Origin of the sequence: Nocardioides sp. Root1257 (assembly GCF_001425175.1) — a bacterium.
In the GTDB taxonomy this organism is placed as follows: domain Bacteria; phylum Actinomycetota; class Actinomycetes; order Propionibacteriales; family Nocardioidaceae; genus Nocardioides.
The window spans coordinates 1,233,511-1,290,960 of record NZ_LMDV01000008.1; the positions used below are offsets into that span (position 1 = coordinate 1,233,511).

The following is a 57,450-nucleotide window of genomic DNA, read 5'->3' on the forward strand; positions in this document are numbered from 1 at the left end:
CCGGTGTTGTCGATCCAGTGCAGCGTCGTGGCGTGCTTGCCGCCGCCGACGATCGAGTCGTAGCCGATGTCGTTGCCCATCGCGCGGGCCCGGCGGAAGAAGGTGCCCTCGATCCAGCGCTCGCCGAGCTCGAGCACGCGGTCCCACTCGCGCACGACGTCCTCGAAGCCCAACGTGGTGATGTCGCACGCCTCCTGGAGCTGCTCGACCTCCCACGCGTCCTTGACGAGGCGCAGCTCGGACGCGACCCGGGCCAGATCGGCGTCGGTCGTGAGGTTGCGGGTCTTCGGGCCGTCGTCGAAGGACGGCAGGTCGTCGATGTGGCGGACCTCGAGGCCGAGCGAGTCCGACATCTCCTTGAGCGACGGGCGGCGGCCGGCCCAGAGCTCGCCGTACTGCCGGTCGCGGAAGAACTCGTCGGTGTCGCGCGAGGAGCGCGGGCGGGCGTAGAGCACCGACTCGCCGTCAGCGACCACGAGGACGGCGTCGCTGGTCTGGTTGCCGGAGAAGTAGGTGTGCGCGGTGTCGGGGCGGAACCGGTAGTCGGTGTCGTAGGCGCGGACCTTGTAGGTGCCGGCCGGGAGCACCAGCCGCTCGCCCGGGAACGCCTCGGCGAGCCGCTGACGACGCTGCGCCGCCGGGCCCGCGACCGCCGCGACGGGGAGGTCGAGCTCGCGGTCGCCCCAGCCCTCGCGCATGAACGCGGCGTACGCCGCGGGGACCGCCGGGTCGTGCGACTCGGTCTTGGGTTCGGTGCTGGTCTCGTTCTCGCTCACCCCGTCACTGTACGCCGGGAATCCGGCCCTCCGGATCACCCCCGATAGGCTGCCGTCCATGCCCGGGAACCATCGTGAGAGCGCCGTGTCGTCGGCTGCGTTCACGGTCGTGGTGACGGTGCTGGTCGGCCTCGGTGCGCTGCTGATCCTGGCGATCGCCGCGCTCTCCGGCGCACCGTCGAGCATCGCCCTCGGTGCCCTGCTGGCCGCCGTCCCGGTCGGGCCGATCGTGGCCTGCTACCTGTGGTTGGACCGCTACGAGCCCGAGCCGCGCAGCCTGCTGGCCGCCGGCCTGCTGTGGGGCTGCTTCGTCGCCACCGCGGCCGCGATCCTGCTCCAGGGCATCGGCGGCCTGGTCGCGGGCTTCACCGACCAGCAGACGCTCGAGATCGTCGCGCCGGTGACCGAGGAGGCGTGCAAGGGCCTCTTCCTGATCCTGCTGCTGTGGTGGCGCCGCGCGGAGCTCGACGGCGTCCTCGACGGCATCGTGTACGCCGGGATGGTGGGCGTCGGCTTCGCCTTCACCGAGAACATCTTCTACCTGGCCGCTGCCTACAACGGCACCGACGGCCTCGGCCCGGGCGGCACCGAGGCGGTCACGTCCACGTTCGTGCTGCGGTGCGTGATCAGCCCCTTCGCGCACCCGCTCTTCACGACCTTCACCGGCATCGGCGTCGGCCTCGCGGTCAACGCCCGCAGCACGGGCGGGCGGGTGCTGTGGCCGCTCGCCGGCTACGGGTGCGCGGTCGTGGCGCACGCCGTCTGGAACACGGCCTCGGCCTACGACCTCGGGCACTTCGCCGTGACCTTCCTGGTGCTGATGACCCCGGTGTTCATCGCGGTCGTCGGCCTGGCTGTCTGGTCGCGGAGCTCCGAGCGCCGGATGCTCGCCTCGGCCCTCACCGACGCGGCCTCGCGCGGGCTGGTCCCGGCGACCGACATCGGGTGGGTCGTCGACCTGTCCGCCAGGCGTCAGAGCCGGGCGTACGCACGCCAGCAGGGAGGCCGCGACGGCGAGCGTGCGATGCGCGAGTACCAGCAGGCTGCCATCGAGCTCGGGTTTCTCCACTACCGTTACCTGCGAGGCACGCCGCCGCCCGACTACGCGGCCCGCGGCCAGCAGTTCCTCCAGAGGATCGACGCGCTCCGTCCGTCGATCGCCTTCCCCGGACAGGTGGTACCGACCAGATGACGGTCACTCCCGACCACGACTCGCGCATGCTCACGGCGCTCGTGCAGCTGCACGACGCGCTCAAGGCCGCGCCGCTGGCACTCGACGTACCGGGTGCCGCGGAGCTGCGCGTGTCCCGCCAGCAGCTGATCGAGCAGCTCGAGGACTACGTCCTGCCCCGGCAGATGACGGTCGAGGCGCCGCTGCTCGCGGTCGTCGGCGGGTCCACGGGCGCCGGCAAGTCGACGCTGGTCAACTCGCTCGTCGGCCGCCGCGTGACCGCGCCCGGCCTGCTCCGCCCGACGACCCGCTCCGCGGTCCTGGTCCACCACCCCGACGACGCGCAGTGGTTCGGGCAGGACCGGCTGCTGCCCGAGCTGGTCCGCGTCGAGCAGCCCACCGACGACCGGCACTCGCTCCAGCTGGTCGCCTCCGACACGATGCCGCCCGGCCTCGCGATCCTGGACGCCCCCGACGTCGACTCCGTCGAGGAGGGCAACCGGGTCCTGGCGACCCAGCTGCTGGCCGCGGCCGACCTGTGGCTCTTCGTCACCTCGGCGGCGCGCTACTCCGACCAGGTCCCGTGGGAGCACCTCAAGCGCGCAGCCGACCGGTCCACCTCCGTCGCGATCGTCCTGGACCGGACGCCCGCCGACGCCGTCCGCACCGTCGCCACCCACCTGGCCCGGATGCTCGCGGCGCGCGGTCTCAAGGACTCGCCGCTCTTCACGGTCGCCGAGGCGCCGGTCTCGGAGGACGGCCTCCTGGACGCGAGCGTGGTCGCCGACGTGCGCGCCTGGCTGGTGTCGCTCGCCGAGGACCCGGGCGCCCGCTCCGCCGTGGTCCGGCAGACCCTCGACGGCACCGTTCGCTCCCTGGCCCGCCAGGCGCACGGCCTCGCCGACGCCCTCACCCTCCAGCTCAACGCCGCCAGCGCGCTGCGCGACGCCGCCACCACGGCGTACGACGAGGCGGAGCAGCGCGCCGTCGCCGCGGCCACCGACGGGACCCTGCTCCGCGGCGAGGTCGCCGTGCGGTGGCGCGAGTTCGCCGGCACGGGAGAGCTGCTGCGCTCGCTCGAGGGCCGCGTCGGCCTGATCCGGGACCGGCTCGTCAACGCGGTCAAGGGCTCCGGCCAGCAGGCCGAGCGCGTCGCGGTCGCCATCGAGTCGGCCGTCGAGCTGATGGTCGTCGACCACGCGGAGGACGCCGCGACGGCGACCGCCGCCGCCTGGGCCGAGCTCGGCACCGCCGGCCCGGTCCTCGCCGGCGCCGACGACCTGGGTCGCGCGTCCGGCGGCCTGCGGCGCAGCGTCGAGGGCGAGGTGCGGGCCTGGCAGCAGCAGCTGACCGAGCTCGTGAAGGCCGACGACGCCGATCGCCGTACCTCTCGCTACCTGGCCTACGGCGCCCGCGGCCTCGCCGTGACGCTGGCCGTCACCGTCCTCGCGGACACCGCGCCCGGCGACCGCGAGAGCGGGGCCGAGGTCGGCCGCACGCTGCTCGACGCGGTCTTCGGGGAGCACGCCGCGTCGCTCGTCGCCCGGGGCCGGGCCGACCTGGAGCGCCGGATCGGCTCGCTCATCGCCGCCGAGCGCGGTCGCGCGCTCGGCCTCCTCGACGGGCTCGGGCTCGACGGCGAGGCGGGCCGTCTCGTCCGCTCCGCCGCGCGGCGGGTCGACGACCGACGCTACGAGCAGAGTCGGCCCGACAGCGAACCCCTGCCCTGATCCCGTCGTCCGAGGGTCCAGGCCCTAGGGTGGTAGGTGCACTGTCACGAAGGAACACGCCCTGCTGCGGGCAGGTCGAGGGAGAAGATGACGTCCTTGCTCGAGGGGACCGACCGGCTGGTCACCCGCGGTACCGACATCGGTGCCCGCATCGACGGTCTCGACGGCGCCGCCACGGCCGCCCGGGGCCGTCTGGATGACGGGCTCGTCGACGACGCCCGAGGCGTGGTCGACCGCGCCGCCGGCCGCCTGAAGCTCTCCGCGACCCACACGGTCGTCGGGATCGCCGGCGCGACCGGCTCCGGCAAGTCGTCCACCTTCAACGCGCTGACCGGGCTGGAGCTCTCCGCCGTCGGCGTACGCCGTCCGACCACGTCGTGGGCGACGGCCTGCGTGTGGGGACGCGACGGGGCCGACGAGCTCCTCGAGTGGCTCGGCATCCCGCCGCGGCACCAGACCACCCGTGACTCGATGCTCGACCTGGGCCGCAGCGACCAGCAGGTCGAGCTCGACGGCGTCGTGCTCCTGGACCTGCCCGACCACGACTCCACCGAGGTCGCCCACCACCTCGAGGTCGACCGCCTGGTCTCCCTCGCCGACCTGCTGGTGTGGGTCGTCGACCCGCAGAAGTACGCCGACGCCGCGATCCACGACCGCTACCTCAAGCCGTCGGTGGAGCAGCAGGACGTCCTGCTCGTCGTGCTCAACCACATCGACACCGTGCCCGAGGAGCGTCGCCAGTCGATGCTCGACGACATCCGGCGCCTCCTCGACGAGGACGGCCTCGACCGGGTGCCGGTGCTGCCGATCAGCGCGCGCCTGGGCACCGGGATCCCCGAGCTGCGTGCCGAGATCGCGCGCCGCTCCGCCGAGAAGCAGTCGACCCGCGCCCGCCTCGACGCCGACATCCGCGAGGCGGCCGGCAAGCTCGCCGAGGCCAACGGCGACGTCCAGACCCGGGTGGTCGAGCCGACGCAGGTCGCCGAGCTCGACGACGCCTTCGCCGACGCGGCCGGCGTGCCGGTCGTCGTCGAGGCGCTCGAGCGGTCGCTGCGCAGGCGGGGCAACCGGGCGACCGGCTGGCCGGTCCTCGGGTGGCTCGCCGGCATCAAGTCCGACCCCCTCAAGCGCCTCGACCTCGACCTCGGCGAGGACGGCCGCCGGCTCAGCGGGCGGACCCGGGCCGCCCTGCCCGAGGCCACCCAGGTGCAGCGCGCCCGGGTCGACGACGAGGTGCGCGGCTTCGCCGACAAGCTCAGCGCCGGCATGACCCCGTCGTGGGTCGCCGCCGTGCGCCGGGGCGCCGCGTCGCGCCTGGACCAGCTCGGCGACCGACTCGACCAGGCGCTCGCCGACACCGACCTCGGCGCCGCCCGCCTGCCGGCGTGGGCCGGCATCGTGCGCGTCCTCCAGTGGCTGCTGCTGCTCGCTGCCGTCGCCGGCCTCGTGTGGACCGCCGCGCTGGCCGGCCTGGGCCGGCTCGACGACCCGGACACGATGTCGGTCGGCGGCGTCGCCCTCGCGCTCGTGCTGCTGGTCGGGGGCGTGGTGGTCGGGCTGGTCCTCGGGCTCGTCTGCCGCGTGCTGGTGCGAGGGATGGCGCGTCGGCGTGCGGGCCGCGCCGACGAGCGGCTGCGTGAGGGCGTCAACACCGTCACCCACGAGCTGGTCATCGAGCCGGTCGAGGCCGAGCTCGCGGCGTACGCCGCGGTCCGCGAGGGCCTCGCCCGCGCCCACGCCTGACCCTTCCGAGCCACGTCTCGTCCACAGGGCAGGCCTCTGACAGCCTGGTCCCCAGACGTCTCCGCCACGGCCGGCCGCTGTCGGTGCCGGCGCCCAGTCTCGAACCGTCCACCTGGATCGAGACGAGGAGAAGAAGATGTCCGACAGCACCATCACCGTGCGCGGCTGGCTCGGGGGAGACGTGAACCTGCGCGAGGCGGGCGGCGCCCCGGTCGCGAGCTTCCGGCTCGCGTGCTCACCGCGGAAGTACAACCGCCGGACCGACACGTGGTCGGAGGGCATGACGCAGTGGTACTCCGTGACTGCCTGGCGGGCGCTGGCCGAGAACTGTGCCCGCTCGCTGCGCCGGGGTGACCCCGTCGTCGTGCACGGTCGCCTGGAGACGCGCACCTACGTCAACGGCAACGACGTGGAGGTGCTCAGCTTCGAGATCGACGCCGTCCACGTCGGTCACGACCTGAGCCGGGGCACCAGCGCCTTCACGAAGACGCAGCGCGCCGAGCCGGCGACCACGACCGACCCCGCCAGCGAGGAGGCGAGGCCCGAGCAGGCGGCGTAGCCCAGCGACGCCGGTCGAGGGCCGAGACGCCGGAGACCCCGATCGGGTCCCCTCGGGGTCCGGCAACTAGGCTCGGGGACCATGGCGGAATATGTGTTCACCCTGCGCAACGTGCGCAAGGCCCACGGCGACAAGGTCGTCCTCGACAACGTGACCCTCTCGTTCCTGCACGGGGCGAAGATCGGCGTCGTCGGACCCAACGGCACCGGCAAGTCCTCGCTGCTGAAGATCATGGCCGGGCTCGACAAGGCCAACAACGGCGACGCGATCCTCGACCCCGGTGCGACGGTCGGCATGCTGCAGCAGGAGCCGCCGCTGACGGAGGGCAAGACCGTCCTCGAGAACGTCGAGGAGGCCGTCGCCGAGATCAAGGGCAAGATGGCCCGGCTCGACGAGCTCTACATGATGATGGGCGACCCCGATGCCGACCAGGACAAGGTCGCGACGGAGGCGGGCGACCTGCAGACCGAGCTCGACGCCGCCAACGTCTGGGACCTGGACAGCCGCCTCGACCAGGCCATGGACGCGCTGCGCTGCCCGCCGGCGGACGCGATCGTCGACAACCTCTCGGGCGGTGAGCGCCGCCGGGTCGCGCTGTGCAAGCTGCTGCTCCAGCAGCCCGACCTGCTGCTCCTCGACGAGCCCACCAACCACCTCGACGCCGAGTCCGTGCAGTGGCTCGAGGGTCACCTGAAGGACTACCCGGGCGCCGTCCTGGCGATCACCCACGACCGCTACTTCCTCGACAACGTCGCCGAGTGGATCCTCGAGCTCGACCGGGGCCAGACGCACCCCTACGAGGGCAACTACTCGACCTACCTCGAGACGAAGAAGGACCGCCTCAAGATCGAGGGCCAGAAGGACGCCAAGCGCGCCAAGATGCTGGAGAAGGAGCTGGAGTGGGTCCGCTCCAACGCCAAGGCCCGGCAGACCAAGAGCCGCTCGCGTCTCGCGCGCTACGAGGAGATGGCGGCCGAGGCCGACCGGATGCGCAAGATCGACACCTCCGAGATCAACATCCCCGCCGGCCCGCGGCTCGGTGACGTCGTCCTCGAGGCGCAGGACCTGACCAAGGGGTTCGAGGGTCGCACCCTCATGCACGACCTGTCGTTCTCCCTGCCCCGCGCGGGCATCGTCGGCGTGATCGGCCCGAACGGCGTCGGCAAGACCACGCTCTTCCGGATGATCACCGGCGGCGAGCAGCCCGACAGCGGCAAGCTCAACGTCGGTCAGACCGTGAAGATCTCGTACGTCGACCAGAGCCGCGGCGGCATCGACCCCAATAAGAACGTGTGGGAGGTCGTCTCCGACGGGCTCGACTTCATCAAGGTCGCCAACTTCGAGATGAACTCGCGCGCGTACGTCGCGTCGTTCGGCTTCAAGGGCCCCGACCAGCAGAAGAAGGCCGGCGTCCTCTCCGGTGGCGAGCGCAACCGCCTCAACCTCGCGCTCACCCTGAAGATGGGCGGCAACCTGCTGCTGCTCGACGAGCCCACCAACGACCTCGACGTCGAGACCCTGTCGTCGCTCGAGGACGCGATCCTCGACTTCCCCGGCTGTGCCGTGGTCACCTCGCACGACCGGTGGTTCCTCGACCGCGTCGCGACCCACATCCTCGCCTGGGAGGGCGACAACGAGGACGACGCCAAGTGGTTCTGGTTCGAGGGCAACTTCGCGGCCTACGAGGAGAACAAGGTCGAGCGGCTCGGCATCGAGGCGGCCCGTCCGCACCGGGTCACCCACCGGCGCCTCACGCGCGACTGATCAGGTCCGCTCCGCGTCCCTGATCTCCATCTCGGGGTGCGCGGCGATCAGGTTGTCGGCGACGGCGTCCATGACCCGGCCGAGCGCCGCGAAGTCCTCGCGGCTGGCCAGGTCGACGAGGTGCTCGCGCACCCCGCTGACGTGGAGCGGCGCCATCCGGCCGAGCAGGTCGTAGCCCGTGTCGGTCATGCTCGCCACGACGCCGCGCCCGTCCTCGGGTGAGCTGCTCCGGACGACCAGGCCGGCGCGCTCCATCCGGGTGATCGTGTGCGTCACCCGGCTGCGGCTGTGGGCCAACGCGTCGGCGAGCTGCGCCATCCGCATCCGCCGGCCGTCGCTCTCGGAGAGCCGCACGAGGATCTCGTACTCGACGAGCGACAGGTCGCAGCTGCGACGCAGGTCGTCGTCGAGACGGTCCAGCAGGAGAGTCATGCCCACGATCAGCGCACGCCAGGAGCGCTGCTGATCTTCATCCAGCCAGGGAGTCTGGCCGCCACCCGAGTCGGTCACCCGGGCAGTGTAGGACGGCCCGTCGGTGGACTGCCGCAGGATAGGGCCATGAGCGCGCCACCGACGATCAGCCGCGACCAGGTGCTGCGGTTCCGGGTCGCGGCCCAGCAGCTCGACCGCAGCGGACGCCACCGCGACGCTGCGATCCTCGACCTCGGCGCGCAGGACACCGGACCCGACGGCGCGCGGTGGGCGCTCGAGATCCGCGGCGCACACGTGCCGGACGACGACCTCGTGCTCGCCTGGACCCTGCGCGGTGCGCCGCACGCCTACCGACGGTCCGAGGTCGCCCAGGTCGCGACCGCCGTCGCGCCGTGGAGCGAGGCCGACGCGGCCAAGCGGATCTTCGATGCCGCCCGGCAGCTCAAGAAGGCGGGCATCCCCGTCCTCGACGCTCTCGACCACGTCGCCGCGGAGATGCGCGAGATCGCCGCCCGTCCGGTGACGAAGGGCGAGATGTCCGGGGCGCTGACCGACCGACTCGGCGACCCCTACGTGCGCTGGTGCGAGCGCTGCCGGGCGACGCACACCTACGAGCAGCCGTTCCGGCTCTCGGCTCTCCAGGCCGGCCTCGAGCTCGAGCCCGGCACGTCCCCACCGGTGCTGCGCCGGATCCCGCGCTGGCGCGGCGCGGCGAAGACCGTGCCCGAGCACCTCGATCTCGTGCGCGCCGTGCTGCGCCTCTTCGGACCGGCGAGCCCGAAGATGGTCTCGGAGTACGTCGACGCGACCGTCCGCGACGTCAAGGAGCGCTGGCCCGAGGACATCGTGGCGGTCGAGGTCGAGGGCACGCGGCTCGACGTCCTGGCCGACGACGTGGAGGCGCTGCTCGACCCGCCCACGGCGGACGGCACCCGCCTGCTGGGTCCGTTCGACCTCTTCCTGCAGGGCCGCGACCGGGCGCTGGTGGTCCGCGACCCCGATGCCCGCTCCGACCTGTGGCGCACCATCGGACGGCCCGGGGGAGTCCTGGTCGGCTCCGAGGTGGTCGGGTCGTGGCGCCCGCGCAGCAAGGGCGACCGGCTCCAGGTGGCCGTCACCGTCTGGGACGGCTCGGACCTGCCCGACGGGGTCGAGGAGCAAGCAGAACGCCTGGCCGCGTTCCGCGGCCAGGCGTTCTCGGGGTTCGTGCCGTAGCGGCTACAGCCGCTCGAGGATCAGCGCCATGCCCTGGCCGCCACCGACGCACATGGTGATCAGGCCGGTGGTCTTGTCGTGCCAGTCGAGCGAGTTCAGCATCGTGTTCTGCAGCCGGGCGCCGGTCATGCCGAACGGGTGACCGACGGCGATCGCGCCGCCGTTGACGTTGAGGCGGTCGAGGTCGATGCCGAGCTCCTGGTAGGACGGCACGACCTGCGCCGCGAACGCCTCGTTGATCTCGACCAGGTCGATGTCGCCGATGCTCATCTTCGCGTGCGCCAGCGCCCGCTTGGTCGCCTCGACCGGGCCCAGGCCCATGATCTCGGGGGACAGCCCGGACACGCCGGTCGACACGATCCGCGCCAGCGGCGTGAGGCCGAGCTCGGCGGCCTTGGTGTCGGACATGATGATGACCGCGGCCGCGCCGTCGTTGAGGGCGCAGCAGTTGCCGGCGGTGACGACGCCGTCGGGGCGGAAGACCGGCTTGAGGTCCTTGATGCCGTCGTACGTCACGCCGGCTCGGGGGCCGTCGTCGGTGCTGACGACCGTGCCGGACGGGGTCGTGACCGGGGTGATCTCACGGGCCCAGAAGCCGTCGTTGATCGCCTTCTCCGCGAGGTTCTGCGAGCGGACACCGAACTCGTCGAGCTCCTGACGGCTCAGGCCGCGGAGCTTGGCGACGTTCTCGGCGGTCTGGCCCATCGCGATGTAGACGTCCGGCAGCTGGCCGTCCTCGCGCGGGTCGTGCCAGTCCTGGCCACCCTCGGCGGTCTTGTCGGTGCGGGCCTTCGCCTCGTCGAACTCGTGGTTGTGGGTGTCGGGCCAGTGGTCCGAGGTGCCCTTTGCGAACCGCGAGACGGTCTCGACGCCGGAGGAGATGAACGCGTCACCCTCGCCGGCCTTGATCGCGTGGAACGCCATCCGCGTGGTCTGCACCGAGGAGGAGCAGTAGCGGGTGATGGTCGCACCGGGGACGTCGTCGAGGCCGTTGAGCACGTTGACGACGCGGGCCATGTTGTTGCCGGACTCGCCGCCGGGCAGGCCGCAGCCGAGGTAGTGGTCGTCGATGGTGGTCGGGTCGAGCGCCGGGATCTTGTCGAGCGCGGTCTTGACGATGAAGGCGCTCAGGTCGTCGGGGCGGAACTCGGTCATGGACCCCTTGTTGGCGCGACCGATGGGGGTGCGGGCTGCGGAAACGATGACTGCCTCGGGCATGGGAACTCCGTCTCAGAAGGGGTCTCAGGAGGGGATCGGTGCTGCTGCGGGAGCCACAGTAGCCCCGCCCGCTCACGGAGCAGCTGAGGCGTACGTCACGCGCCTTGGACGTCGGCGACCTGCATGCCGAGCAGCTCCAGCGAGCGGGTCAGGAAGGCCCGCCGCGAGCTCGGCGGCTTGAGGAGCGCGGCCAGCAGGATGCCGTCGTACGACGCCACCAGGGCCTCGGCGCGCTCGGCACTGTGCTCCTTGCCGGACGCGGTCATGACCTGCTCGACGATGGCGACCAGGCGCGAGCGGTGGTCGGCCAGCAGCTCGGCGAGGTCGTCGTCGCGGCTCGCGGCCATCGTCAGCTCGAGCCGGGCGACCAGGAGCTCGCGCTGGTCCAGCCACCGCAGGAAGAGCTCGAGCGCGCTGTCCATCCCGGCCTGCTCGTCTGCCCCGCAGACGAGCATCTGCTCGGCGAGCGTGTCGACGTCGTCGAGCAGCGCGCTGGCGACGTACTCGGTCAGCGCCGCCTGGAGCGCGTTGCGGGTGCGCCAGTACGCCGAGCAGCTGCCCTCCGGGAGTCCGGCTCGCCGGTCGACCGCCCGGTGGGTGAGGCCCTTGAGACCCTCGTCGGCGATCACGTGCAGGGCCGCGTCGAGCAGCTGCCGCCGGCGGGGGGAGAGCGGAGCGGTGATCGCCGTGGCGGTTGCTGCGTCGGGCATGGCGTGGGGCATGAGGTCCTTCGTGGGTGCTGTGACTGGAGACACTACCTCCGCGCTTGCCTCGGTCGGGCAACAGGCGTACCTTCTACAGAAGTAGAGAACTACAGATGTAGAAGGAGTTCCACCATGTTCACCATCTCCACCACCCTCGTCGTCCTGGCCTACGTCGTCCTCGCCGTGGCCGCCGTCGCCGCCGTCTCCGCGATCGGCGCGATCTCCTACAGCGTCGCCGGCGCCCGCCGGGACCGCCTGGCCCGCCACGAGTCGTTCCGCAGCTACTACGGTCGCGTCGTCTTCTCCCACTGACCGACGCGCACCACCCCACGCACCACCCCACGTACCCAGTCCGTCCAGAAGCGGGCGCCGGTCCGCCCGACCGAGCGGCGTCTGGCAGCATCGGGGGCGTGCGGCACCGCTACGAATGCCCGATGCGCTGGGCCGACATGGACCAGCTCGGGCACATCAACAACGTCGTCTACGTGGACTACCTCCAAGAGGCCCGCGTCGACATGATGCGCACGCACGGCGCGAACGCCCAGCAGGGTGAGCTCGCCGAGGGCACGGTCGTGGTCCGCCACGAGGTCACCTACGCCGCGCCGCTGCACTTCGGGCGCCGGCCGGTGAGCATCGAGTGCTGGGTCACCCAGGTCCGGGCCGCCACCTTCACGGTGGCCTACGAGGTCTTCCACGAGGACGCCGAGGGCCTGCGCCAGGTCTACCTGCGCGCGAAGACCGTGCTCACGCCGTACGTGTTCACGACCGAGCGGCCGCGTCGGATCACCGATGCCGAGCGCGTGATGCTGTCGTCCTTCCTCGAGCCCGAGGAGACGACGCCGCGCCTGCCGTTCCCGGCCGAGCGTCCGGGAGGCGCGCTCCACTACCCCGTCCACGTGCGGTTCTCCGACGTGGACGTCTACGGGCACGTCAACAACGTGAAGTACTTCGAGTACTTCCAGGAGGCCCGGATCTCCGGCATCGCCCGGATGTGGGAGGGCCTCGACCAGGTGACGATCGTCGTCGCCCAGACCGACGTCGACTACCGGGTGCCGATCCTCTTCCGCCCCGAGCCGTACGACGCCTGGTCGTGGGTCTCGCGCGTCGGCCAGCGCTCCGCGACCATCGAGTCCGTCATCTGCGACGGCGACAGCGTGCTGTCGCGGGCGCGCGTGACCATCGTCTTCTTCGACCAGCAGACCCAGCGCTCGACCGTCCCGCCGGACACCTACCTCGACCGGTTGCGCGAGCGGGACATCACTCGAACGAGTTGACCATGAACTGCGCCGCGTGCGTGACGTAGTCCCAGAACTGCTGGTCCTGCTCCGGCGTCAGGGCGACCTCGTCGAGACCCGCGCGGAAGTGCGTCAGCCAGTGCTCCTTGGCCTCGGGCGTCACGGCGAACGGCGCGTGCCGCATCCGCAGGCGCGGGTGCCCGCGGTTGTCGGAGTACGTCGTCGGCCCGCCCCAGTACTGGACGAGGAACAGCAGGAACCGCTCCTCGGCGGGGCCGAGGTCCTCCTCGGGGTACATCGGCCGCAGCACCGGGTCCTCGGCGACACCCTCGTAGAACTTGGCCACGATCCGCCGGAACGTCTCGAAGCCACCGATCTCGTCGTAGAAGGTCGTCACCGTCCCATTGTGACGACGCCCCGATGACCGCTCGACACCGGCGTGCCAGACTCGCGGACACCGAATCTTTTCGAGCGACGCACGAGGAGTGATCAGCACATGGCTACGACCCGCAACGCCAGCACGCACTGGGAGGGCACCCTCTTCGAAGGTGCCGGCCAGGTCACGCTGGAGTCCTCCGGCACCGGCACGTACGACGTCTCCTGGGCCTCGCGGGCCGAGGACGCCAACGGCAAGACCAGCCCCGAGGAGCTGATCGCCGCCGCCCACTCGTCGTGCTTCTCGATGGCGCTCTCGAACGGCCTCGCCAAGGCGGGTACGCCGGCGACCTCGCTCGACACCAGCGCCGCGGTGGACTTCGTGCCCGGCACCGGCATCACCGAGATCCGCCTGACCGTCAAGGGCGTGGTGCCCGGGATGAGCGAGGAGGACTTCGTCGCGGCCGCCGAGGGCGCCAAGGTCGGCTGCCCGGTCAGCCAGGCGCTGGCCGCCGTCCCGATCAAGCTCGAGGCGTCGCTCGGCTAGCGAGTCTCAACCACCGGTGACGGGCTCTTCCCCTGCGGGGGAGGAGCCCGACGCCGTCTCTGCGGGGGTGTCCGGGGTCGGCTCCTCGCGGTGCCAGACCACCCGCTGGGGCAGCGCGATGTCGATGCCCTCGTGGTCGAGGCGGGCCTTGATCCGCTGGCGCAGCGTGCGGGCCACGCCCCACTGCTCCATCGGAGCGGTCTTGATCAGGACGCGCAGCGTGACGCCGTCGGCGGTGAACATCTCGACGCCGGTGACCTCCGGCTCCTCGATGATGATGCCGCGGTACTCGTCGTCCTCCCAGAGGTCGTGGGCCACCTCGCGCAGCACCCGCTCGACGCGGGCCAGGTCCTCCTGGTAGCCGACGTTGACGTCCACGACCGCCCGCGACCAGTTCTGGCTCATGTTGCCGACGCGCAGGATCTCGCCGTTGGGGACGTACCAGACCGTGCCGTTGAGGTCGCGGAGTCGGGTGACCCGCAGGCTGACGGCCTCGACCGTGCCGCTGGCCTCCCCGACGTCGACGACGTCGCCGACGCCGTACTGGTCCTCGAAGATCATGAAGATGCCGGACAGGAAGTCCTTGACCAGCGACTGGGCGCCGAAGCCCAAGGCGAGGCCGATGATGCCGGCGGAGGCGATGATCGGGGCGATGTTCACCCCGAGCTCGCTGAGGGCCATGGTGCCGAAGATCGCGATCAGCAGCCCGGTGACGATGCTCTTCAGCAGGTCGCCCATCGTCTTCGCCCGCTGCACCCGCCGGGTGGCGGTCGCGAGGTCGCGGGCCTCGGCGGCCTTGCCGCGGGAGCCGAACCTGCTCATCCGGTCGGGCAGCACGCCGTCCTCGGCACGCAACGCGAGGCGGTCGATCAGCCGGTGCAGGATCCACCGGACGACGAGGAAGAGGACCAGCAGCCAGAGGAGGGCCAGGGGCTTGCCGATGATGATGTCGGAGGCGTTGGCGAGCTTCTGGTTGTCGGTCCAGCTGAAGACGGCCCTGCAGAGCGCATCGGAGCCGTCACAGGTCGTGTCGTCGAAGCCCAACATGGGCCCCATGTCTACCGCACCCATCAACCACGGACGAGCCCACGCGGCCCGTCCCCGTGGGGCGTGTGACCTATCCGACCCGATACGATTCCGTCCGTGACCACGAAGCTCGCCCGCCGCGCCCGTCGTACCTCCGTGCTCCTCGTCGCGGGGGCCCTCGTCCTCGCGGCCGGCGGACCCGCCGGTGCAGACGTCCCGGAGGGCTGGAGCAACCCCTCCGACGTCGACCCGGTCGAGGCGGTCCTGCTCCTGGTCGGCGTCCCGCTGCTGATCTTCCTGGTGATCACGGCGCTGGTCGTGATCCCCGGTGTCATCAAGGGCGAGCGGTTCACTCCCGGCGGCCAGGCCACCCAGGACCAGTGGTTCGGCGGGCCCAGCAAGGGCACCGCAGAGCTGCCCGCTCCCGACAACGACGAGTCGAAGGCCGGTGGGGCAAGTGGGCGTTGGTGAGTTCAACAGCGCCGAGCGTTACCAGATCGACGAGGCGATCCGCGGCGCCGAGCAGGTCTCGCGCTTCGAGTTCAGCGTCTTCGTCGGTCGCTCCAGCGGGGACCCCCGTGCCTTCGCGACGCAGCTGCACAACTCCCTGGTCGCCCCGTCCCGCAGCATCCTGATCATGCTCGACCCGGCCGCCCGGGTCCTCGAGATCGTCACCGGCGGCGCCGTACGCCGCAACATCACCGACCAGGAGGTCGAGCTCACGACGCTGCAGATGCAGACGTCGTTCGAGAGCGGTGACCTGGTCGGCGGCCTGCGGCGTGGCATCCAGATGCTCGCCGAGCACGCGCGCGCCCCCGAGACGCTGCACGCCGACTGAAGGTCGAATCGAGAGTTCTGACGCTCGAGTCGGGACTTCTGACAGTCGAATCTCTCGACTCAACCGTCAGAAGTCCCGACTCAACGCTCAGGCGTCCTTGGCCTGGGCGGCCAGGGCACGGGCGACGTCGGCCCGGCCCTCGTTGACGTAGCGGACGGCGCCCTTCGGGGCGTCGGTGCTCGCCAGCCAGGCGTCGACGCGCTCGAGCAGCTCGGGGGAGCCGATCGCCTTCGGGAAGGCGAACTCCAGCACGACGGAGCCCTTGTGGAAGCCGAGGGTGTCGATGACGGTGTCGGCGGCCTCGAGGTACTGCTCGAGGAACGGCTGGACCACGTCGTCCTGCCCGTAGCGGAAGATCGAGAACACCATCTCCCGGCAGGTCTCGTTGGGCGTCCCCGGGTCGAGGATCGCCCGCCAGCCCTCGGCCTTGGCCTCGGGGGTGGGCTGGGCGACGCGCGCGGCGGCCGCCTTCTCCTTGCCCGCGATCGTCTTGTCGCGCTCGAGCTCCGCCTCGATCAGGGCCTCGCCCGACCGGCCGGCCGCGGCGAGGGCGGTGACGAGGACCCAGCGCAGGTCCTGGTCGACCGCGAGGCCCTCCACGGACCAGCTGCCGTCGAGCAGACCCTCGAGGTCGGCGAACGCCTGCTCGCCGTGCGAGATGGCGGCGTACGACCGTGCGAACGTCAGCTGGTGGTCGCTGCCGGGCTCGGCGGCGAGCAGCAGCTCGCGCAGGCCGGACTCCCACTCGTCGCGCAGCGCGGCCCGGTGCTCCGGGGCGCTGTAGGCGTTGACCGCGAGGGCGGCGTACGTCGGGATCCGGGTGACGCCCCACGCGTCCGTCTCGGCGCCGATGTTGGCGAGCACGAGGTGGACGAAGTCGGTCGCGGACATCTCGGCGTCGCGCGTCATGTCCCAGGCGGCGCTCCACACGAGGGCCCGCGCGAGCGAGTCGTCGAGCTTCGAGAGCCCCGACGTGACGGTCGCGAGCGAGCGCTCGTCGAGCCGGATCTTGGCGAACGCGTGGTCGTTGTCGTTGAGCAGCAGCAGGTCGGGCTGCTGCTTGCCGGCGAGCTCCGGGATCACGGTCTCGGCGCCCTCGACGTCGACCTCGACGTACTCGCGGCGCACCAGCCGGCCGTCGACGTCGTCGTACAGGCCGATGCCGAGGCGGTGCCGGCGCAGGGTGGGCTGCTCGGGAGCGGCGGTCTGCACGATGCGGAACGCGTCGTAGGTGCCGTCGGCGCCGAGCTCGAAGGACGGGGTCAGCGTGTTGACGCCCGCGGTCTGGAGCCACTCCTGGGCCCAGCCCTGCAGCTCGCGGCCGGACGCCTTCTCGAGCGCGACCAGCAGGTCGGCGAAGGTGGCGTTGCCGAACTCGTGGTCCTTGAAGTACTGGCGCAGGCCGGCGAGGAACGGGTCCAGCCCGACCCACGCGACGAGCTGCTTGAGCACCGACGCGCCCTTGGCGTAGGTGATCATGTCGAAGTTGACCTCGACGGCGTGCAGGTCGACGTTGTCGGCCGCGATCGGGTGCGTGCTCGGCAGCTGGTCGGCCCGGTAGCCCGTCTGCTTGCGCGCGTTGGTGAAGCCGGTCCAGGCGTCGGTGTACTCCGTGGCCTCGGCCTCGCACCAGTAGCAGGCCCACTCGGCGAACGACTCGTTGAGCCACAGGTCGTCCCACCACTGCATGGTGACGAGGTCGCCGAACCACATGTGCGCCATCTCGTGGGTGATGACGGAGGCGCGGAACTCGTAGAACGAGCGCGGCTGGCGGCTGCGGGGGAGGTACTCGTCGCGCAGCGTCACGCAGCCGGCGTTCTCCATCGCGCCCATGTTGTACTCCGGCACGTAGAGCTGGTCGTACTTGCCGAAGGGGTACGGGTAGTCGAACTGCTCCTCGAAGAACGCGAAGCTCTGCTGGGTCAGCTCGACGAGCACGTCGACGTCGAGGTGCTCCACGAGGGACTGGCGGCAGTAGTGGCCGAGCGGGATGTCGCCGTGCTTGCCGTGGTAGACGTGCTGGACCTCGTGGTACTCACCGGCGACGATCGCCGTGATGTACGTCGACATCGGCTTGGTCGGGGCGAAGCTCCACACCGCCTTGCCGCTCTCGCCGGCCTCGTCGAGGGGCTCCGGCTCGGGCGAGGGGGAGTTGGAGACGACCTTCCAGTGGTCGAAGGCCGTCACGGTGAAGGTGAACGGCGCCTTCAGGTCGGGCTGCTCGAAGGTGGTGAACACGCGGCGGGCGTCCGGCACCTCGAACTGCGAGTAGAGGTAGACGCGGTCGTCGACCGGGTCGACGAAGCGGTGCAGTCCCTCGCCCGTGTGGGAGTAGGTGCAGTCGGCGCGGACGACGAGCTCGTTCTCCGCCTGCAGGCCGGGGAGCGTGATCCGGCTGTCGGCGTACGCCGTGGCCGGGTCGAGCGACTCGCCGTTGAGGGTGATCTCGTGGACGATCGCGTCCACGAGGTCGGCGAAGGTCTCGGCACCGGGCTCGGTCGCGGTGAACCGGATCGTGGTGGTTGAGCCGAAGGTCTTGTCGCCGGTCGTGAGATCCAGGTCGATGGAGTACGACGTGACGTCCAGGAGGGCGGCGCGGGTGGCGGCCTCGTCCCTGGTGAGGTTGGTTCCAGGCATGCCGAGCATCCTGCCACTCGGCGCCACGCCGCGGAAAAGCGCCGGGGAATAGTCGGGCGGCCGCGGGGTTTGCACCAGGTATGACCACGACTGCGTCGAAGACGAACGCCGACTTCTGGTTCGACCCCGCCTGCCCCTTCGCCTGGATCACCTCGCGCTGGATCCTCGAGGTCGAGAAGGTCCGCGACATCTCGGTGACCTGGCACATCATGAGCCTGGCCTTCCTCAACGAGGACAGGGACATCCCGGACGAGTACCGGGAGTTCCTCAAGACGGCCTGGCAGCCGGTGCGCGTCGTCCAGGCGGCCAAGGAGAAGTACGGCCAGGAGGCGCTCCTGCCGCTCTACACCGCGCTCGGCACCCGCATCCACGTCCAGAAGCAGGACAAGGACCGCGCCATGATCGAGGCCGCCCTCGAGGAGGCGGGGCTCGACGTCTCGCTGGCCGACGCGATGGACGACTCGTCGTACGACGACGCGATCCGCGAGTCGCACCGCCGCGGCATGGACCAGGTCGGCAACGAGGTCGGCACGCCGACGATCGCCTTCGAGGGGCACGCGTTCTTCGGCCCGGTGATCAGCAAGTCGCCGAAGGGCGAGGACGCCGGCGAGATGTGGGACGCCTTCATCACGCTCTCGAAGTTCGACCACTTCTACGAGCTGAAGCGCAGCCGCACCGAGGACCTCGACTTCAGCTAGACGTCGCCGCCGTGGCGGCCGCCGTCGAGGCGGCCACCGCGGCGATGGCCGCCGTCGAGGCGGCGATGGCGTCGCGCACGGCCTTGGCCGCCCACGCACCCTCACTGACCTGCTTGGCGCGCTTGCGCACGTCGCGCGACGACATCCCCTCGTGGTCGACCACCTTGTGGGCCTTGTCGATCGCGGACAGCAGGGCGACGAGGGCGCCCGTGCGCTGGTCCGGCTCGGCCCCGCCGACCAGGCTGGCCGTGAGCGCGCGGCGTACCTGCTCCTCGTGGGTCGAGTCGACCGCGGGCCAGCGGGTGCGCGGGAACAGGCCGAGCACCTTGTCCTCGCGCCGCTCGAGGATGCCCCGCTCGACCAGCCGGTCGGCGAGCTGCTCCTTGGCGCCCTTGCCCAGGCGCTCGACGAGGTCCTGGGCGCCGCGTTCCCTCGCGGCGACGACGTCGTACGCCGTCCTGAGGATCGGGTCCTCGGGTGTGTTCCCGGGCACCGCCCGGACCTTGGCGGAGCGCCACACCGACGTCTTCTCCTCGACCTCGGCGGCACCCGAGAGGGCGAGCTCGATCAGGAGCGCGCCACCGAGCGCGGGCTGCGGGTACGACGTCCCGGTGAGCTTGCCGCTGGCGTCGTCGAGCAGCAGCAGGAGCAGGTCCTCCGAGATCAGGGTCACCATGGGCCGACGGTAGCCAGTCCCGGAAGAACCCACTAGCGCGTCGTCCCTAGGATCACCTCATGAGCAAAGTTCTGTCCGCTGTCGCCTGGCCGTACGCGAACGGCCCACGCCACATCGGCCACGTGGCCGGTTTCGGCGTGCCCTCCGACGTCTTCAGTCGGTACATGCGGATGGCGGGCCACGACGTGCTCATGGTCTCCGGGTCCGACGAGCACGGGACGCCGATCCTGATCGCGGCGGGGGAGGCCGGGGTGACGCCCCAGGAGCTCGCCGACCGCAACCACCGGATCATCGCCGAGGACCTCGCCTCGCTCGGCCTGACCTATGACCTCTACACCCGCACCTCGGCGCGCAACCACCACGCGGTCGTGCAGGAGCTCTTCCTCGGTGTCTACGAGAACGGCTACTTCGTCGAGCAGACGACGTACGGCGCAATCTCGCCTGCCACCGGCCGCACCCTGCCGGACCGCTACATCGAGGGCACCTGCCCGATCTGCGGGTACGACGGCGCGCGCGGTGACCAGTGCGACAACTGCGGCAACCAGCTCGACCCGCAGGACCTGATCAACCCGGTGTCGAAGATCGATGGGCAGCCGCCGGAGTTCATCGAGACCCAGCACTTCTTCCTCGACCTGCCGGCGCTGGCCGACGCGCTGGGGGAGTGGCTCGACGAGCGTGCCGCCTCGGAGACGTGGCGCCCGAACGTCATCCGCTTCAGCCAGAACATCCTCAAGGAGATCCGCCCGCGGGCCATGACCCGCGACATCGACTGGGGCATCGCGATCCCGCTCGACGGCTGGCGCGAGAACCCGACCAAGAAGTTCTACGTCTGGTTCGACGCGGTCATCGGCTACCTGTCCGCGTCGATCGAGTGGGCGCGCCGCACGGGCGAGCCGGAGCGCTGGCGCGAGTGGTGGAACGACCCCGAGGCCCTGTCCTACTACTTCATGGGCAAGGACAACATCACCTTCCACAGCCAGATCTGGCCCGCCGAGCTGCTCGCCTACTCCGGCAAGGGCGACAAGGGCGGGAGCCCGCGCGAGCTCGGCGTGCTCAACCTGCCGACCGAGGTCGTGAGCAGCGAGTTCCTGACCATGGAGGGCAAGAAGTTCTCCTCCTCCAAGCGCGTCGTCATCTACGTGCGCGACCTGCTGAGCCGCTACCAGCCCGACGCGTTCCGCTACTTCGTCGCGGCCGCCGGTCCGGAGAACCAGGACTCCGACTTCACCTGGTCGGAGTTCGTACGGCGCACCAACGACGAGCTGGTCGCCGGGTGGGGCAACCTCGTCAACCGCACGGCCACGCTGATCGCCAAGAACTTCGGCGAGCTCCCGAAGGCCGGCGAGCTGAGCGCCGAGGACCAGACGATCCTCGACACCGTGGACGCCGCCTTCGGCGTCGTCGGCGACCTCATCGGGCGGCACCGCCAGAAGCAGGCGATCACGGAGGCGATGCGGACGGTCGCCGAGGTCAACAAGTACGTGTCGGACTCGGAGCCCTGGAAGATCAAGGACGACCCCGAGCGGCTCGGGACCGTCCTGGCCGTGATGGCCCAGTGCGTCGCCGACCTCAACCTGATCCTCAGCCCGTTCCTGCCGTTCGCGGCCAACGAGGTCGACAAGGCCCTCGGCGGCGCGGGCGACATCGCCCCGATGCCGCGCATCGAGGAGGCCGAGGACCTCGACGGCGGCGCGCCGTACCCGATCATCACCGGCGACTACACCGGTGTGCCGGCCTGGGAGCGCAAGCCGCTGGTCCCGGGGACGCCGGTCGCGAAGCCGACGCCGATCTTCACCAAGCTGGACCCGTCGATCGTGGACGAGGAGCTCGGCCGGCTGGCGGCCGAGTGAGCACGGTCGCCCTGCTCGGGGAGGACCGCGGCCACCGCAGCCACCAGGAGCTCAACGCGCTGCGCCCGATGCTGGACGTCGACACGGTCTGGGTGCCGAGCGACTCCGGCTTCGCCATCGAGGAGTACGACGGGGTCTGGCTGGTGCCGGGCTCGCCGTACGCCGACGACGCCGCGGTGCTGCGTGCGCTGACCGTGGTCCGCGAGCGCGGCATCCCGTTCCTCGGCTCCTGCGGAGGCATGCAGTACGCCGTGGTCGAGTTCGTCCGCAGCGTGCTGGGTGAGGCCGCCACCCACGCGGAGTCCGACGGCGAGGGCGACGACAACGTGGTGACGGCGCTCGCGTGCAGCCTGTACGGCGAGGAGCGCGTGGTGACCCCGGTCGCCGGCACCCGCTTCGCGGCCTGGGTCGACGAGCCGTTCACCGGCATGCACTTCTGCAGCTATGCGCCGACCGCCGAGGTCGTCGACCGCCTGGTCGCCGCGGGGGTCGTCGTCGGCGCGACCGCCGACGACGCCGGCGCGGAGGTGCTGGAGTTCCCCGACCACCCGTTCTACGTCGCCAGCATGTTCCAGCCCCACATCGGCGCCCTCGCCGGTGCGCCGGTGCACCCGCTGGTGCAGGCCTTCACCGACGCCGTACGGCAGGGTGCTGGGCATGCGTGAGGGAGAGCCCAGCCGGACCGCCTTCGGGGCGGCGACGTACCGCGCCGTCCACCAGGACGTCGACGGTGGCCGGATCTTCCGGGACCCCCTCGCCTGGCGGATCCTGGGCCTCGACCGCGAGGCGACGCTCGCCGAGCCGGAGGCGACCGCGCGGCCCCGGCTGCGCGTCTTCATCGCCGCCCGGCACCGCTTCGCCGAGGACTCCCTGGCCGCCGCCGTCGAGCGCGGCACCGCGCAGGTCGTCGTGCTGGGGGCCGGCCTCGACACCTTCGCCTACCGCAACCCGTTCGCGGGCACGCGGGTCTTCGAGGTCGACTTCCCAGCGACCGGCGCGTGGAAGCGCGAGCGGCTCGCGGACGCCGGCATCGAGGTGCCGGAGAACGTCGCGTACGTCGGCGTCGACTTCGAGACCGACGACCTGGTCGCGCGGCTCGCGGAGGCCGGTTTCGACGACTCCGCGCCGGCGTTCTTCCTCTGGCTCGGGGTCGTGCCCTACCTGTCCGAGGAGGCCGTGACCGCGACGCTCCGGGCCATCGCCTCGGTGCCCGGCGGCGAGGTCGTCCTCGACTACACGAACCCGGCCCACCAGCTCCGTCTCACCGCCCAGGGAGACCGAGCCGACCTGATCGCGCGGGTCGCCGAGGTGGGCGAGCCGCTGTCCGACGGGCTCGAGACCGAGGCACTGCACGCGCTGCTCGCCGAGCTCGGCTTCACGGAGGTCGAGGACCTCGACCGACCCCAGATCCGCGAGCGGTTCCTGGGGCGCCCCGGGGGCACCGAGACCGGCGGCGCGCACCTGCTCCGGGCGCGCGCCTGACGGTACTGTCGCGGCCATGAGCCCGGCGTTCCTGGTGACGGCACTCGTCATCGTCGCGACCCCCGGCACCGGCGCGCTCTACACGATCGGGGCCGGGCTGGCCCGCGGGACCCGGGCGAGCGTCCTCGCGGCGTTCGCGTGCACCCTCGGCATCGTCCCGCACCTGCTCGCCGCCGTCACCGGCCTCGCGGCCGTCCTGCACGCCAGCGGCGTCGCCTTCCAGACGATCAAGTACCTGGGCGTGGCCTACCTGCTGTGGATGGCGTGGTCGACGTGGCGCGACACCGGCGCCCTGAGCGTCGACACCGACGCCGGCCCGGCGAGCCGTCGCCAGGTGATCGCGTCCGGGATCACGCTCAACCTGCTCAACCCCAAGCTGACGATCTTCTTCTTCGCGTTCCTGCCGCAGTTCGTCCCGGCCGGCTCGCCGCACCAGCTCGCGCGCATGCTGCTGCTCAGCGCCGTCTTCATGGCGATGACGTTCGTCGTGTTCGCGGCGTACGGCGCCGGCGCGGCGGCCCTCCGCGACCGGGTGCTCAGCCGCCCGCGGCTGGTGCGCCGGATCCGGCAGGCGTTCGCGGCGTCGTTCGTCGCGCTCAGCGCCCGCCTGGCGGTGGAGAGCCGGTAGCGCTCAGCTGTCGCGCACCCTGCCGCGCAGCGACTTCGTCTCGCCGCGCTGCTTCTTGGCCTCGAGCCGGCGCTCCTTGGAGCCGCGGGTGGGTCGGGTGGCGCGCCGGGTCGGCGGCGGGGGTGCGAGCGCCGTGCGCACCTGCTCGGCCAGGCGCTCGCGCGCGGCGACCCGGTTGCGGTGCTGGGAACGGTGCTCGGTCGCGACGACCCGGATGACGGGCGCGGGCAGTCGGGACAGGAGCCGGGAGCGCTGGGTGTCGGTGAGCGCCGTGGACGTCGCGGCGTCCCACTCGAGCTCGACCCGGCTGTCGGTGGTGTTGACCGACTGACCGCCCGGTCCGGGGGAGCGGCTGAACCGCTCGACCAGCTCGCCGGCCGTGATCACCAGCCCCTCGGGCACCCCCGGTCCGGCGGGGACGCGGACGTCCATCACTCGGCCTCGGTCGCGAGGGTGGCGATCGCGGGGACCTGGGCGAGGGCGTTGACGACGACGGAGAAGACCAGCAGCACCGCAGCCCAGACCGGGTGTCCGGCGTCCCACAGCGCGAGCGAGGCGAGGCCGAAGACCACGACCTTCACCACCGGCCGGCGCAGGCGACCGCCGTACTGCGCCTTCGGCGAGGCGAAGAGGTACCACGCGGCCATCGCGACCAGCGGCAGCAGCCACACCCACAGCCAGCGCGGGTCCTGCTGCCAGCCCCAGACCCCGAACGCGGCGACGGCGAGCAGCTCGTCGACGAAGACGAGCGTCAGCACCAGCCACCCGAAGCCCACCATGTCGCTACCCGACCACGCTCAGCCGCGGCGGCGCCACTCGATTGCCGGGCAGGTGTCCATGACCATCGGGACGCCGGCGGCGGTCGTGCGCTCGAAGGCGTCCTCGTCGACCACGCCGAGCTGGAACCAGACCCCGCGCGCCCCGACCGCGACCGCTTGGTCGGCGAACTCGCCGGCCGCCTCGGAGCGACGGAACACGTCGACGACGTCGACGGGGAAGGGGATGTCGGCCAGCGTCGCGTAGCCCTGCTCACCGAGCACGGTCGGGGCCGACGGGTGGACCGGGACGATCCGCTTTCCCCGCCGTTGGAGGAGCGCCGCGATCTCGTACGCCGTACGGCTCGGGTCGCCGGAGAGACCGACCACCGCCCAGGTCTGGCAGTCATCGAGCATGAGGTCGACCGCCGCGTGCTCCTGCCAGTGCGCCCCGGATCGATCCATGCCCTGAGCGTAGGCCGGAGCCCCGAACCTGAGGAAATGATCTGTTTCCGGGGGGTTCTGCTGTTCCTGGTCGCCGTGCGGGTTAGTGTGACCGCCGTCTCTGCTACCGCCTGGTAGTGAAGTCCTAGTTGCTCGGGAGGGAGCACTTTCATGAATCTTCGTCACCTCACCGCCCGTACCGCGATCGCCGGTGTCGCCACCGCGCTGGCCGCCGGTGCCCTCGTCGGTGTCAGCGCCACGGCCGCCAACGCGGTCGACAACACCTCGAGCTACGACTGCACGGCCTTCGGCGCGTCCCAGGGCACGTTCACGCTCAAGATCAGCACGCCGGTCATCCCCGCGACCGCGACCGCGGGCCAGAGCTTCCCGGCCGGCCTGCTCAACCTGGACGCCCTCGTCACGATCCCGTCGTCGACCGCGACGACGCTGGGTGGCGCCGGTGTCAACGGCGGCCGCATCGACGACTACGCCGGTTCGCTCGGCACCACGACGCTGGCGGCCCCGCTGGTCTTCGGCGCGCCGACCCCGCAGAGCGACGGCAGCGCGACGATGGCGGGCACCGGCTCCGTCGGCGCGTTCACCCTGCCCAAGGCCGGCACCGACAAGGTGCAGCTCCCGAAGAGCTTCACGTTCACGCCGACCACGGCCAGCGGCGACCTCACCGTCGGCGGCACCCCGGTCCTCGTGTCGTGCACCAGCGCGGCGCCGGGCGACCTCGGCACCGTCAAGGTCACCAAGGGCACCGGCACCATCACGCCGAAGGCCAAGAAGGTCAAGAAGGGCTACGCCGTGACGGTCGCGGTCACCCGCTCCGACTCGAAGATCAAGCCGACCGGCAAGGTCACCGCGAAGTACGGCTCGAAGAAGGTCACCAAGGCCCTCAAGAAGGGCAAGGCCGTCCTCACGCTGCCGAAGGCCGCCAAGGGCAAGAAGGTCACGATCACCTACTCGGGCGACGGCTACGTCAAGGCCGGCAAGGCTGTGATCAAGAAGCTCAAGTGACCATCGGTCGCTAGCACGTCGGACGCCCGGCCGGGTTCTGCCCCGGCCGGGCGTCCGCCATTTCACGCCGGTGGCCCGGGCGTGAGGGGTCGGTTACCTACCCGTAGATTTGGCCCCATGAGCTCCGACTTCCCGATGTTCGCCCTCTCCGAGGAGCACCAGGCCGTCCGCGAGGCCGTCCGCGCGATCTGCGACGCCAAGGTCGCCCCGCATGCCGCCGACGTCGACGAGAACGCCCGCTACCCCCAGGAGGCGGCCGACGCCCTCCTGGCCGCGGACTTCCACGCGCCGCACGTGCCGGAGGAGTACGGCGGGGCCGGGGCCGACGCCCTGGCGACCGTGATCGTCATCGAGGAGGTCGCCCGGGCCTGTGCGAGCAGCAGCCTGATCCCGGCGGTCAACAAGCTCGGCTCTCTGCCCGTGCAGCTCTCCGGCTCCGAGGAGCTCAAGAAGCACTACCTCGGCAAGCTCGCCGCCGGCGAGGGCGGCTTCTCGTACTGCCTCTCCGAGCCCGACGCCGGCTCCGACGCTGCCGGCATGAAGACCCGCGCCGTGCGCGACGGCGACCACTTCGTGCTCAACGGCGTGAAGCGCTGGATCACCAACGCCGGCGTCTCGGAGTACTACACCGTGATGGCGGTGACCGACCCCGAGAAGCGGAGCAAGGGCATCTCGGCGTTCGTCGTCGAGAAGTCCGACGAGGGCGTCTCCTTCGGCGCCCCCGAGAAGAAGCTCGGCATCAAGGGCAGCCCCACCCGCGAGGTCTACCTCGACAACGTCCGGATCCCTGCCGACCGGATGATCGGCGCCGAGGGCACCGGCTTCGAGACCGCGATGCGCACCCTCGACCACACCCGCGTCACGATCGCCGCGCAGGCCGTCGGCATCGCCCAGGGCGCGCTCGACTACGCGCTGGGCTACGCCCAGGAGCGCAAGCAGTTCGGCAAGCCGATCAGCGACTTCCAGGGACTCCAGTTCCTGCTCGCCGACATGGGCATGAAGGTCGAGGCCGCCCGCCAGATGACGTACGCCGCCGCCGGCAAGTCCGAGCGTGGCGACAAGGACCTCACCTTCTTCGGCGCCTCGGCCAAGTGCTTCGCCTCCGACGTCGCGATGCAGGTGACCACCGACGCCGTCCAGGTGCTCGGCGGCTACGGCTTCACCCGCGACTACCCGGTCGAGCGGATGATGCGCGACGCCAAGATCACCCAGATCTACGAGGGCACCAACCAGGTGCAGCGCATCGTCATCGGCCGCCAGCTGCTGGCCGGGGTCCAGAGCAACATCTGAGGTGGGTACGGTCGCGGCCATGGGCGAGACGATCGAGATCCAGGCAGCAGACGGAGTCGCCGAGGCGTACCTGACCGGTGATGCGGGCAGGCCCGGGGTCCTCTTCTACGTCGACGCGATCGGGCTGCGGCCGCGGATCGAGGAGATGGCCGACCGGATCGCGTCATGGGGCTACGTCGTGCTGGCACCGCACGTCTTCTACCGCGACGGCCGCGCCGCGGAGCTGGCGCCGCAGGACGACCTGCGCGACGCCGGTGCGCGCGAGGCCTTCTTCGGTGGTGGCGTGATGGACCGGGTCGGCGGCCTGACGCCCGACAAGTCCGGTCCCGATGCCGAGGCGTGGGTGGGCGCGCTCGAGCAGCACGCCGGGCCCGGCCCGATCGGGGTCACCGGCTACTGCATGGGTGCACGGCTCGCGGTCCGCACCGCCGGGCAGCTCCCGGGCCGGGTCGCCGCCGTGGGCGGCTTCCACGGCGGCCGCCTGGTGACCGACGCCGAGGACAGCCCGCACCTGGCGATCGCGCCGTCGACCGCGGCGTACGTCTTCGGCCACGCCGACCAGGACTCCTCGATGCCGGTCGAGCAGGTCGAGGCGCTCGGGCAGGCACTCACGGCCGCCGGCCGCGAGCACGTCAACGAGATCTACGCGGGCGCCGGCCACGGCTACTCGATGTCCGACACGTCGGTCTACGACGAGGCCGCCACCGAGCGCCACTTCGCCGCACTCGAGGACCTGTTCGCGCGCACGCTCTGAGACACCCCCTTGCGCAATGTCTGATTGTCCGACAACCTGCCGAGAACCGTAATCCTGTTGAAACAACGGGCCGTTACGGTCATCGCGCGGCCGGAAGCGCCGCATCAGCCGTCTCGGGCTGACGCAGGGGATCACGGATGAATCTCAGCACCACCCACTCGAGCTCGCGCGGTTTCGGACGGTACGTCGTGAGGGGGCTGGCGCTGGCACTCGCCGCGGGCACCCTCGCGGTGACGCAGGTGGCCGCACCGGCCTTCGCCGCCGACCCCGTCGCCGGGGCGCAGACCGCCGGCGACTCGCTCTTCCCCAACCAGGGCAACGGCGGCTACGACGTGTCGCACTACGACATCAACTTCCGGGTCGACGTGGCGATCGCGACGACGCACAACGGTCCCTCGACCACCAACCTGCCGAATGCGACCGCGACCATCGACGCGACCACGACGGGCGCTCCGCTCTCGTCGTACTCGTTCGACTTCCAAGGCACGTCGACCACCCTCGCCGCCTCGACGCTCAACGTGGACTCGGTGACCGTCAACGGCGTCCCGGCGACGTTCGAGCGCATCGAGAACACGACGATCCCCGACGCGACGACCGACAAGCACAAGCTGGTCATCACGCCGGCGTCGCCGGTGAGCGGCGAGTTCACCACGGTGGTCAAGTACTCCGGCCAGCCAGTCGTCCACCGCGATACCGACAACTCCATCGAGGGCTGGAACAACACCGTCGACGGCGCCACGTTCGTCAACCAGCCGGTCGGCTCGATGACCCTGTTCCCGAACAACGACACTCCGCGGGACAAGGCCACCTACACCTGGACGGTCAACGCACCGACGACCCTGAGCACGTCCAACATCGCCGTCGGGGGCGACCGGACCTACCAAGCCGGCGTCGTCAGCAACGGCGAACTCCTGTCCCGAACCCCGAGCGACGACGGCACCCGGACGACCTGGGTCTGGGACCAGAAGGAGCAGCAGGCCAGCGAGCTCTCGTTCTTCTCGGTCGGCCGCTACGACATCTACACCTCGGACATCGTCCTGGCCAGCGGCCGCACCATCCCGGAGTGGACGTTCATCGATCCGGCCCTCTCCCAAGCCAACCAGGCCACGACGCTGGGCACGCGCGCCCAGCTGAAGGCGCTGTTGGACTTCTACGAGACCAAGTACGGACCCTACCCGGGCAACAGCACCGGCCTGGTCACTGACAACACGACCGGTATCAACTACGCCCTGGAGACCCAGGATCGCCCGTTCTTCCCGAGCAGCGCGAGCCGTGGCACGACCTACCACGAGATCATGCACCAGTGGTGGGGCGACGCGGTCGCCCCGACCGACTGGAACGACATCACCCTCAACGAGGGCCCGGCCCAGTACTCCGAGTTCCAGTTCCCCTACGAGAGCGCCGGCTCCTCGACCACCACGACCGAGCAGCAGAACTTCGCGCTGTACACCTCACGGTCTGCCACGAGCGGCACCTTCGCGGTCGCACCGGCGGCGATGACCGACGCCGGCGACCTCTTCGGCCAGCAGGTCTACGAGAAGGGTTCCTTCACCCTCGAGGCCCTTCGTACCGCGATCGGTGCCGCCGACTTCGAGACCCTGATGCGCCAGTACCAGCAGACCTACGGCGGCGGCCAGATCTCCGGGCGTCGCACGGCGGCCTTCGAGGCCATGGCGGAGAGCATCTCGGGTCGGGACCTGAGCTCGTTCTTCCAGACCTGGTGGTTCACCAGCGGCAAGCCGGCCTGGCCCGTCAAGTTCAACCTCGACCTCGCCGGCCCGACCACGCAGGTGAATGCCGGCGACGCGGTGACCTACACCCTGAGCGCCCGCAACACCGGCAAGGTCGCGATGCCGGCCTCCGGAACCGTCATCACGGTCGACCTCGCCGACGTCCTCGACGATGCCTCGATCGGCACCCTGCCGGCCGGGACGACGCTCGACGGCACCACCCTGACCTGGACCGTCCCGGCGACCGCACTGTCGGCCACGTCCAGCGTCGCGATCCCCGTCACGGTCAACTCCGCGACGACGGGCAACACGCTCAAGGCCGTCGCCCGGGCCAGCACCCTCGGCGGCACCTGCCTCGACTGCGCACCCAGCGTCACCGTCGGAACCGCTCCGATCTCGCCAGCTCCGGTCCCGACCATCACCGGCGGCACGCCGACGGTCGGGGCCCCGCTCACCGCCGACACCACCGGCTGGGCCGACGGCACCGCCTTCGCCTACCAGTGGTTCGTCGACGGCACCCCGGTGCCTGGTGCCACCAGTGCGTCCTACACCCCCACCTTCGACGCCGTCGGCCTCGCCGCCACCGTCAAGGTGACCGGCACCCAGGCCGGCTTCAACAGCACGTCCACGACCAGCGCCGCCACCGGCGCGATCGGTCGGGCCACGATGGCCACCTCCACGCCGACCATCGTGGGCACCCCCCAGGCCGGCCAGCCGCTGACCGTCTCGACCGGCACCTGGACGCCCGGCACCGTGTTCACCTACGCGTGGCGCAACAACGGGACCGCGATCACCGGAGCGACCGGCCCGGTCTACTACCCGACCGCGGGCCAGGTGGTCTCCGTGACCGTGACCGGCACCCGGTCCGGATTCACCACCGCGAGCTCGACCAGTGCAGCTACCGACGCCGTGCCTGCTGGTCCGGCCCTGGCGCAGACGCCGACCCCCGTGCTCGACGGGACCCCGAAGGTCGGCGCGCCCTTCGAGCCGAGCCTGGGGCTGTGGGACACCGGCACGGTGCTGACGTTCCAGTGGGCCGCCAACGGCACCAACGTCACCGGAGCCGCCGGCACCGGGGCCACCATCACCCCGACCGCTGCGCAGCTCGGCCGCACTCTGACCCTCACGGTCACGGGCACCAAGCCCGGGCTCACACCGGTCGTCCGCGTCACGGCGAGCGGCAGTGCGCCGATCGCGAACGGCACCCAGGTGCTGCAGCCGACGCCGACGATCACCGGCACCCCACGGGCGGGCTCCGCCAGCACCGGTGTCCCCGGCACCTGGGACTCCGGCACGACCCGGACCTACCAGTGGCTCGTGGACGGCACTCCGGTCGACGGTGCGACGACGACGTCGTACACGCCGACGCTGGACCAGATCGGCAAGGCACTGACGTTCCAGGTCACCAGCAAGAAGACGGCGTACGACGACGTCGTCAAGACGAGCGCCCCCAGCACGATCGTCGGGCTCGCCCAGACGCTGACGCCGAAGCCGACGATCACCGGGACGCCGAAGGTGGACGTCGTGCTCGCGGCCGATCCCGGGACGTGGGACGACGGCACGACCCTGGCCTACCAGTGGTTCGCGGACGGTGACGCCGTCGACGGCGCCACGGGGAGCACCTACACCCCGGGTGCGGGCCAGGCCGGCGCGGTCATCACGGTCGCGGTCACCAGCACCAAGGCGGGCTACGAGACGGCGACGAGGACGAGCGACGCGACCGAGGCGGTGGCCAAGGGCGACCTGGCCTCGACCCCGGTGCCGACCATCACGGGTACGCCGAAGGTGGGGGTCGCGCTGACGGCCGCCCCCGGCACCTGGGACGACGGCACGGAGCTGGCCTACCAGTGGTTCGCGGACGACGAGGCCGTCGACGGCGCCACGGGCACGACGTACACCCCGGGCGCCGGCAGGGTCGGCGACGCGATCACCGTCAAGGTGACCGGCACGAAGGCGGGCTACGAGCCGACGACCCGGACCAGCGAGGCGACCGAGGCGGTGGCCAAGGGCGACCTGGCCTCGACCCCGGTGCCGACCATCACGGGTACGCCGAAGGTCGGCGTCCAGCTCACCGCGGTCCCGGGTGACTGGGACAGCGGCTCGGAGCTGGCCTACCAGTGGTTCGCCGACGACCAGGCCGTCGACGGCGCCACCGGCACGACGTACACCCCGGGTCCGGGCAAGCTCGGCGCCGTCATCACCGTCAAGGTGACCGGCACCAAGGCCGGCTACGAGCCGGTGACCAGGACGAGCGCGGCCACCGCGGCCGTGGCCGCCGGTGACCTGACCGCGACGCCGGTGCCGACCATCACCGGGACCCCGAAGGTGGGCGTCCAGCTCACCGCGGTCCCCGGCACCTGGGACAGCGGCACGTCGCTGGCCTACCAGTGGTTCGCCGACGGTCACTCGGTCGCCGACGCCACCGGGTCGACGTACACGCCGAGCGCCAGCTGGCTCGACGCCGTCATCACGGTGCGGGTCACCGGCACGAAGACCGGCTACCAGACGGTGTCGAAGACGAGCGCGGCCACGTCCACGGTCGCCCCGGGCGACCAGACCGCGACCCCCACGCCGACCCTCGGGGGAACGGCCAAGGTCGGGGGGACCATGTCGGCGATCCGCGGTTCGTGGGACGCGGGCGTGATCTTCAGCTACCAGTGGCTGTCCGACGGTGACCCGATCAACGGGGCGACCGACCTCTTCTACCACCCCGTGGCCGACGACCTCGGCGCCGCCATCACCGTCGCGGTGACCGGCACCAAGGCCGGCTACACCACGGTGACGAAGACCAGCGCGCCGTCGGCGGCGGTCGTCGAGGGTGACCTCGAGGACACTCCGGTGCCGACCATCACCGGGACGCCGAAGGTCGGCGTGACGCTGACGGCACACCCGGGCACGTGGGACGACGGAACGGTCCTCACCTACCAGTGGCTCGCCGACGGGGAGCCGGTGGACGGGGCCACGGCGGCGACGTACGCGCCCGCTCCCGGTCGGCTGGGCGACGCGATCTCCGTGACGGTGAGGGGCGCCAAGGCCGGTTACACGACCGTCGCGCGGACCAGCGTGCCGACGGCGGCGGTCGTCGACGGCGACCAGTCCTCGACCCCGACGCCGACCGTCGAGGGCGAGGCCCTGGTCGGCGAGACCCTCACCGCACGTCCGGGCACGTGGGACGACGGTGTGAGCCTCAGCTATGCCTGGTTCTCGGGTGAGGACCTCATCCAGGGCGCGACCGGCGCGACGTACGCCGTCCCGGTCTCGCAGCTCGGGCACCGGCTGCGGGTGGAGGTCACCGGGGCGAGGGCCGGCTACACGCCGGTCACCAGGTCCAGCGGCCTGACCGACGTCGTCGGCCTGGGCGACCAGGTCCTGACGCCGACCCCGACGATCACCGGCACCGCCAAGGTCGGGTCGGTGCTCAAGGCGGGCACGGGCACGTGGGACGACGGGGTCACGTTCTCCTACGAGTGGCTCCGTGGTGGCACCGCGATCCCGGGAGCGACCGGCAGCAGCTACCCGTTGGTGGCCGGCGACCTCGGGGCGCGGATCACCGTGCGGGTCACGGGCTCTGCCGCCGGCTACACGGATGCGAGCGAGGTGAGCCTCCCGACCGCCGCGGTCGCCCGGGGCACACTCGCCAGCCACCCGAAGCCGAGCATCTCGGGCGTGGCGAAGGTCGGTCGCACGCTGACCCTGCGGGCGGTGAGGTGGGAGTCCGGCGTGAAGCTGAGCTACCGGTGGTACGCCGGGAGCAAGGCGATCGCCGGGGCCACGAAGTCCAAGCTGAAGGTCAGCAAGGCGATGGTCGGCAAGCCGCTGCACATCGTCGTGACCGCGACCAAGCCCGGCTACACGACCGTGGTCAGGTCCAGCAGCCCGACCGCCAAGGTGAAGCGCTGATCGGGGGCTAGCCTGACCGGGTGACCGGTCAGGTCCCCGACCTCGGACGCGATGGCCTCGAGGCGCTCCAGCTGGAGCGCCTCGAGGCCACGCTGCGCTCGGCGTACGACCGGGTGCCGCACTACCGCCACGCCTTCGACGCGGCCGGGGTGCACCCGGACGACCTGCGCTCGCTGGCCGACCTCGCGCGGTTCCCGTTCACGACCAAGGCCGACCTGCGGGCGAACTACCCGTACAGGATGTTCGCGGTGCCGCGCGAGCAGGTGGTGCGCGTGCACGCGTCCAGCGGGACGACCGGGAAGGCGACGGTCGTCGGCTACACGCAGGGCGACATCGACACCTGGGCGGAGCTGATGGCGCGCTCGATCCGGGCGGCCGGTGGGCGACCCGGTGACGTCGTCCACGTCGCCTACGGCTACGGGCTCTTCACCGGAGGTCTCGGGGCGCACTACGGCGCGGAGCGACTCGGGTGCACGGTGGTGCCCGTCAGTGGAGGCATGACCGAGCGCCAGGTGCAGCTGATCCTCGACTTCGAGCCGCGGGTGATCATGGTGACGCCGTCGTACTTCCTCGCGATCCTCGACGAGCTGGAGCGCCAGGGCGTCGACCCGCGGAGCACCAGCCTGGAGGTCGGCATCTTCGGTGCCGAGCCGTGGACCGACGAGATGCGGCGCGCGGTCGAGCGGCGCTCCGGCCTGCGCGCGGTCGACCTCTACGGGCTCTCGGAGGTGATGGGGCCGGGCGTGTCCGCGGAGGCGGGGGAGACCCAGGACGGGCTGCACGTCTGGGAGGACCACTTCCTGCCCGAGGTGGTCGACCCGGTGACCCTGGAGCCGGTGCCCGACGGCGAGCGCGGCGAGCTGGTCTTCACCTCGCTGACCAAGCAGGCGATGCCGGTGGTCCGCTACCGGACCCGCGACCTGACCCGGCTGCTGCCGGGCACGGCGTACCCGGCCTTCCGCCGGATGGAGAAGGTCACCGGACGCACCGACGACATGATGATCGTGCGCGGGGTCAACGTCTTCCCGAGCCAGGTCGAGGAGCAGATCCTCACCGTCGAGGGGCTGGCGCCTCACTACCTGTGCGTGCTCACCCGGCCCGGCAACCTCGACGAGCTGACCGTGCAGGTCGAGGCCGCCACCACGTCGTACGACGGCGGGCTCGGCGCGCTGCTGGAGGAGCGGATCAAGCAGCGGATCGGCGTCACCGCCCGCGTCGAGGTGCTCGCGCCGCACGCCCTGGAGCGGTCGCTGGGCAAGGCGAAGCGGATCAGCGACCAGCGCCCCGGTTGAATCGGGAGTTCTGACCGTCGAGTCGAGAGTTATGACGGTTCAATCGGGAGTTCCGGAACGTGCCGCGGTCAGAACTCTCGATTCGAACGTCAGAAGTCTCGACTCAACCGTCAGAAGTCTCGATTCGACCTTCAGAAGACGTCGGGCAGGTCCGCGGCGGAGCCGGTGAACGAGGGCGGCCGCTTCTCGAGGAACGCGGCCACGCCCTCCTTGCCGTCGCCCAGCGACTGCCAGTACATCGCGAGCGAGTCGGAGAGGTGCGCCTCGAGCGGCTCGGCCGCGGCGCTGTTGCGGTAGAGCAGCCGCTTGGCGAGACCGAGGGCCGCGGGGGAGCGGTGGACGACGAACGACCGCGCCAGGTCCTGGGCCGCGGGCAGCAGGTCGTCGGGCTCGTGGAGGCTGCGCACCAGGCGGCCGGCGAGCGCTTGGTCGGCGGTGAGGATGTCGGCGGAGTAGACCCACTCCAGCGCCTGCTGAATCCCGACGATCCGAGGCAGGAACCAGCTCGACGCCGCCTCCGGCACGATGCCGAGCCGACCGAAGACGAAGCCGATCCGAGCCTTCGTGGAGGCCAGCCGGAGGTCCATGGCGAGCGTCATCGTGGCGCCGATGCCGACGGCCGGGCCGTTGATCGCCGCGATCACCGGCTTCGGCAGCGCGTGGATCGCGAGCGTCACCTTGCCGCCGGTGTCGCGGACGCCGTCCTGGTACGGCGCCTCGTCGTACGCCGCGCGGAACTCGGCGACGGTCGGTCGCAGTCCCTCGTCGAGCCCGAAGACGTTGCCGGCCGCGTTGAGGTCCATGCCGGCGCAGAAGGCCCTGCCCGCACCGGTGACGACGACGGCGCGCACGTCCTCGGCCCAGGCATCGACGCGGAAGAACTGCTCGAGCTCCCCGGCCATCGTCAGGTCGAAGGCGTTGAGCTGGTCGGGCCGGTGCAGGGTCAGCGTGCCGACCCCGTCGGCGTCGACCTCCCAGCGCAGGGTCTCGTACGTCATCCGGTGACGCTCTTGGGCAGCCCGGTCGGGGTGCAGAGACTCTTCGGGATGTCGTCGGTCTTGTCCTGCTTGATGTAGTCGAACATCTTCTGCGACCGCTCGGCGTCCCAGTTGACGGCCAGGTCGGAGATCGGCACGCCGCAGGTCAGGCCGCTGTCGCCGTTGACGTGGGTCAGTGCCAGCGCCCAGCGGGCGGCGCCGAAGGGTGACATCCCCTCGCCGAACCGGAACGTGTCCGGCACCGCCATCATCACGCCCCAGTAGCGGAACGGGTTGATGAAGGTCCACGGCGAGAGCACCTCGGAGCCGACCGCGGAGACGACCTCGCGCTGGTGCTTGGCACGGGTGATGTCGCCGTACCGCGGGTCCGAGTGCCGCGAGCGCGCGTAGGCGAGCGCAACGCGGCCGTCGGCCTCCTGGCAGCCCTTCTTGATGTTCAGGCCTGCGAGCCTGTCCTTCATCCGGAAGGTCGGGCAGATCTCGATGCCGCCGACGGCGTCGACCATGCTCACGACGCCGCCGAGGCCGACCTCGGCGTACTCGTCGATCCGGATGCCGGTGTTCTGCTCGATCGTCTTCACGAGGAGCTTCGGCCCGCCGTACGCGTAGGCGGCGTTGATCTTGGTGGTGCCGTGACCGGGGACGTCGACGATCGAGTCGCGCGGGATCGACATCAGCAGGTTGGGCCCGGAGCCCGTGTGCATCAGCATGATCGTGTCGGTGCGCTGCCCGGCCGCGTTCCCGGTGGCGTACTCCTTGCGCTGCTCCTTGGTGAGCCCGGCGCGGGAGTCGCTGCCGACCATGAGGTACGTCGTGCCCGGCTGGTCGGCGGGGCGGTCGCCCTTCGGCTCGAAGTCGACCTTGTCGACCTTGTTCCAGGCGATCAGCGGCACGGCGACCAGGTAGGCCGCCCACAGCAGGAGCAGCACCAGCACGATGCGCAGGTAGAACCGCGGTCCGCGGCGCCGGCGGGCCGGCTGGGCACCCGGGGTCGGCGCGACCGGCGGCGGCGTCGGCGGCGCCCCGGCGCGGGACGGGCCCCGGGACGGGGGCGTCGGGCCGGCGGGGTCGGGGGTCGGTCGGGCCATCGCGGGCATCATCCGGGTCTCGTCGGGCCGCGGCTCGCGCGGGGCTCCGGACTGGCCGGACTGAGGGGTGGAAGCGGGCGGGGAGTCGGCGCCGCCGCCGTACAGCCAGTGGTACTCGGGCGTGCCCTCCGCGGGTTCGCCGTCACCGCGAGGACGGTCATTCATGCGGCGACGGTACCCGGTCGGTCCTGGCGTCCCCGGATCACCCGGCGCGTCGTGTCGGATGTTGCGCCTGTGACTGGTGATACTTGCGGGGCACCGCCACTTCCCCGTACGTCGTTCTCGAGAGAGGCATCTCGATGCCGCCCGCACCTTCCCCCGGGTCGCAAGCCTCGCGCTTCACCCCTGGTGAGCGCGCGGCTCGCGTACGGTTCCGCCGGGCCGTGGCCCTGATGCTGATGACGCTCGTGCTGCCCGGCTCCGCCCAGCTGGTCGCCGGCAATCGCCGGGTCGGCCTGATCGCGCTGCGGATCTGGGCGGTGCTCCTGCTGTCCGTCCTCACGGCCGCCGTCGTCGCGCTGGTCCGGCCGACGACGTACCTGGACCTGGCCTTCGACCCGGCCGCACTGCTGCTGCTCCGGCTGCTCCTGATGTCGCTCGCGGTCGCCTGGGCCTACCTCTTCATCGACGCCTGGCGGCTCGGCCAGCCGCTCACCCTGAGCATGGGGCACCGCCGTGCCGCGATCGGCGTCAACGGTGCGCTCTGCTTCTCGATCGCCGCCACGCTGCTCTTCGGCGCGCACATGGTCGGCGTCCAGCGCGACTTCGTCCTCGCCCTGGCCGGCAACGGCGCGGCCAGCGACGCCCACGACGGCCGCTACAACGTGCTCCTGCTCGGCGGCGACTCCGGCGCCGGTCGGTGGGGCCTGCGGCCCGACTCGATGACGGTCGCCAGCATCGACGAGGACACCGGCCGCACGGTCCTGATCTCGCTGCCGCGCAACATGAAGAACTTCCCCTTCGTGAAGGGGTCCGTGATGCGCGAGCAGTTCCCCGACGGCTTCGACGCCGACTACCTCAACGGCGTGAGCACCTGGGCCGGCGACAACACCGAGCTCTTCCCGGGCTCCGACAACCCCGGCGTGGACGCCACGATCATGGCGATCGAGGGCATCACCGGCCTCAAGATCAACTACTGGGCCATGGTCAACCTGCGCGGCTTCAGCGACCTCGTCGACGCCGTCGGCGGCGTGACGCTCAACGTGCGCCAGCCGATCCCGGTCGGCGGCCTCGGCGACGACGTCACCGGCTACATCCAGCCCGGCGTCCGCAAGCTCGACGGCCACGACACCCTGTGGTTCTCCCGGGCCCGCGACGACTCGGACGACTACTCGCGGATGGCCCGGCAGAAGTGCGTGATGGGCGCGATGCTCCAGCAGATCAGCCCGCAGACCGCCGTACGCAACTTCGCGGACATCGCCGACGCCAGCTCCTCGATGGTCTCCACCGACATCCCGGCCAGCGAGTTCTCCGAGTTCGTGCAGCTCGCCCTCAAGGCCCGCAGCCAGAAGATCTCGACGCTTTCCCTGGTGCCGCCGATGATCAACACGGCCGACCCGGACATCCACCTGATCCGCACCAAGGTCGCCCAGGCGATCGACCGTGCCGAGGGCAAGGCGCCGGCATCGTCCGGCAAGCGCAAGAAGGCGACGACCGAGACCGTCACCGGCGGCTCGCTCGGCTCGCTGAGCACGGGGTACGCCGCGAACGACGCGGACGATCTCGGCGCCGCCTGCTAGGTGGTCTCGAGCCTCGAAACCACCCTTCGCCGACTGACTCTCTAGGGTGTACGCCGTGCCCCAGGAGACCCCCCGAGTGATCGCCGTCGTGGTCACGTTCAACCGCCTGGGCCTGCTGCGCACGCTCGTCGACCGGCTCGAGCAGGTGCCCGAGCTGGCCGAGGTCCTCGTCGTCGACAACGCCTCGACGGACGGCACGGGGGAGTGGCTCGCCGCTCGCGACGGTGTCCTCGGCCGCACGCTCGCCGAGAACGGCGGCGGGGCCAGGGGCTTCCACGACGGGCTGGAGTGGGCCCTCGAGCGCGGCGCCGACCTCGTCTGGCTGATGGACGACGACGGCCTGCCCGACCCCGGCTGCCTCGCGCGGCTCCTCGAGGAGGGCGACCTCGACTTCTGGGGGCCGCTGGTCGTCGACGAGGCCGCGCCGGACCGCCTGGTGTTCCCGATCCGGCTCCCCGGCGGCACCCGCGTCGTGCACGAGCTGGCCGACGTCGAGCGCGCCGCGACGGCCGGCCGGATCGACGGCATCGTGATCCCGTTCAACGGGGTGCTCGTCACCCGTGAGCTGGTCGAGCGGATCGGACTTCCCCGCGCGGAGTACTTCATCTGGGGCGACGACCACGAGTACCGGCTGCGCGCCGAGGCCGCCGGCGCCCGGATCGCCACCGTGGTCGACGCGCAGGTGCGCCACCCCGCGGTCGGCAGCCTCGGGACGCCGATGATGTTCGGGCGCACGACGTACAACCACAGCCCGAGCGACCTCAAGCACTACTGCATGGCGCGCAACAACCTGCTCAACCTGCGCGAGTACAAGGGGTGGCCGCACGCGCTCGCGTTCGTCGCGAAGACGGTCTGGTTCTACACGTTCACCCGGCCGAGCCCGCGTCGGCTCGGCATCAGCCTCCGCGCGATGTACGACGGCCTGCGCGGCGACTTCACCGGCCACCGGAGGTACCTGACCCGTGGGTGATCGTGTCGAGACCGTCGCCGTCGTGGTGGTGACCTACAACCGCGCCGACCTGCTGGAGCGGATGCTCGTCGGGCTGGCCGCCCTCGACCGGCTGCCGGACGCGGTCCTGGTGGTCGACAACGCGAGCACCGACCACACGCCGGCCGTGCTCGCGACGGCGACCAACCCCGGCCTCCAGGTGATCCGCAGCGAGGACAACCTCGGTGGCGCCGGCGGCTTCCACCTGGGGGTGCGGACGGCGTACGAGCAGGGCTTCGACCGGATCTGGCTGATGGACGACGACGTGATCCCCGCGCCGGGCTGCCTGACGGAGCTGATGGCACGCGACGAGGACTGCCTGATGGCGGTCCGCGAGGACCTTGCCGGCCACCTGATCGAGAAGGCCGCGACCCGCTTCGACCTGCGCAACCCCCTGGCGATCCACCCCAAGCGGAGCCTGGTCGAGACCGACTACGGGAGCCGCGGCGCGATGCCGGCGCTGGTGGCCCTCGAGAACGTCGCCTTCGAGGGGTTCATGGTCCGCCGCACCGTCGTGGACGCGATCGGGCTGCCCGACCCGTCGTACTTCATCTTCTACGACGACGTCGACTACGCCGTGCGCGCTCGGCGGGCCGGCTTCAGGATCTGGGCGGTCCGTGACGCCGTGCTCGTGCGCCAGCTCGACTTCAGCCAGCAGCACGACCTGAGCGGCTGGAAGGGCTACTACATGTACCGCAACCTGTTCGTCGTGCACCTGCGGTACGGCGAGAACGCGCTGGTGCGCCTCAAGCCCTGGCTCATCACCGCGGTGGTCGTGCTGCTCAGCCCGGTCCGGGGCGGACGGGCCGAGGCGGGCAATGTGATCCGGGCCATGCGCGACGCGCGGGGAATGCGTGCCGTACCCACCAGATCCGTAGACTGACCCATCGTGTCAGCCCCATCTCCCGACCCCTCGCAGCGCCCCGACCTGGTCGTCGTCGGCTCCGGCTTCTTCGGCCTCACCGTCGCCGAGCGCTGTGCCAGCGAGCTGGGCCTGAAGGTCCTCGTCCTGGAGCGCCGCCACCACCTCGGGGGCAACGCCTACTCCGAGTTCGACGAGGAGACGGGCATCGAGGTGCACGTCTACGGGACGCACCTCTTCCACACCTCGAACACGAAGGTCTGGGAGTACGTCAACAGGTTCACGGACTTCACGGGCTACCAGCACCGGGTCTTCGCGAAGTACCAGGGGCAGGTCTACTCCTTCCCGATGAACCTGGGCCTGATCAACCAGTTCTTCGGCAAGGCCCACACCCCCGACGAGGCGCGTGCGCTGATCGCCGAGCAGGCGAGCGAGATCGCCACGCAGGACGCGACGAACCTCGAGGAGAAGGCGATCAGCCTGATCGGGCGCCCGCTCTACGAGGCGTTCGTGAAGGGCTACACCGCGAAGCAGTGGCAGACCGACCCGACGGAGCTGTCGGCCGACATCATCACGCGCCTCCCGGTGCGCTACACGTTCGACAACCGCTACTTCAACGACACCTACGAGGGTCTGCCGGTCGACGGCTACACCGCCTGGCTGGAGCGGATGGCCGAGCACCCGAACATCGAGGTCCGCCTCGACACCGACTTCTTCGATGTCGCCGACGAGTTCAAGGGCCAGGTCCCGATCGTCTACACGGGCCCGGTCGACGAGTACTTCGGCAACGCCGAGGGCCGCCTGTCGTGGCGGACCATCGACCTCGAGCGCGAGACCCTCGAAGTCGACGACTTCCAGGGCACCGGTGTCGTCAACGCGAACGACCAGGACCTCCCGTACACCCGGACGCTCGAGTTCAAGCACCTCCACCCCGAGCGGACCTACCTGCCCGGCAAGACGGTCGTCGTGCACGAGTACTCGCGATTCGCCGAGGAGGGCGACGAGCCCTACTACCCGGTCAACACCGCCGAGGACCGCGCGAAGCTGCTGAAGTACCGCGAGCTCGCGAAGCAGGAGCCGATGGTGCTCTTCGGCGGCCGGCTCGGCACCTACAAGTACCTCGACATGCACATGGCGATCGGCTCGGCCCTGTCCATGTTCGAGAACAAGCTGCGGCCGCACTTCGCCGAGGGCGCGGCACTCACCAGCGGAGGAGTCGACGAGTGAGCCCCTCGAAGCCCGACGCGACGGCGCAGACCGTACGCCGCGTCCTGCAGACCCAGATCATGCCGGTCGACCGCGACCTGGACGTGCTCCCGCTCTACGTCGACCCCGACCCGGCGGTGCTGGACGCCGACAAGTACAACGTCGGCGGCGACAAGGGCGCCAAGGAGCTCAACAAGGCCTCGCTGCGCCAGTCGGTCAGCTCCGGCACGATGATCCACCCCGACCAGATCGTCGACCGGCACGCCGTCCGCATCGAGCAGGGTGAGCGGTTGTCGTTCGGCAGCTACTTCAACGCGTTCCCGGCGTCGTACTGGCGGCGCTGGACGATCGTCGAGGACGTCCGCCTCATGGTCGAGCTCCAGGGCCGCGGCGCCAGCGTCACCGTCTACAAGTCGATGGCCAACGGACGCTCGCAGCGGGTGTCCTCGCAGCAGGTCGAGGACGGCGCCGCCGGCGGCACGTTCGCCTTCGACCTGTCGCTGCGCCCCTTCGTCGACGGTGGCTGGTACTGGTACGACGTCACCGCGGGCGACGAGGACGCCGTCGTCAGCGCGGTCTGGGACGCCGAGGTGCCCGCCGACCGGGCCGCGTCCGGCACCGTCGCCGTGACCATCACGACGATGAACCGGCCGGGCTTCTGCTCCGACCTGATCACCCAGCTCGGCTCCGAGGACGACGTCCTCGCGATCCTCGACACCGTGTTCGTCGTCGACCAGGGCACCGACAAGGTCCGTGGCGCCGCCGGCTTCGCGGCTGCCGAGAAGGCTCTCGACGGCCGGCTTCGCGTGATCGACCAGGGCAACCTGGGCGGTTCTGGCGGCTATGCCCGTGGTCAGCTCGAGACCGTCAAGGCCGGCACGGCGACGTACGCGCTGATGATGGACGACGACGTCGTGTGTGAGCCGCAGAGCCTGCTGCGCGCGGTCACCTTCGCCGATCTTGCACGCCGCCCCACGATCGTCGGTGGCCACATGTTCAGCCTGTACTCCCGCGCCCGGCTGCACAGCTTCGGCGAGATCATCCAGACCTGGCGCTGGTGGTGGATGTCGCCGGAGCACGTGCTGTCGGAGTGGGACTTCGCCGCGCGCAACCTGCGCTCGACCCGCTGGCTGCACCGGCGCGTCGACGTCGACTTCAACGGCTGGTTCATGTGCCTGATCCCGCGCCAGGTCCTCGACGAGATCGGCCTGTCGCTGCCGGTCTTCATCAAGTGGGACGACAGTGAGTTCGGCGTCCGCGCGAAGGCCGCCGGCTACCCGACCGTGACGTTCCCGGGTGCCGCGGTGTGGCACGTGCCGTGGACCGACAAGAACGACGCGTTGGACTGGCAGGCCTACTTCCACGAGCGCAACCGGCTGATCGCCGCGCTGCTGCACTCGCCGTACAAGCACGGCGGCCGGCTCATCCAGGAGAGCGTCAACCACTCCGTGGCCCACCTGGTCTCCATGCAGTACTCGACCGTCGAGCTGCGCCAGCTCGCGCTGGAGGACGTGCTGGCGGGGCCCGACGGCCTGCACGAGGCGTTGCCGCACCGGCTCGCCGACGTCAACGCGTTCCGCAAGCAGTTCTCCGACGCCCAGCTCGAGGCGGATCCCGATGCCTTCCCGCCGGTGCGTCGCAAGCCGTCGCGGCGCGGGCACAGCGAGCTCGAGGTGCCGAGCAAGCGCTCGCAGATCATCCAGGCGGGCCTGATGCCGCTGCGCCAGCTGCGCAAGCCGCGGGCCCTGTCGCGGGAGTTCCCCGAGGGGGAGATCGCGGCGATGGACGCGAAGTGGTACCGCATCGCGCGGTACGACTCGGCGATCGTCTCGATGCCGGACCAGACGTCGGCGGCGCTCTACACTCGAGATCCCGAGCTGTACCGCGACCTGCTCAAGCGGATCGCGGACCTGCACCTGAAGCTCTACCGTCGCTGGCCGGAGCTCTCCGCGGAGTACCGCTCGAAGTTGCCCGAGATCACCTCGCCGGAGGCGTGGGAGGAGACCTTCCGTCCGTGGACCGAAGCAGACGCCGAGGCGGCCGATGACTGACGTCACCGAGCCGGAGGTCGACACCTCCCCACGCCCGCTGCGGACGGTCGACGCGCCGCTGGCGTCGCCGGCCGCGACCGCGGGCCTCCTCGAGGTCTTCCGGCGCCGCTACCTGCTGCGGCTGCTGGTGCGCCGCGAGATCTCGGCGCGCTACCAGGGCTCGTTCCTCGGCCTGCTGTGGTCCTACATCAACCCGCTGAGCCAGTTCTTCATCTACTACGTCGTGATGGGGGTCCTGTTCGGGCTCCACAAGGACGTGGAGAACTTCGCCATCCACATGTTCTGCGGGATCATCATCGTCCACTTCTTCAACGAGACCTTCAACGCCGGGACGCGCTCCATCGTGCGCAACAAGGCGCTCGTGCAGAAGATGGCGATGCCGCGCGAGATGTTCCCGGTCGCCTCGATGCTGGTCTCGGGCTACCACGTGGTCCCGCAGCTGGTGATCATGATGATCGTCTGCGTCCTCCTGGGCTGGATGCCGACCCTGGCCGGGGTCGTGGCCCTGGTCACCGCGCTGGTCATCATCGCGACCGTCGGCACGGCGATGGCGCTGCTCTTCAGCGCCGCCAACGTGTTCTTCCGCGACGTCGGCAACGTCGCCGCGATCCTGACGAACTTCGTGCGCTTCGGCGTGCCGATGATCTACCCGTACACGATGGTCGAGGACAAGTTCGGCCAGTTCGCGCAGTTCTACCTCTTCAACCCGATCGCCGACGCCGTGCTGCTCTTCCAGAAGGCCTTCTGGGTCGGCACCACCGACCACCCGGCCGCGACCGAGGCCGCCCACCTCCCGGCCAACCTGTGGGCCTTCTCCGGCCTCGCGGTGGTCGTGGGGGTGATCCTGCTGGTGATCGGCCAGATGGTCTTCTCGCGACTCGAGAACAAGATCCCGGAGCGCCTCTGATGAGCGGCACCGAGTCCATCGTCGTCGACCACGCGACGAAGACGTTCACGCTGCGCTACCACCGCACGTTCAAGCAGATGACGGTCGCGGCGCTGCGCCGCCAGGACATCAGCGACACCTTCCGGGCCGTCGACGACGTCTCCTTCACGATCGAGCAGGGCGAGTCGGTCGGCCTGATGGGGCTCAACGGCTCCGGCAAGAGCACCCTGCTCAAGCTGATCAACGGCGTGATGCGGCCCGAGGGCGGCAGTGTGCAGACGCGGGGCCGGATCGCCGGCCTGATCGCGACCGGCGCCGGCTTCCACCCACAGCTGACGGGCCGCGAGAACATCTACCTCAACGCGGCGGTCCTCGGCATGAGCGAGGCCGAGACGAAGCGGAAGTTCGACGACATCGCCGACTTCGCCGAGCTCGGGAAGTTCCTCGACTCGCCGGTCGGCCACTACTCGTCGGGCATGAGCTCGCGGCTCGGCTTCTCGGTCGCCATCCACGTCGACTCCGACATCTTCCTCGCCGACGAGGTGCTGGCAGTGGGGGACAAGCCGTTCAAGCAGAAGTGCCTGCAGAAGATGCAGGAGATCCGCGACGGTGGTCGCACCCTCGTCTACGTCAGCCACGCGGCCGGCTCGGTCCGCCGCATGTGCGACCGGGTCATCGTCCTCGAGCAGGGGAAGGTCGGCTTCGACGGCGACGTCATCGAGGGGATCAAGTACCTGCGGTACGACTCCGGCGACGAGACCCAGGAAGAGCTCGAGACCGAGGACAGCGACCTCGGGGCCGATATCTAGGGTCCGGGCTCGTCCCTGCTTCTCGCCTCACCGGGTCTCGAGACGCCGGTTGCGACCTCGTTCCTCGGTCGCGCGGCTCCGCGACCGGTGCCGCTGGGTCCTGCCCTTCGCACGCTCAGGGCAGGGCGGCTGCAAACTACACGCGTGAAGTTTCTTGACAAATCTTGAGAACGTCGGCGTGTCGAGTGGAAATTACAGTCTTGTAGTTACTCACGAAACCTTCCGTGGCTCCTGTGACGCGTGTGAAAGTTGCTACCCGTGTGAACTTCCCCCGCACTGGAGCAACCACTCATGCCACCCAGCAAGATCCGCTTCGTCACGGCCTGCCAGCAGCTGCTGGCGCTCGGTCTCGTGATCGCTGTGCTCACCCCTGCCGCGAGCGTCGTCAGCCTCGACGTCGTGCACGACCGGCCCGGGGAGACCACCGCCACGGCGGACGCGGCCAGCGGCCTGGCGGCCGACCTGAGCGCCTACGTCCGCGAGTCCGCGCGCTCCTCGACCGTGCCGGACGAGGTGGTGGACCCGACGGTGACGGAGTACGCACTGACGCCGGCCGCCAGCACGACGGGCACGCCGCGCCTGGCGCGCACGAAGGCCGACCTGGTGGCCGCCCAGAGCAGCGTCACCAGCGTCGCCGAGCCCGTCGAGGGGTACGGCGCCGTGGGCGTGACCTGGGCGCACGGGACGAAGATCGCGGAGGGCGACATCGCCCTCAAGGTCCGCACCCGCACCGGCTCGGCATGGTCGGCGTGGATGGACCTCGACTACGACGCGGACCACGGCCCGGACCCCGGCACCGCGGAGGCACGGCACGCACGCCCCGGCACCGACGCCCTCCTGGTCGGCGACGTCGACGACGTGCAGGTGAAGGTCAACACTCCGGACGGCACCCTGCCGCCCGGCCTGCGTCTCGCGGTCGTCGACCCCGGCGAGGCGGACACGACCGCCGTCGAGCACCCCGCCCTGGACACGAACACCGCCGCGCCGACGACGTCCACCGACTCCACCGGCACCGCGTCCCTGGACACCGACCCCGGTGCGGGCGACGCCGGCAGCGACAAGATCGCCCTCCAGGCCGCGACCTTCACGCCCAAGCCGCAGATCTACTCGCGCGCCCAGTGGGGGGCCGACGAGAACATGCGGGACAAGAGCTCGCTGCGCTACTTCGAGGTGCACGCCGGCTTCGTGCACCACACGGTCAACGCCAACGACTACACGCGTGACGAGGTGCCCGGGATCATCCGCAGCATCTACGCGTACCACACCAAGAGCCGCGGCTGGTCCGACATCGGCTACAACTTCCTCGTCGACCGGTTCGGCCGGATCTGGGAGGGCCGGTACGGCGGCATCGACCGTCCGGTGGTCGGAGCGCACACGCTCAACTACAACGACTACTCCTTCGCGATGTCGGCGATCGGCAACTACGACATCAAGCAGCCGTCGAGCGCGATGGTGGAGGCGTACGGCGCCCTCTTCGCCTGGAAGCTCTCGCTGCACGGCGTGAACGCGGCGTCCACCAGCCAGCAGGTCGGGTCGAAGGTCTTCCAGGCGATCAACGGTCACCGCGACGCGGCCTCGACCGCCTGTCCCGGCCGCTACCTCTACGCCCGGATCCCCGACATCCGCCGGCTTGCCGCCGAGGCGCAGCGCGGGTGGGCCGGCCGCGAGCTGGAGTCCGACCTCGCATCGACCCCGCACCCCGACATCGTGGCGCGGCGCGCCAGCGACGGTCAGGTCTTCGTGATCCCGACGGGCGGGCTGACGGCGTTCGCCGGCCCGGTGACCGCCGCGACCGGCCTGACGGGCACCGACCGCACTGTCGTGTCGCCAGACCTCACCGGCGACGGCATCGCGGACCTTGTCGTCATGAGAAACAACGTGGCGAGGGTGCGGCCGGGCACCGCCGCCGGCACCTTCGGCGCCGCGACGACCCAGATCGGGCGGCTCGCGGGCCACGACCTGATCAGCGCCGTCGGCGACGTGAACGGCGACGGTCGCAACGACCTGGTCGCCCGGGTGCCCTCGACCGGCCGCCTCGACGTCCTGCTGAGGCGCGCGAGCGGCACGTACGCCGTACGCCGGATCGCCTCGTCCGGGGCGAGCTACAACCAGCTCACGAGCATCGGCGACGTGACCGGCGACGGACGCATGGACCTGATCGCCCGCGACACCTCCGGCCGCCCGTGGCTGCTCGCGGGGACCGGCGGCGGCAGGTTCGCGGCGCCGCGGGGGATGACCGGCTCCTGGAAGTCGTTCGCGTCGTTCAACGGCACCGGCGACTTCACCGGCGACGGGACCCCCGACCTCTTCGTGCGCAAGCGCGACGGGAAGGGCTACGTCTACCCGTCACGCGGCAACGGCACGTTCTCCCACGCGCTGGGTCCGGTGGCTGCGAACGGACAGGTCATCGGCGTCGGCCAGCTGGTTCGCGACGCCACCCCCGACGTGCTGATCCGCTCGGGGTCGACCGTGTCCGTCCTCCCCAACTCCGGGGGCACCGAGGTCCGGACGCCGATCGCGACCGGGGTCAAGATCCCCGCCGCGAACGCGCTCTTCAACGCCGGCGACTGGGACCGCGACGGCCACGGGGACATCATCGTGGGCAACGCACAGGGCGTGCTCGCGCTGCGCCGCGGCGACGGCACCGGTCACTTCGGCGCCCCGGTCGTCATCGGCACCGGCTTCTCCTCGGTGAAGCTGCTGGCCGCGGTCGGCGACATGACCGGGGACGGCTGGCCGGACCTGATGGGCCAGCCCGTCGGCGGAGCGATCCGGATATACCCGGGCAACGGCCTCTCCGGGCTGCGGCCCAGCTACGTCGCGCACGGCGCGATCAAGGCGACCGCCCAGGTGCCGGTCGGCCGGTGGAACTCCGACGGCGCCCCGGACTCGCTGTTCCGCAAGGGCGCGAAGACCTACCTGTTCCCGGGCAACGGCCCCGGTGGCCTGACCGGCGCCCGGGCGATCAGCGTCAACCTGACGCCGTACGACTGGGTGATCGGGATCAGCGACATCGGGCTGACCGGGCACGCGGACCTGGTCGTGCGCCAGCGCTCGACCGGGGCGCTCTACCTGCTCCCGGGCTCGGCCACGGGCTTCGGCAAGCCGCGCTTCCTGGCGGCGGGCATGGGGGTGTTCGACCTGGCGGGCTGATCCCGCTCGAGCCCGAGAAAACGTGGTGCTGCTCGCCCTCAAGGGAAGCGAGCCGTGGCGCGCTCCGCGACGTACGTCGAGGTGAGCCGCTCCGGTTCGGAGTGGACGACCAGCACCAGCGAGCCGCCGCGTGCGAGTGGCTCGGTGAAGGAGGCGAGCCCCGGTGGGGAAGCCGGGTTCGCCTCCGAGAGAAGGCGGCCGCCGTCGGTGAGGAGACTCCCGGCGGCGGCCGCTCTCCAGGTCTCGCCCTGGGTGCGGTCACCGAGCGAGCCGGCGGTCGCCGCGTCGTCGGGGCCGGGCGGGTCGTAGGCGATGAACGCGTCGGGCTGCGACCAGACCTCGATGCCGACGTCGTGCACGCCCGCGGGCAGCGGGTCGGCGAAGCGCACCCCGAGCGGCAGCAAGGAGCAGGCGAGCACCGGCACGTCGTCGGCCCGGTCCGCCCAGCGGTCCAGCGAGTCCGGCCCGCAGACGATCGCATCGACGCCGACGCTGTCGGCGTCCTCCGGCCCGACCACGACCAGGCCGACCGACCAGGCCGCGCCCAGGAAGACCGGGCCCAGCCAGTGGGTCGGCAGGTCGACGACCAGGTGCTGGCCGCGCTCGAGGTCGTGCTCCTCGGCCAGCAGGGACGCGGTCTTGGCCACCCAGTTCGCGTACGTCGTCGCCGACAGCTCGACCCGCTCGCCGCTGTCGTGGTCGTAGAACGTGACGAGGGGCGATCCAGGATCCGTGCGCAGCTGGCGCGCCAGCACGTCGCTGAAGGTGCTCATGCCCCTAGGGTTCCATCGTGACGTCTATCGACCACTTCTGGGCCGTGATCCCCGCGGGCGGCGCCGGCACCCGGCTCTGGCCGCTGTCGCGCTCGTCGGCCCCCAAGTTCCTGCACGACCTGCGCGGCGAGGGGCGGACCCTCCTGCAGGAGACGCTCGACCGCCTGGCGCCGCTGGCGGACGACCGCGTCATGGTCGTCACCGGCCAGGCCCACCGCGAGGCCGTGCGCGCGCAGCTCCCCGAGGTCGCCGCGGGCTCCGTGATCGCGGAGCCGTCCGCGCGCGACTCGATGGCCGCCATCGGCCTGGCCGCCGCGCTGCTCGAGCGGTCAGACCCGGACGCCGTGATGGGCTCCTTCGCGGCCGACCACGTGATCACCGACCCCGATCTCTTCGCGGAGGCAGTACGCCGCGCGGTCGCCGTCGCGCGCGAGGACTGGCTGGTCACCCTCGGCATCGAGCCGACCTTCCCGTCGTCGGCGTTCGGCTACGTCCACATCGGGGACCCGCTCCCGGGCCTCGACGGCGCTGCCGTCGTCCAGGAGTTCGTCGAGAAGCCGTCGGTCGCCACCGCCGAGGGCTACCTGAAGACCGGGCGCTACCGCTGGAACGCCGGCATGTTCGTGGTCCGCCCGCGGGTGCTGCTCGACCTGCTCGGTCGCTGGCACCCCGAGTTCGCCGCGACCCTGCGGGCCATCGCCTTCGAGCCCGACCGGCTCGAGGAGCTCTGGCCGGAGCTGCCCAAGATCGCGCTCGACCACGCGGTCGCCGAGCCCGCGGCCGACGCCGGCAAGGTGGCCGTCGTGCCGTCGTCGTTCCACTGGGAGGACATCGGCGACTTCGACGCCCTCGCCACGCTCCTGGAGCAGAGCGGAGTGCCGGTGTCGGTGCTCGGCGAGGCGGACGCCGTGCTCGGCGTCGACAGCACCGGCCTGGTGGTGCCCGGCAGCGGCCGGGTGGTGGCCGTGGTCGGGCTCGACGACGTGGTCGTCGTCGACACCCCGGACGCCCTGCTCGTCACGACCCGGGCGCGCGCCCAGGAGGTCAAGCAGGTCGTCGCGGCGCTCAAGGAGTCCGGCCGCGCCGACCTGACGTAGGGAGCCTCCGGCCCGTCAGGGCACCGTCGGCTCGGGCGAGTCGGTGTAGGGGTAGGTGTCCATGAAGGCGGACAGCGCAGCGCCGCTGACGGCGGAGCAGTACTGGAAGGCGCCGACCTGCTTGCTGGTGTCGGTCTCGCCGTTGCCGCCCGCGGACCAGTGGGTGAACGCGATGTGCTGGCCGTCGGGGAACTTCGCGCCGTCCTCGTCGGAGGACTTCCAGGGGGCTGCGATGAACTTGTTGCGGAAGTCGTCACCGCCGAACTTGCGCGAGATCGCCTCGACCTCGTTGAGCGCCGTCTTGTCGTTGGCGATGGTGTCGTCGTACCAGAGGATCGTGTAGCCGTGCTCCAGGTTGTGGACCAAGGCCTCGAGCGCCGGGCGGTCGTCCGCGGTGTAGAACTTCCGCGAGAAGCTCGCGGGCGCCAGGCCGGCCTGGTTCCAGTGCGCGCCGAAGGCCGGCGGGGCGGTGGAGTAGTCGACCGGCGTGTCGACCGGCACGTGCTGGGAGTTGCCGTCCGCCTTCTTCGTCGTGACGTCCTGGCAGACCGACGCGGCCGACCCGATCTTGGAGAGCGCGACGCTGTCGAACTTCGAGTCCTTGCGCTTGTCGAGCAGGATCGGCACCACGGCGGCCGCCACGATCCCGATGGCCACGACGGCGCAGACGGCCACGATCACGGCACCGCGCCGGCGGTCGGAGCTCTTCTGCTTCTTGCGCATCTCTTCGATGACCGCCTTGCGGTCGGTCTTGGCGGGCTTGGCCACGTCGTGTTCCTCGGGCGTGCAGGGCGATCACCGGGAGGTCGGGTCGCGATGGGGTCGGGTCGTCGGCAGAGTCTACGGGGGCGTCAGTCAGATGCCGGGCGCAACCGCAGCTCGTTGGGATGGTCGGTCGGGTTCACCGTCCAGCCGTGCGCGAAGGTGAGCGCGGTCAGGGCCCGCACCAGGCCGCGCGGGCAGGTCACCATCAGCGACCCGTCGGCTCGTCCGGTGTGGGAGGGGACCAGGCTGACCACGTCGCGGATGACCGCAGCGAGCTCGGCCGGCGGGGCCGGGGCGCCGAACGGCCGCTGGTCGGCGGGCTGGGCCCGGAGGGCGCGGACGACGGCCTCGCGCGCGCCGTACCCGAAGAGGTCGGCGCCATCGGGGCGGATCAGGGACGCGGCTCCGGGGCCGTGGTCCCCGGGGGCCAGGACCAGGTCGGCCCGCCCGCGCACGACGGCGAACGGGCGCCCGCCGAGCTTGCCGGTCGCGAGCTCGGCCGCTCCGGCCAGCTCGTCGGCGACGGCGGGTAGGGTCACCGCCAGCTCGTTGCCGTGCGCGTCGGTGCGGCCCGCGAAGTCCTCGGCCACGACGAGTCCGGCCGCGCCGATCGCGATGTCGGTCTGCCCCTCGCGCCAGGCTCGACCGGCGGTGTCGCTGATGATCACGGCGACGTTGACGCCCGCCTGCTCGCGGATGCCGTCGCGCAGGGCGCGTGCGGTGCCGTCGGGGTCCTCGGGCAGGAGCACGATCTGGCCGAGGGGCACGTTGGAGTTGTCGATGCCCGCCGCGGCCATGGTCAGCCCGAGCCGGTTGCGCACGATCGCGGTCTCGCCGCGCCGCGCGACGACGCGGGTGGTCTCGCCGGGCAGCGCGTCCTCGCGGCTCCCGCGCCGCAGCCTGCCCTCGGCCTTGCTGACGACCTTGCTGGTCACGACCAGCACGTCGCCGTCGGCGAGGGATGTCATCAGCAGCACGATCGCCACCAGGTCGTCGCCGGGCTCGACCTCCGGGGTCCCGTCCGGTGCGGTGATCTCGAGGCCGGTCACCGTGCGGCTCCCACCAGGGCCACCGCGGCGGCCGCCATCGCTGCCGTGGCATCGGGGTCGGTCATCATCAGCGGTACGGCGCGGCAGGCGAGCCCCGCTGCCTCCACGCGCTCCACCTGGTCGGCGTCGACCTCGTCGACGAGCCAGCCGTCGAGCACGCCGCCGTGCGCCCGGGCGCCGTAGTGGAGACCGACTCCCGCGGCGCTGACCTCCACCCCGATCGAGGTCAGCATCTGCTCGGCCATGCCGCGCACGTGCGTGCCGCCGACGATCGGGGACAGGCCGACCACGGGCGCGCTGGTCGCGGCGAGCGCCTCGCGCACCCGGGGCACGCCGAGGATGGTGCCCACGGAGACGACCGGGTTGGACGGCGGCAGCACCACGAGGTCGGCGTCGGTGATCGCGTCGATGACGCCGGGGCCGGGGGAGGAGTCCTCGAGCCCGACGACGAGCACGACCTCGGCGGGCACGGACGCCCTCATCCGCACCCAGTACTCCTGGAAGTGGATGACCCGCCGCCCGCTCGGCGCCTCCGGGTCGGCGATCGCCACGTGGGTCTCGACCCGGTCGTCGGTCATCGGGAGCAGGCGCAGCCGGTCGCCGAAGGTGGGCGTGAGCCAGCGCCGGCACAGCGCCTCGGTCACCGCCGAGAGCGGGTAGCCCGCGTCCAGCATCTGGGTGCGCACGAGGTGGGTGGCGATGTCGCGGTCGCCGAGTCCGAACCACGTGGGCTCGACGCCGTACGCCGCGAGCTCGTCCTTCGTGCTCCACGTCTCCTCGCGCCGACCCCAGCCGCGCTCGAGGTCGATGCCGTCGCCGAGGGTGTACATGACGGTGTCGAGGTCGGGGCAGACCTTGAGGCCGTGGACCCAGATGTCGTCCGCGGTGTTGGCGACGACCGTGACCGTCGCGTCCGGGGCGACGCCGGGCAATGAGCCCGCGGCGATGCCGTGCAGCAGGCCCTGGAGGAAGCGCGCGCCGCCCATACCCCCCGACAGCACCGTGATGTTCTGCATGCGGATACCTTGCCGCACGGGTGGTGGCCGTGGATCGCCGGACTCGACGCGTCGGGGCCGAGCGGGGCGCCATAGCAGATGCGGGGTTGACTTTCGGGGTACGACAGGCATGTAATTCCCACAGTGTCGTTCACGTTTTCACCACGGTGGACCGGACCGTTTCCCCCGGTCCGGACCGTGACGGGGACGCGGATGTGGGAGCAGTACCGGGTCGAAAGGGCGAGTGCCGTGAGAGAACTCTTTCTCCTCGACGGGGACGCCGAGGAAGCGGGATGGCAGGACCGTGCGCTGTGCGCACAGACCGATCCTGAGGCGTTCTTCCCCGAAAAGGGAGGGTCCACGAGGGAGGCCAAGAAGGTCTGCCTCACGTGCGAGGTGCGTGACGACTGTCTGGAGTCCGCGCTGATGAACGACGAGCGCTTCGGCATCTGGGGCGGTCTGTCCGAGCGGGAGCGGCGCAAGCTGAAGAAGCGCGCGGTCTGAGCCGAGCCACGACGAGAGCGGCGGCGGTGGGTACCACTGCCGAATCCGAGCGACCACCACCTGGCCGTTAGGGTTCGGGATCGTGGTTCCCTCCGTCGCTGCTCTGCTCGTCAGTCACGACGGCGAACGCTGGCTGCCCGCCGTCATCGACGGCCTCCGCGCGCAGCGGGCCCCGCTCGCGACGGTCGTCGGCGTCGACACCGGCAGCAAGGACGGCAGCGCCGACCTGGTCGAGCGGGCCTTCGGCGACGTGCTCCGGGTGCCCGGCTCCACGTCGTTCCCGGCGGCGGTCGGGCTCGGTCTCGAGCGGCTGCGTGAGCGCGGCGACGCACCGGAGTGGGTGTGGATCCTCCACGACGACGCGAACCCGGACCCCGGCGCGCTCGCGGCGCTGCTGGCTGCGGCCGCGGCCGATCCCGACGCCGACGTGCTCGGCCCGAAGCTGCGCGAGTGGCCCTCGCTCAAGCGCCTCCTCGAGCTCGGCATCACGATCAGCGGGACCGGTCGCCGCGAGACCGGGCTCGAGCGCGGTGAGTACGACCAGGGCCAGCACGACGAGGTACGCCGGGTGCTCGCGGTCAACACCGCCGGGATGCTGGTGCGGCGCACGGTCCTCGAGTCGCTCGGGGGCTTCGACCCGCAGCTGCCCATCTTCGGCAACGACATCGACTTCGGCTGGCGCGCCGCCGCTGCCGGCCACACCACGCTCATCGTCCCGGAGGCGGTCGTCTTCCACGCGGAGGCGGCGCACCGCGGCGCCCGCCGTACGCCGCTGACGGGACGCCACACGCACTACCAGGAGCGCCGTGCCGCGCTCTACACGCTGCTGGCGAACGCCCCCGGCCGCCAGCTGCCGTGGCTCGTCGTCCGCCTCTTCTTCGGCACGCTGCTGCGGATGGTGGGCTTCCTGGTCGTCCGGTCCGTGGGGGAGGCGCTCGACGACCTCGCCGCGCTGCTCTCGCTCTACGCCCACCCCGGCGAGGTCCGATCGGCCCGCCGCGCCCGACGCGAGCAGCCCCGCGCCGACCTCGACCGGGCCCGCCCGCTGCTCTCGCCGTGGTGGGTGCCCTACCGGCACGGTCTCGACTTCCTCGGCGACCTGGTCGCGGCGGCCACCAACCAGGCCCAGGACGTCGCCGAGCGACGCCGGGCCGCGGCCGCCGAGCGCGCCCCGGCCAGCTACGCCCCGCGGGTCCCCGTCGACGACGAGGACATGATCGCGGCCGACACCGGACTGATCGCCCGCTTCCTCACCAACCCGGTCGCCCTCCTCACCGCGCTCGTCGTCGTCGTCGCGCTGGTCGCGGCGCGTACGGCGTTCGGCTCGGTCGCCGGAGGCGGGCTCTCACCGGTCCCGGCCGGCGCCGGCGACTGGTGGCGCCTCCAGGTCGAGACCTGGCACCCGCTCGGCACCGGCACGGCGGTGCCCGCCCCGGCGTACGTGCTGCCGATGGCGCTGCTCGCGACCCTGCTCGGCGGCAGCCCGTCGGCCGCGGTCTCGGTGGTGCTGGTGGCGGCCGTGCCCTTCTCCTTGTGGGGCGCCTGGCGGTTCCTGCGCGTGGTCGGGCGGCTGGTGGTCTTCACCGGCGCTTCGCGGTGGGTGCTGCTGTGGGGCGCGACGACCTGGGCGCTCGTGCCCGTCGTCTGCGGTGCGTGGGGTGACGGGCGGCTCGGGCTGGTCGTCGTCGCGGCGATCCTGCCCTGGCTCGCGCACGCCGCCCTCGGCTTCGCCGACCCCGCCGCCGACCGGCGGTGGCGGGCGGCCTGGCGGGTCGGGCTCCTGCTCGCCCTGGGGTCGGCGTTCGCGCCGGTCCTCTGGGTGCTGGCCGCGGTGCTCGGCCTCGTCGTGGTCGCGGCCGCGACGCTGGTCGTGCGCAGCGCGGTCCGGGACCGCTCGGTCTGGGGACCGCCGGCCGCCGCGATCGGCCTCGTGCCCCTCCTGCTCTCTCCCTGGTGGATCCCGGCCGTCCAGCGTTCGGCCGCCGAAGGGCTGCTGCTCGACACCGGCCGCCTGCCCACCCCGACGGCCGACACCCTCGACCTGATGAGCGGTCGCCTCGACGGGCTCGGCGCGCCCTGGTGGCTCGGCCTGGTCCTGGCTGCGCTCGCGCTGCTGGCCCTGCTGCCCCGCGCCACCCGGATCCCGGTGCTGGTCTGCTGGGTCGTCGCCCTGGTCACCAGCGTGCTGGCCGCGGTGCTCGGCGCGCTGTCGTTCTCCCTCGCCGCCACGACGACCGGCGCCGGGCTCGGGGTGCTCGTGGTGGTGCTGCAGGGCGCCCTCGTCGTGGCGGCCGCGATCGGTGCCGTCGGGCTGGGGACCGAGCAGGTTCCGTGGCGTCGGGTGGTCGCGGGGGCCCTGGTCGTGGTCGCCGCCGTGGTCCCGCTGGGCGGGTTCGCCTGGTGGCTGGGCTCCGACGCGGCGATCGCGGACGGCATCGACACCGACATCCCCATCTACATGGTCCAGAGCTCCGAGGAGGGTCCCGAGCACGGGATCCTGGTCATCCGGGGCACCGTCGACGACGGGCTGACCTACACGATCCGTCGGGGTGACGGCGTGACCCTCGGCGAGGACGAGGTGCTCAACCTGACGACCGAGGACGACGACTTCACGGCCGGCGTCCAGGCGCTCGTCTCCCGCCCCACCACCGAGCTCGTCGACTCGCTCGGCGAGCACGGCATCGAGTACGTCGTACTGCCGTCGCCCGCGGACGGCGACGTCGCCGCAGTGTTCGACGCCACGACCGGGCTCGTCCAGGCGAGCGCCGAGAACCGCAGCACCCGCGCGTGGCAGGTCGACCGACCGCTCGACGCCTCCGGGCTCGAGGGCCCGGTGTCCTGGCTGCGGATCCTGCTCCTCGTCGTGCAGGGCGCCTCGGTGGTGGTGGTCGCCGTGCTCTGCCTGCCCACGACCAACACGAGGCGGTCCACGCCATGAGCCACTCGCAGCCCCCGTCCACGACGCCGCGCGGCGGACGGCGTACCGCCGCCCGGCGGAGCCGGCTCAACCTGACGGTCGTGCTGGCCGTGGTGCTGCCGGTGCTGAGCGCGGCCGTGCTCCTGCTGGTGCGCCCCGACGCGCCGGGCGACACGACGTACGCCGCGACCCGGACGACGCTGACCGCCTCGACCCTGATCTGCCCGTCCGCCCTGCCCGGTGGGCCGAGTGTCGCGCTGACGAGCGCCTCCGACGACGTCGACGGCACTGTGCGGGTCGGGCTCGGCAGCACGACGAAGGACGCCGACCTCGTCAGCGGGCGGGTCACGTCGGCGGACGACGCCGACGCGCTGGCCGTGGTCGGTGAGGACGACGCCGCTCCCGGCCTGGTCGCCGGGCGGGCCGGGGCCGACGACGCCGCGGTCGCGAACTGCCTGCCGCCCGCGGCCGTGCGCTGGTTCACCGGCGTGGGTGCGGGCGCGAGCCACCGCTCCGTGCTCGAGCTCACCAACCCCGACGCGGGGACGGCGGTCGCCGACGTGACCGTGCTCGGCGCGGAGGGTGTGGTCGACGCGCCGGCCCTGCGAGGGGTCTCCGTCGCCGGTGGCAGCAGCGTGCGGATCGACCTCGCGAGCGTGGTGCCGCGCACCGACGAGCTCGCGCTCGAGGTCGTGGCCGCGCGTGGCCGCATCGGCGCGACCGTGCGGGACCGCATCGACCGGGTCGGCACCGACCCGCTCACCCAGGACTGGCTGCCCGGCCAGGAGGTGCCGAGCGCCGACAACGTGCTGCTCGGCCTGGCGCCCGGCAGCGGCCGACGGACCCTCACCGTCGCGAACCCCGGCACCGACGAGGTCCGGGCCCAGCTGAAGATCATCGACACCGAGTCCGTCTTCGCCCCCGACGGCGTCGACGAGATCCGGGTGCCTCCGCAGAGCGTGGTGCGGGTGCCGGTGACGGCGGTCGTCGACGAGGCGGTCGCCCAGGACGCGCTCGGGCTGACCCTCGCCGCGAGCGGGCCGGTCACGGCGTCGGTGCGCTCGATGGTCGACGGCGA

Annotated in this window: 50 protein-coding genes (2 of these 50 cut by a window edge); 33 read left to right on the top strand and 17 right to left on the bottom strand. The window is 71.4% G+C overall.

What is annotated here, in order from left to right; translation table 11 throughout:
- Nucleotides 1-776: the 5' portion of an aminopeptidase P family protein gene (locus tag ASC77_RS14045; protein ID WP_056153745.1), read on the bottom strand. Its footprint begins 592 nt before the window's first position; 776 of the gene's 1,368 nt are visible here — the first part of the coding sequence; it begins with the start codon at nt 774-776; its stop codon lies beyond the left edge, outside the window.
- A 58-nt stretch (nt 777-834) separates the two neighbouring features.
- On the opposite strand from ASC77_RS14045, the gene ASC77_RS14050 reads away from it, so the two are divergent.
- From ASC77_RS14050 to ettA, 5 genes are all read left to right on the top strand, one after another.
- Entirely contained in the window at nt 835-1,968 is a 1,134-nt protein-coding gene (locus ASC77_RS14050) for a PrsW family intramembrane metalloprotease (protein WP_056154178.1), read from the top strand.
- Nucleotides 1,965-3,677 carry a dynamin family protein gene (locus tag ASC77_RS14055; RefSeq protein WP_056153749.1) on the top strand — a complete coding sequence of 571 codons (1,713 nt, stop codon included), beginning with the start codon at nt 1,965-1,967 and terminating at the stop codon, nt 3,675-3,677. The genes ASC77_RS14050 and ASC77_RS14055 overlap by 4 nt, the downstream gene beginning before the upstream one ends.
- 87 nt (nt 3,678-3,764) lie before the next feature.
- A complete protein-coding gene (locus ASC77_RS14060) occupies nt 3,765-5,420 on the top strand; it encodes a GTPase (protein ID WP_056153752.1) in 1,656 nt (551 codons plus the stop codon).
- A gap of 136 nt (nt 5,421-5,556) precedes the next feature.
- Nucleotides 5,557-5,979, top strand: a complete 423-nt coding sequence (locus ASC77_RS14065) for a single-stranded DNA-binding protein (RefSeq protein ID WP_056153755.1) — start codon at nt 5,557-5,559, stop codon at nt 5,977-5,979.
- A gap of 81 nt (nt 5,980-6,060) precedes the next feature.
- The gene (ettA, locus tag ASC77_RS14070; RefSeq protein WP_056153758.1) at nt 6,061-7,743 is read left to right on the top strand and encodes an energy-dependent translational throttle protein EttA; all 1,683 of its coding nucleotides are present in this window, start codon (nt 6,061-6,063) and stop codon (nt 7,741-7,743) included.
- On the opposite strand, the gene ASC77_RS14075 is transcribed toward ettA, so the two are convergent.
- Nucleotides 7,744-8,253: a MarR family winged helix-turn-helix transcriptional regulator gene (locus ASC77_RS14075; RefSeq protein WP_056153760.1), complete on the bottom strand. Its 510-nt coding sequence runs from the start codon at nt 8,251-8,253 to the stop codon at nt 7,744-7,746.
- A 48-nt stretch (nt 8,254-8,301) separates the two neighbouring features.
- On the opposite strand from ASC77_RS14075, the gene ASC77_RS14080 reads away from it, so the two are divergent.
- Complete coding sequence (locus ASC77_RS14080) at nt 8,302-9,390, top strand: DNA glycosylase AlkZ-like family protein (RefSeq protein WP_056153762.1); 1,089 nt, start codon at nt 8,302-8,304, stop codon at nt 9,388-9,390.
- Nucleotides 9,391-9,393: 3 nt separating this feature from the next.
- On the opposite strand, the gene ASC77_RS14085 is transcribed toward ASC77_RS14080, so the two are convergent.
- The gene (locus ASC77_RS14085) at nt 9,394-10,608 is read right to left on the bottom strand and encodes an acetyl-CoA C-acetyltransferase (RefSeq protein ID WP_056153765.1); all 1,215 of its coding nucleotides are present in this window, start codon (nt 10,606-10,608) and stop codon (nt 9,394-9,396) included.
- Nucleotides 10,609-10,703: 95 nt separating this feature from the next.
- On the bottom strand, nt 10,704-11,318 hold the full coding sequence (locus tag ASC77_RS14090; RefSeq protein ID WP_162249828.1) for a TetR/AcrR family transcriptional regulator: 615 nt from the start codon (nt 11,316-11,318) through the stop codon (nt 10,704-10,706).
- 126 nt (nt 11,319-11,444) lie between these two features.
- On the opposite strand from ASC77_RS14090, the gene ASC77_RS14095 reads away from it, so the two are divergent.
- Both ASC77_RS14095 and ASC77_RS14100 read left to right on the top strand, forming a co-directional pair.
- The gene (locus tag ASC77_RS14095) at nt 11,445-11,624 is read left to right on the top strand and encodes a hypothetical protein (protein ID WP_056153771.1); all 180 of its coding nucleotides are present in this window, start codon (nt 11,445-11,447) and stop codon (nt 11,622-11,624) included.
- A 122-nt stretch (nt 11,625-11,746) separates the two neighbouring features.
- Nucleotides 11,747-12,586 (top strand): acyl-CoA thioesterase, encoded by an 840-nt coding sequence (locus ASC77_RS14100; protein ID WP_056153774.1) that lies wholly within the window; start codon nt 11,747-11,749, stop codon nt 12,584-12,586.
- On the opposite strand, the gene ASC77_RS14105 is transcribed toward ASC77_RS14100, so the two are convergent.
- Entirely contained in the window at nt 12,570-12,944 is a 375-nt protein-coding gene (locus tag ASC77_RS14105; protein WP_056153777.1) for a globin, read from the bottom strand. The genes ASC77_RS14100 and ASC77_RS14105 overlap by 17 nt on opposite strands.
- A gap of 99 nt (nt 12,945-13,043) precedes the next feature.
- Here ASC77_RS14105 and ASC77_RS14110 point away from each other — a divergent pair, with 99 nt between their 5' ends.
- A complete protein-coding gene (locus tag ASC77_RS14110; protein WP_056153779.1) occupies nt 13,044-13,469 on the top strand; it encodes an OsmC family protein in 426 nt (141 codons plus the stop codon).
- 6 nt (nt 13,470-13,475) lie between these two features.
- Here ASC77_RS14110 and ASC77_RS14115 read toward each other — a convergent pair whose 3' ends face one another.
- Nucleotides 13,476-14,516 carry a mechanosensitive ion channel family protein gene (locus ASC77_RS14115; protein WP_235547643.1) on the bottom strand — a complete coding sequence of 347 codons (1,041 nt, stop codon included), beginning with the start codon at nt 14,514-14,516 and terminating at the stop codon, nt 13,476-13,478.
- A gap of 96 nt (nt 14,517-14,612) precedes the next feature.
- On the opposite strand from ASC77_RS14115, the gene ASC77_RS14120 reads away from it, so the two are divergent.
- Together ASC77_RS14120 and ASC77_RS14125 are read left to right on the top strand one after the other, a co-directional pair.
- Nucleotides 14,613-14,966: a hypothetical protein gene (locus ASC77_RS14120; RefSeq protein ID WP_056153782.1), complete on the top strand. Its 354-nt coding sequence runs from the start codon at nt 14,613-14,615 to the stop codon at nt 14,964-14,966.
- Nucleotides 14,953-15,333, top strand: coding sequence for a DUF5130 family protein (locus tag ASC77_RS14125; protein ID WP_056153785.1), 381 nt, complete (start codon nt 14,953-14,955; stop codon nt 15,331-15,333). The genes ASC77_RS14120 and ASC77_RS14125 overlap by 14 nt, the downstream gene beginning before the upstream one ends.
- A gap of 87 nt (nt 15,334-15,420) precedes the next feature.
- Here ASC77_RS14125 and pepN read toward each other — a convergent pair whose 3' ends face one another.
- Entirely contained in the window at nt 15,421-17,970 is a 2,550-nt protein-coding gene (gene pepN, locus ASC77_RS14130; RefSeq protein WP_056154181.1) for an aminopeptidase N, read from the bottom strand.
- An 80-nt stretch (nt 17,971-18,050) separates the two neighbouring features.
- On the opposite strand from pepN, the gene ASC77_RS14135 reads away from it, so the two are divergent.
- Entirely contained in the window at nt 18,051-18,668 is a 618-nt protein-coding gene (locus ASC77_RS14135; protein ID WP_056153788.1) for a DsbA family protein, read from the top strand.
- Here ASC77_RS14135 and ASC77_RS14140 read toward each other — a convergent pair.
- Nucleotides 18,661-19,344 (bottom strand): GOLPH3/VPS74 family protein, encoded by a 684-nt coding sequence (locus tag ASC77_RS14140; RefSeq protein ID WP_056153792.1) that lies wholly within the window; start codon nt 19,342-19,344, stop codon nt 18,661-18,663. The two genes, ASC77_RS14135 and ASC77_RS14140, sit on opposite strands and share 8 nt — an antisense overlap.
- 59 nt (nt 19,345-19,403) lie before the next feature.
- Between ASC77_RS14140 and metG the strand changes: the two genes are divergently transcribed.
- From metG to ASC77_RS14160, 4 genes are read left to right on the top strand one after another with little or no spacing between them, the layout of a single operon-like run.
- Nucleotides 19,404-21,194, top strand: coding sequence for a methionine--tRNA ligase (metG, locus tag ASC77_RS14145; protein WP_056153796.1), 1,791 nt, complete (start codon nt 19,404-19,406; stop codon nt 21,192-21,194).
- Nucleotides 21,191-21,859, top strand: a complete 669-nt coding sequence (locus tag ASC77_RS14150; RefSeq protein ID WP_056153799.1) for a glutamine amidotransferase-related protein — start codon at nt 21,191-21,193, stop codon at nt 21,857-21,859. The genes metG and ASC77_RS14150 overlap by 4 nt, the downstream gene beginning before the upstream one ends.
- Entirely contained in the window at nt 21,852-22,676 is an 825-nt protein-coding gene (locus ASC77_RS14155) for a class I SAM-dependent methyltransferase (RefSeq protein WP_056154184.1), read from the top strand. The genes ASC77_RS14150 and ASC77_RS14155 overlap by 8 nt, the downstream gene beginning before the upstream one ends.
- 16 nt (nt 22,677-22,692) lie before the next feature.
- A complete protein-coding gene (locus ASC77_RS14160; RefSeq protein WP_056153806.1) occupies nt 22,693-23,304 on the top strand; it encodes a LysE family translocator in 612 nt (203 codons plus the stop codon).
- A gap of 3 nt (nt 23,305-23,307) precedes the next feature.
- On the opposite strand, the gene arfB is transcribed toward ASC77_RS14160, so the two are convergent.
- From arfB to ASC77_RS14175, 3 genes are read right to left on the bottom strand one after another with little or no spacing between them, the layout of a single operon-like run.
- The gene (gene arfB / locus ASC77_RS14165) at nt 23,308-23,736 is read right to left on the bottom strand and encodes an alternative ribosome rescue aminoacyl-tRNA hydrolase ArfB (protein WP_200944980.1); all 429 of its coding nucleotides are present in this window, start codon (nt 23,734-23,736) and stop codon (nt 23,308-23,310) included.
- Nucleotides 23,736-24,083 (bottom strand): YrdB family protein, encoded by a 348-nt coding sequence (locus ASC77_RS14170; RefSeq protein WP_056153808.1) that lies wholly within the window; start codon nt 24,081-24,083, stop codon nt 23,736-23,738. Before ASC77_RS14170 ends, arfB begins: the two co-directional genes overlap by 1 nt.
- An 18-nt stretch (nt 24,084-24,101) precedes the next feature.
- The gene (locus ASC77_RS14175) at nt 24,102-24,524 is read right to left on the bottom strand and encodes a CoA-binding protein (RefSeq protein ID WP_056153811.1); all 423 of its coding nucleotides are present in this window, start codon (nt 24,522-24,524) and stop codon (nt 24,102-24,104) included.
- A gap of 150 nt (nt 24,525-24,674) precedes the next feature.
- Between ASC77_RS14175 and ASC77_RS14180 the strand changes: the two genes are divergently transcribed.
- The 5 genes from ASC77_RS14180 to paaK all read left to right on the top strand — a co-directional run bounded on the left by ASC77_RS14180 (nt 24,675) and on the right by paaK (nt 34,492).
- Nucleotides 24,675-25,526, top strand: a complete 852-nt coding sequence (locus ASC77_RS14180; RefSeq protein WP_056153817.1) for a hypothetical protein — start codon at nt 24,675-24,677, stop codon at nt 25,524-25,526.
- Between the two features lie 117 nt (nt 25,527-25,643).
- On the top strand, nt 25,644-26,816 hold the full coding sequence (locus ASC77_RS14185; RefSeq protein ID WP_056153821.1) for an acyl-CoA dehydrogenase family protein: 1,173 nt from the start codon (nt 25,644-25,646) through the stop codon (nt 26,814-26,816).
- Between the two features lie 19 nt (nt 26,817-26,835).
- Nucleotides 26,836-27,570 (top strand): dienelactone hydrolase family protein, encoded by a 735-nt coding sequence (locus ASC77_RS14190; protein WP_056153825.1) that lies wholly within the window; start codon nt 26,836-26,838, stop codon nt 27,568-27,570.
- Between the two features lie 137 nt (nt 27,571-27,707).
- A complete protein-coding gene (locus ASC77_RS14195; RefSeq protein WP_056153828.1) occupies nt 27,708-33,200 on the top strand; it encodes a M1 family aminopeptidase in 5,493 nt (1,830 codons plus the stop codon).
- Nucleotides 33,201-33,220: 20 nt separating this feature from the next.
- Nucleotides 33,221-34,492: a phenylacetate--CoA ligase PaaK gene (gene paaK / locus ASC77_RS14200; RefSeq protein ID WP_056153830.1), complete on the top strand. Its 1,272-nt coding sequence runs from the start codon at nt 33,221-33,223 to the stop codon at nt 34,490-34,492.
- Between the two features lie 131 nt (nt 34,493-34,623).
- Here the strand turns inward: paaK and ASC77_RS14205 are convergent, their stop codons facing one another.
- Nucleotides 34,624-35,490: a crotonase/enoyl-CoA hydratase family protein gene (locus ASC77_RS14205; protein WP_056153834.1), complete on the bottom strand. Its 867-nt coding sequence runs from the start codon at nt 35,488-35,490 to the stop codon at nt 34,624-34,626.
- The gene (locus ASC77_RS14210; RefSeq protein WP_056153838.1) at nt 35,487-36,743 is read right to left on the bottom strand and encodes an LCP family protein; all 1,257 of its coding nucleotides are present in this window, start codon (nt 36,741-36,743) and stop codon (nt 35,487-35,489) included. The genes ASC77_RS14205 and ASC77_RS14210 overlap by 4 nt, the downstream gene beginning before the upstream one ends.
- A 227-nt stretch (nt 36,744-36,970) precedes the next feature.
- Here ASC77_RS14210 and ASC77_RS14215 point away from each other — a divergent pair, with 227 nt between their 5' ends.
- From ASC77_RS14215 to ASC77_RS14250, 8 genes are all read left to right on the top strand, one after another.
- Nucleotides 36,971-38,317 carry an LCP family protein gene (locus ASC77_RS14215; protein ID WP_235547663.1) on the top strand — a complete coding sequence of 449 codons (1,347 nt, stop codon included), beginning with the start codon at nt 36,971-36,973 and terminating at the stop codon, nt 38,315-38,317.
- 55 nt (nt 38,318-38,372) lie between these two features.
- Nucleotides 38,373-39,287, top strand: coding sequence for a glycosyltransferase family 2 protein (locus ASC77_RS14220; protein ID WP_156391075.1), 915 nt, complete (start codon nt 38,373-38,375; stop codon nt 39,285-39,287).
- Nucleotides 39,280-40,188 (top strand): glycosyltransferase family 2 protein, encoded by a 909-nt coding sequence (locus ASC77_RS14225; protein ID WP_056153846.1) that lies wholly within the window; start codon nt 39,280-39,282, stop codon nt 40,186-40,188. The genes ASC77_RS14220 and ASC77_RS14225 overlap by 8 nt, the downstream gene beginning before the upstream one ends.
- Before the next feature lie 6 nt (nt 40,189-40,194).
- Nucleotides 40,195-41,394 carry a UDP-galactopyranose mutase gene (gene glf, locus ASC77_RS14230; protein ID WP_200944981.1) on the top strand — a complete coding sequence of 400 codons (1,200 nt, stop codon included), beginning with the start codon at nt 40,195-40,197 and terminating at the stop codon, nt 41,392-41,394.
- A complete protein-coding gene (locus ASC77_RS14235; RefSeq protein WP_235547645.1) occupies nt 41,391-43,424 on the top strand; it encodes a glycosyltransferase in 2,034 nt (677 codons plus the stop codon). Before glf ends, ASC77_RS14235 begins: the two co-directional genes overlap by 4 nt.
- Nucleotides 43,417-44,331, top strand: coding sequence for an ABC transporter permease (locus tag ASC77_RS14240; RefSeq protein WP_056153851.1), 915 nt, complete (start codon nt 43,417-43,419; stop codon nt 44,329-44,331). The genes ASC77_RS14235 and ASC77_RS14240 overlap by 8 nt, the downstream gene beginning before the upstream one ends.
- Nucleotides 44,331-45,119 carry an ABC transporter ATP-binding protein gene (locus ASC77_RS14245; protein ID WP_056153855.1) on the top strand — a complete coding sequence of 263 codons (789 nt, stop codon included), beginning with the start codon at nt 44,331-44,333 and terminating at the stop codon, nt 45,117-45,119. Before ASC77_RS14240 ends, ASC77_RS14245 begins: the two co-directional genes overlap by 1 nt.
- Before the next feature lie 291 nt (nt 45,120-45,410).
- Entirely contained in the window at nt 45,411-48,272 is a 2,862-nt protein-coding gene (locus ASC77_RS14250; RefSeq protein ID WP_056153858.1) for an FG-GAP-like repeat-containing protein, read from the top strand.
- A 38-nt stretch (nt 48,273-48,310) separates the two neighbouring features.
- Here ASC77_RS14250 and ASC77_RS14255 read toward each other — a convergent pair whose 3' ends face one another.
- Nucleotides 48,311-49,045: a TIGR03089 family protein gene (locus ASC77_RS14255; protein WP_056153862.1), complete on the bottom strand. Its 735-nt coding sequence runs from the start codon at nt 49,043-49,045 to the stop codon at nt 48,311-48,313.
- A gap of 17 nt (nt 49,046-49,062) precedes the next feature.
- On the opposite strand from ASC77_RS14255, the gene ASC77_RS14260 reads away from it, so the two are divergent.
- The gene (locus ASC77_RS14260) at nt 49,063-50,142 is read left to right on the top strand and encodes a mannose-1-phosphate guanylyltransferase (protein ID WP_056153865.1); all 1,080 of its coding nucleotides are present in this window, start codon (nt 49,063-49,065) and stop codon (nt 50,140-50,142) included.
- A gap of 15 nt (nt 50,143-50,157) precedes the next feature.
- Here the strand turns inward: ASC77_RS14260 and ASC77_RS14265 are convergent, their stop codons facing one another.
- The 3 genes from ASC77_RS14265 to cofD form a co-directional block, all read right to left on the bottom strand.
- Nucleotides 50,158-50,910, bottom strand: a complete 753-nt coding sequence (locus ASC77_RS14265) for a DUF3105 domain-containing protein (protein ID WP_056153866.1) — start codon at nt 50,908-50,910, stop codon at nt 50,158-50,160.
- Between the two features lie 83 nt (nt 50,911-50,993).
- Complete coding sequence (locus ASC77_RS14270; protein WP_056153869.1) at nt 50,994-51,956, bottom strand: coenzyme F420-0:L-glutamate ligase; 963 nt, start codon at nt 51,954-51,956, stop codon at nt 50,994-50,996.
- Nucleotides 51,953-52,972: a 2-phospho-L-lactate transferase gene (gene cofD, locus ASC77_RS14275; RefSeq protein WP_056153871.1), complete on the bottom strand. Its 1,020-nt coding sequence runs from the start codon at nt 52,970-52,972 to the stop codon at nt 51,953-51,955. Before cofD ends, ASC77_RS14270 begins: the two co-directional genes overlap by 4 nt.
- A gap of 228 nt (nt 52,973-53,200) precedes the next feature.
- Between cofD and ASC77_RS14280 the strand changes: the two genes are divergently transcribed.
- The 3 genes from ASC77_RS14280 to ASC77_RS14290 all read left to right on the top strand — a co-directional run.
- Nucleotides 53,201-53,455 (top strand): WhiB family transcriptional regulator, encoded by a 255-nt coding sequence (locus ASC77_RS14280; protein WP_056154191.1) that lies wholly within the window; start codon nt 53,201-53,203, stop codon nt 53,453-53,455.
- 82 nt (nt 53,456-53,537) lie between these two features.
- Nucleotides 53,538-56,393 carry a glycosyltransferase family 2 protein gene (locus tag ASC77_RS14285; protein WP_056153873.1) on the top strand — a complete coding sequence of 952 codons (2,856 nt, stop codon included), beginning with the start codon at nt 53,538-53,540 and terminating at the stop codon, nt 56,391-56,393.
- Nucleotides 56,390-57,450, top strand: partial view of a DUF5719 family protein gene (locus ASC77_RS14290; protein WP_056153876.1) — the 5' portion only. It continues 373 nt past the right edge of the window; only the first 1,061 of its 1,434 coding nucleotides appear in the window; it begins with the start codon at nt 56,390-56,392; the stop codon falls past the right edge of the window. The genes ASC77_RS14285 and ASC77_RS14290 overlap by 4 nt, the downstream gene beginning before the upstream one ends.

Excerpts from the sequence above, each read along its gene's own strand:
- ASC77_RS14085 (WP_056153765.1), bottom strand. The coding sequence starts at position 10,608 with ATGCCCGAGGCAGTCATCGTTTCCGCAGCCCGCACCCCCATCGGTCGC.
- ASC77_RS14170 (WP_056153808.1), bottom strand. The coding sequence starts at position 24,083 with ATGGTGGGCTTCGGGTGGCTGGTGCTGACGCTCGTCTTCGTCGACGAG.
- ASC77_RS14135 (WP_056153788.1), top strand. The coding sequence starts at position 18,051 with ATGACCACGACTGCGTCGAAGACGAACGCCGACTTCTGGTTCGACCCC.
- ASC77_RS14060 (WP_056153752.1), top strand. The coding sequence starts at position 3,765 with ATGACGTCCTTGCTCGAGGGGACCGACCGGCTGGTCACCCGCGGTACC.
- ASC77_RS14160 (WP_056153806.1), top strand. The coding sequence starts at position 22,693 with ATGAGCCCGGCGTTCCTGGTGACGGCACTCGTCATCGTCGCGACCCCC.
- ASC77_RS14250 (WP_056153858.1), top strand. The coding sequence starts at position 45,411 with ATGCCACCCAGCAAGATCCGCTTCGTCACGGCCTGCCAGCAGCTGCTG.
- ASC77_RS14100 (WP_056153774.1), top strand. The coding sequence starts at position 11,747 with ATGCGCTGGGCCGACATGGACCAGCTCGGGCACATCAACAACGTCGTC.
- ASC77_RS14090 (WP_162249828.1), bottom strand. The coding sequence starts at position 11,318 with ATGCCCGACGCAGCAACCGCCACGGCGATCACCGCTCCGCTCTCCCCC.
- ASC77_RS14210 (WP_056153838.1), bottom strand. The coding sequence starts at position 36,743 with ATGAATGACCGTCCTCGCGGTGACGGCGAACCCGCGGAGGGCACGCCC.
- ASC77_RS14205 (WP_056153834.1), bottom strand. The coding sequence starts at position 35,490 with ATGACGTACGAGACCCTGCGCTGGGAGGTCGACGCCGACGGGGTCGGC.
- ASC77_RS14155 (WP_056154184.1), top strand. The coding sequence starts at position 21,852 with ATGCGTGAGGGAGAGCCCAGCCGGACCGCCTTCGGGGCGGCGACGTAC.
- arfB (WP_200944980.1), bottom strand. The coding sequence starts at position 23,736 with ATGGACGTCCGCGTCCCCGCCGGACCGGGGGTGCCCGAGGGGCTGGTG.
- metG (WP_056153796.1), top strand. The coding sequence starts at position 19,404 with ATGAGCAAAGTTCTGTCCGCTGTCGCCTGGCCGTACGCGAACGGCCCA.
- ASC77_RS14190 (WP_056153825.1), top strand. The coding sequence starts at position 26,836 with ATGGGCGAGACGATCGAGATCCAGGCAGCAGACGGAGTCGCCGAGGCG.
- ASC77_RS14215 (WP_235547663.1), top strand. The coding sequence starts at position 36,971 with ATGCTGATGACGCTCGTGCTGCCCGGCTCCGCCCAGCTGGTCGCCGGC.
- ASC77_RS14115 (WP_235547643.1), bottom strand. The coding sequence starts at position 14,516 with ATGTTGGGCTTCGACGACACGACCTGTGACGGCTCCGATGCGCTCTGC.
- ASC77_RS14255 (WP_056153862.1), bottom strand. The coding sequence starts at position 49,045 with ATGAGCACCTTCAGCGACGTGCTGGCGCGCCAGCTGCGCACGGATCCT.
- ASC77_RS14080 (WP_056153762.1), top strand. The coding sequence starts at position 8,302 with ATGAGCGCGCCACCGACGATCAGCCGCGACCAGGTGCTGCGGTTCCGG.
- ASC77_RS14245 (WP_056153855.1), top strand. The coding sequence starts at position 44,331 with ATGAGCGGCACCGAGTCCATCGTCGTCGACCACGCGACGAAGACGTTC.
- cofD (WP_056153871.1), bottom strand. The coding sequence starts at position 52,972 with ATGCAGAACATCACGGTGCTGTCGGGGGGTATGGGCGGCGCGCGCTTC.
- ASC77_RS14180 (WP_056153817.1), top strand. The coding sequence starts at position 24,675 with ATGAATCTTCGTCACCTCACCGCCCGTACCGCGATCGCCGGTGTCGCC.
- ASC77_RS14065 (WP_056153755.1), top strand. The coding sequence starts at position 5,557 with ATGTCCGACAGCACCATCACCGTGCGCGGCTGGCTCGGGGGAGACGTG.
- ASC77_RS14055 (WP_056153749.1), top strand. The coding sequence starts at position 1,965 with ATGACGGTCACTCCCGACCACGACTCGCGCATGCTCACGGCGCTCGTG.
- ettA (WP_056153758.1), top strand. The coding sequence starts at position 6,061 with ATGGCGGAATATGTGTTCACCCTGCGCAACGTGCGCAAGGCCCACGGC.
- ASC77_RS14095 (WP_056153771.1), top strand. The coding sequence starts at position 11,445 with ATGTTCACCATCTCCACCACCCTCGTCGTCCTGGCCTACGTCGTCCTC.
- ASC77_RS14110 (WP_056153779.1), top strand. The coding sequence starts at position 13,044 with ATGGCTACGACCCGCAACGCCAGCACGCACTGGGAGGGCACCCTCTTC.
- ASC77_RS14175 (WP_056153811.1), bottom strand. The coding sequence starts at position 24,524 with ATGGATCGATCCGGGGCGCACTGGCAGGAGCACGCGGCGGTCGACCTC.
- ASC77_RS14140 (WP_056153792.1), bottom strand. The coding sequence starts at position 19,344 with ATGGTGACCCTGATCTCGGAGGACCTGCTCCTGCTGCTGCTCGACGAC.
- ASC77_RS14050 (WP_056154178.1), top strand. The coding sequence starts at position 835 with ATGCCCGGGAACCATCGTGAGAGCGCCGTGTCGTCGGCTGCGTTCACG.
- ASC77_RS14185 (WP_056153821.1), top strand. The coding sequence starts at position 25,644 with ATGAGCTCCGACTTCCCGATGTTCGCCCTCTCCGAGGAGCACCAGGCC.
- pepN (WP_056154181.1), bottom strand. The coding sequence starts at position 17,970 with ATGCCTGGAACCAACCTCACCAGGGACGAGGCCGCCACCCGCGCCGCC.
- ASC77_RS14240 (WP_056153851.1), top strand. The coding sequence starts at position 43,417 with ATGACTGACGTCACCGAGCCGGAGGTCGACACCTCCCCACGCCCGCTG.
- ASC77_RS14195 (WP_056153828.1), top strand. The coding sequence starts at position 27,708 with ATGAATCTCAGCACCACCCACTCGAGCTCGCGCGGTTTCGGACGGTAC.